Consider the following 55,056-nt stretch of genomic DNA (forward strand, 5'->3'; position numbering starts at 1 on the left):
TTCGTTCAGGGGCACAGGAGCTCCTTCATTCACATGCCATCAATCGAATGTCCCATTAGTATCATCCCATGACCACGCTCGCCTTCGCTTTGGCTGCCACCGTCAAGCACGACGGACACGGCGGCATCGCGGACCTGCTCTCCACCCCGGAGGAGGCAGCCGCCTGGCTGACCGATCACGAGCAGTTGGTCGCGCAGGTGTTGGGGGCCGAGTCCGGCTTGGGGAGGTTTGTGCACCCGAATCGGACAGAAACCCTCCCCAATCTGCGGGAGGAGCTGGTGCGGATTCGGGGTGCGGTGCGGGCGTTGTTTGCTCGGGCGGTTGCGCCGGGGGAACCCAGTAAGGCGGATGTTTCGCGGTTGATGAGCGTTGAGGATGCGCTGCGGATGGTGAATCGGGCGGCGGATCGGCTCGGTACGACGCACCTCGAGTGGGCGGAGGAGCCGAGCGTGCGCTGGATGTACCGGAGCGAGGATCCGGTCGCGGTGCTGGTCGGTGCGGTCGGGCGGTCGGCGATCGACTTCCTGGTGAGCCCGGACCGCGCGCGGCTGCGCGCCTGCCCGGCGGCGCGGTGTGTGAAGTACTTCCTGCAGGACGACCCGCGGCAGACGTGGTGCTCGCCGGCCTGCGGGAATCGCGAGCGGGTGAACCGCCACTACCGGAAACGGACCTCCGGATAATCTGTGCGGTATGAGCGTCGCGCGGTTCAAGGACCTGTGTGTGGACGTGGCGAGCCCGAGCGAGATGGCTGCCTTCTGGGGGCGGACGATCGGGCTGACCGCGCCGGCCGACACCCCGAACGTGCTGGTCGGCGACGTCCCGGAGAAGACCATCTGGATGTGCAAGGTCCCGGAGCCGAAGACGGTGAAGAACCGCGTGCACCTCGACGTGATCACCGGTGACATCGCGGACCTCGAGCGCTCCGGCGCGACCGTCCTGTCGCCGGAGACCGAGGCGCAGCAGTGGACAGTCATGGCGGACCTCGAGGGCGGTGAGTTCTGCGGGTTCGTGCGCGAGACGATTCCGGCATACCGATTGATGGAACTGGTCGTCGACTCGGCCGACCCGGAGGCGCAGGCCCGGTGGTGGGCGGGCGTGGTCGGCGGCGAGTTCTCGAGCCGTCCCGGCCGGCCGTACTACTGGCTCGAGAACGTGCCGGGTCTGCCGTTCAGGTACTGGGTCTTCAACCCGGTCCCGGAGCCGAAGACGGTCAAGAACCGCGTGCACTGGGACGTGATCGCACCGGCCCTGCAGCCGATCCTCGACGCGGGTGCGACACTTCTGCGGCCCAAGGACGACGAGATCGGCTGGCACGTCTGCGCCGACCCCGAAGGCAACGAATTCTGCGTCTTTCTGCCACCGGAGGCCCCATGACCAAGCTCGACCTGACCGTATCCGGGCCGGATCTGACCGAGGCGTTGGTGAACATCTCCTCGGTCAGTGGGACGGAGGAGAAGCTCGCGGACATGGTCGAGGCGGCGCTCTCGGCGTACCCGCATCTCAAGGTCTTCCGGCACGGCAACACCGTCGTCGCCCGCACTGATCTGGGCCGCGCCGAGCGGGTCGTCCTCGCCGGTCACCTCGACACCGTGCCGCTCAACGACAACCTCCCGGCCCGCCGCGCCGACGGTCTGATCCACGGGCTCGGCGCGTGCGACATGAAGGGCGGCGTCGCGGTCGGACTGCGGCTCGCCGCGACTCTCGCCGAACCGAACCGGGACGTCACGTACGTGTTCTACGACTGCGAGGAGATCGAGGCCGAGCGGAACGGTCTGTTCAAGCTGACCCGCTCCAACCCGGAGCTGCTCGAGGGCGTGTTCGCGGTCGTGATGGAGCCGTCGAACGCGGTCGTCGAGGCCGGCTGCCAGGGCACGATGCGGATCGAGGTCACCACCCGCGGAGAGCGGGCGCATTCGGCCCGATCCTGGATGGGCAGCAACGCGATCCACGCTGCGGGCGGGGTGCTCGCGCGACTGGCGGCGTACGAGCCACGCCGGGTGCCGATCGACGGGCTCGAGTACCGCGAGGGGCTGAACGCGGTCGCGATCACGGGCGGTGTCGCGGGCAACGTCGTACCGGATCTGTGCACTGTGACCATCAACTACCGCTTCGCGCCGAACCGGTCCGAGGAGGAGGCTGAGGCGCACCTGCGTGAGGTCTTCGAGGGGTACGACGTGACTGTGACGGACTCTGCTCCGGGCGGGCTCCCGGGGCTCGAGCGACCGGCCGCGGCGGCGTTCCTGCAGGTGGTGGGCGGGGAGCCGCAGCCGAAGTTCGGGTGGACGGACGTCGCGCGGTTCACGCTGCTCGGCGTACCGGCGGTGAACTACGGGCCGGGGGACCCGCTGTACGCGCACAAGCAGGACGAGTTCGTACCCGAGGCCGAGATCGAGCTGTGTGAACAGCGGCTGAGGAGTTGGTTGACAGACCGCGCGTAGCCCGGCCCGATTACCGCTCAGGCAATAACCTGGAGGTATGTCAGAACCATCGATCCACCCCGACCGTCCGGTCGGCCAGCAGCAGCGCGGGCCGGTCACGATGCGGCGCAACCAGGTGCAGCAGTCCACATCCGAGCAGCGGCTGCTGGACAGCCGCGGGCCGTCGGACTGGGTGCACACCGACCCGTGGCGGGTGCTGCGGATCCAGTCGGAGTTCATCGAGGGCTTCGGCATGCTGGCGGAGCTGGGCGCGGCGATCAGTGTGTTCGGGTCGGCGCGGACCAAGGTGGACGACCCGATGTACGCCGCCGCGGAGGAGTTCGGGCGGAAGCTGGTCGAGGCCGGGTACGCCGTGATCACCGGCGGCGGGCCGGGCGTGATGGAGGCCGCGAACAAGGGGGCGTCCGAGGCCGGCGGGGTGTCGGTCGGGCTCGGTATCGAGCTGCCCTTCGAGAACGGCCTGAACGAGTGGGTCGACATCGGGATGAACTTCCGGTACTTCTTCACCCGGAAGACGATGTTCGTGAAGTACGCCCAGGGGTTCGTGGTGATGCCGGGCGGGTTCGGGACGCTGGACGAGATGTTCGAGGCGCTCACGCTGGCGCAGACCCGGAAGGTCACGTCGTTCCCGGTCGTGCTGTTCGGTACGTCGTACTGGGGCGGGCTGGTCGACTGGCTGCGTACGACGATGCTCGAGGACGGGAAGATCTCGGCCGCCGACCTGGAGATGTTCGTCGTCACGGACGACGTCGACGAGGCGATCAGCTACATCGTCAAGTCCGGCGAACTCGCCGACGAGGCCGCCGAGGAAGCCGCCGCCGAGGCCGCCCGAGAGGTCGACTCGACGAACACTCCGGCCTCCCGAACCCACCGCCTCGGCTCCGACGGAAGCTGAAATCTCCGGGGGTTTTCGCGGTTGACTCGTCCGGCATGGCACGATCGGTCCCGTGATGTGGTTCTTCGGGCTGATCGTGGTGCTGTTGATCGGGGCTGTCGCGGTAGTGGCCTCGGGTCGTTGGGGTGCCATGAGTACGGCGTACGACGACCGGCCCGACATGACCGTGCCGGCGCGGCAGGCGCTCACGTCGACCGATATCGAGTCGGCGCGGTTCGCGGTCGGGGTGCGCGGCTACCGGATGGACGAGGTCGACACGCTGCTCGAACGGGTCGCGAAGGAGGTCGCCGAGCGCGACCGCCGGATCGCCGACCTGGAGCGTGCTGTCGCGCCGATCGTCGAGGCGCCGGACGGGCACGGGTTCAGCTCCCGTCCGTACGACCCGGCCGAGTTCGAGGACACCGGCACACAGCCACCGATCCTGGTCGGCGGGCCCGACCCCGTCACCCGGCCCAAGTCGGCAGACGAGCCCACCGACCCGACCGGCGCAGAGGACACCGCCGGGCCCAGCGATCCGCCGGAGTCCGCCGGAGCCGCGGGAGTCGCAGGAGCTGCGGGAGTTGCAGGAGCCGCAGGAGCTGGGGGAGCTGCGGGAGCCGCCGGATCCGCGCACGCCGCTGAGTCCGCAGGGGTCGTCGGGTCGGCGGGACCTGCCGGGGTGGTCGGGTCTGCCGGGGGAGTTGAGTCTTTGCGGTCTGATGGTGCTGCGGAGTCGCTCGCGGCGGCCGAGGCGTCGGAGGCTGCGGACAGTGCGTCGTCTGTCGTGCCCGTGGATTCGGGTGCTTCCTCGTCGGGTGGCGAGGAGGACGACGAGCATGAGACGACTGAGCTGCCGCGGGCGGTCCAGGCAGCAGCAGAGGAGTACGAGCGCCTGCAGGCCGAGGCCCGCGCCGTACTCGAAGCTCAGTCCCAGCCCGTGACCCCGCGCCGCAAGCCCGCCCCGCATCAGCAAACCCCCGCTCAGCAGCCCCCCGCTCAGGAGCCCCAACAGGACGCAGCTCCCGCAGAAGCTTCCGTAGAGCCGCCTGCCACGCACTGGACACAGCAGCCGCCGCAGGAGGCCCAGGAGCAGACCCAGCCGCAGGGGCCGGAGCAGACTCAGCCGCAGAGGCCGGAGCAGGCTCAGCCGCAGACCCAGGAGCAGGCTCGGCCCGAGACGCCGCAGGCGGAAGGTAATGGGGCTGCCGGGGACGACGGGAACGAGGAGGGGTGGCGGTTCTGGCCGCCTGCGGATCAGCAGGGTGAAGGGGCGTACCAGCGCCCCAGCTGATGGACGCGACGAGGAGCTGTCACGCGGAGGCGTCGGTCGAGTTGCGGCTGGCGCCTGAGGTCGCCTGGGACGTGGCGATGGACTGGGAGCGCCAGTCCCGCTGGATGCTGTTCACCCGCGTCTGGGGAACCGAGAACGGCGGCGTCGGCGTCGGTGGGGGAGTCGCGGCGCGGACTTCTGTCGGTGGCGTCGGGTTCACTGACGACATGGTCATCACACACTGGGATCCACCGCGCGAGTGCACGGTGAAGCATCTCGGCAAGCTCGTCCGCGGCACCGGGACGTTCGCCATCGAGCCGACAGTGCTCAGCGACCGCGGGACATCGGTCCCGGGCAGCACGTTCACCTGGTCCGAGGACGTCGTACCGCCGCTCGGTCGACTGGGTGCGTTCGCCTGGCCGGTGGTGCGCCCGGCGTTCGAAGCGATGATGCGGATCTCACTCAAGCGGCTCGTCAAGGAGGCCGACGCATGACGGTCGTCGGACCGGACGGGCAGCCGCGCTGCGGATGGGCGACGTCCGCACCGGAGTACGTCGAATATCACGACACCGAGTGGGGCAAGGAGATCCGCAACGATGTCGCGCTGTTCGAGCGCCTGACCCTCGAGGGGTTCCAGTCGGGCCTGTCGTGGATCACGATCCTGCGCAAACGGGAGAACTTCCGCGCCGCGTTCGCGCACTTCGATCCGGAGACGATCGCGAAGTACGACGACGCCGACTTCGAGCGCCTGATGGCCGATCCGGGCATCGTCCGTAACCGGTTGAAGATCAACGCGACGATCTCCAACGCCCGCGCGCTGCTCGACCTGGCCGAAGGCGAGTTCACCGACCTGCTCTGGTCTTTCCGGCCGGCGAAGCACACGGCCCCGAAGACGCCGGCCGACGTACCGGCCACGACGCCGGAGTCCGTGGCGATGTCGAAGGCCTTGAAGAAGAAGGGTTTCGTCTTCGTCGGACCCACCACGGCGTACGCCTTGATGCAGGCCACAGGCATCGTGAACGACCACTTGAAGACCTGTATAGCCCGGTAATCCGCGTGCACGTGCAGAAGCCTTTTGCAGATGCAAAAGGAACTTTGGCGGAAACAAAAGACAAACGGCTGAACGAGTTGTGCTTCGGGCACTGAACGTGATGAGGTGTTCAGCGGGCTCCCCGACTGTCAGGTGGTTGTCCGGCCGTGACTCGCCCGGCCGGAACGCGGTCGTGGAGCCCACCAAACGTTCTACGGATGCTGGTTCACACCGTCCGTGGTGAAGGTTGTCCGGAACACGTCGGTTCCGGTCAGACCGGAAAGTTGGGTGCCGGCGGAGGTGGTGGTGAGGTACAGATTCGCTTCGGCGTAAGCATCTGCCGCGTCGTCGTCCGCCGTACCGAACTGTCGCGTCCAGCTGCGCGCGTGGTCGGGCGAGTACTTCGTCAGTACGCCGTCGAACTTGCCCAGTGGGGTCGCCAACGATCCGTCCGTGAAGCCGCCGACGTACAGCGCACCGCCCGCATCAACCGCGACCACGGCGCCCTTGTCGTTGCCGGTCGTGCCGAACTGGTCCCGCCACGTCAGTACGCCGTCCGCGTCGGCACGAGCGACCAGGATGTCCTTGTCGCCGATCAACCTGCCCGCAAAATCGCCTGCCGTGTAGCCGGTCAGACAGACACCTCCCGCCGGATCCGGTGCGACGCCCCACACCTCGTCGGACGCAGCGGTGCCGAACTGTTTCGTCCACACCGGATCGCCGTCGGCCGAGTAGCGCGCGAGGAAACCGTCGATGCCGCCGGCCGACGTACCGAGTTCGCCGGCCGTCATCCCGGCGAGATAGACCGCGCCGCCGGAGACCGCGACGGACATGCCCTTGTCCTCGCCCGCGCTGCCGGTCTGCCGCAACCACACCTGCTTCCCGTTGGCATCGAGCCGCGCAACGAACACGTCCTTGTCGCCCTGATTCGCTCCGCCCAGAGCGCCCTTCGTATAGCCGCCGACGTACACCGCGGTCCCGTCGACCGCCGGCGAGTAGCTCCGATCCGCCACCCCCGGTACGCCGAACTGCGTGAGCCAGCGGCGATTCCCGTCGGCGTCGTACTGCGCCGCGAACGCATCGTCCGTGGCGTTCCCCGCATGCGCGCCGTCCAGATCCCCGTTCGTGTAACCGGTCACCACGACCCGCCCGTCCGAGTCCACAGCAACGCCGTACGCGCGTTCCGTCCCGGCGGTCCCCAGCGATCGTGTCCACTCGCGTGACCCGTCGGCGCGGTACTTGATCAGCGCGACATCCGTGCCCCCGGCGTACGGCTGCTCGTCCAGCGCGCCCGCCGCGGCGACCGCCTGGAAAACGTTGCCTGAGGCATCTGTTGCGATCCCGCCGGCACGGTCCTCGCCCGCCGTACCGGTGATCGCGGCCTGCATCGGTGTGGCGGGCGGCTTCCCGAGGTACTGGAAGATGTACTTCGCGCCCTCGGCGAACGTCGGCCCCCAGACGTCCCAGTCGTGCCCGCCGTCGACGACCCGGAACTCCGAGGTGAGGGTCGGCACCCGCGCCGCCTGGTTGAACACCACGTGCGTCTCGAAGTCGAGGTCGTGCGTGGCATCGATCGGCTTCGGGTTCTTGTACTCGTCGTCGCCGACCGCGAGGAACAGATGCGACTGCAGCCCGGTCGCCGCGAACGAGTTCAGCGTGACCGGCCAGTTCAGCTTCAGGTACGTCGACTCGACGAACGGGTCCTTGCCCTTGCCGAAGGCACCGAAATCGCGGGTGCTCGAATCGCTCGGCGGCAACGGGAAGTACACGGCCGGGCTGAGGGCGATCGCCGCGCCGAAGATCTCCGGGTGCGCCAGCGAGTAGCGGAGCGCGCCGGCGCCGCCCATCGAGTAGCCGGCGATCGCCCGGCCGGTGCGGTCCGCGATCGTGCGGTACGTCGCGTCGATCTGCGGCACGAGATCCTTGAAGAACGCGGTCTCGACCGGTCGTCCCGGATCGGTGCCTTGGTACGCCGAGTCGACGTACCAGCTGGCGCGGCTGCTCCACGGCGCGTCCGGCATGATCGCGATCGTCGGCGGGATCTCGCCGCCGCCGATCAGCTCGTCCAGGCGGCTCTTGACCTGCGTCCACGCGCTCATCGAGTCGCCGCGCCCGTGCAGCAGGTAGATGACCGGGTAGCGCCGGTCCGATGTGTCGTACCCGGCGGGCAGGTAGACGTTGTAGTTGATGTCCTCACCGAGCGTCGCGGACCGCACGGCGGCCGGCTTGACGACACCCGGCTCGGCGGTCGGCGCGGCAGTGGATCCGGGGACGACGAGACTCCCGACGAGCGTGGCAGCGGTCAGGACAGGCAGCAGCAGTTTCCTCACACGTCAGGTTGTAATCGCTTACGTAAACGATTACAAGAGCTGGCGGAGAGGGTGCATCCAGGGGCGCGGGGCGGTTAGCGGCCGGTGAAGGTGGGTTTTTGTTTGGCTACGAAGGAGGCGACTGCGTTGTGGTGGTCCTCGGTGGAGCCGGTGAGTTGCATCTTGCCGGCCTCGAAGACCAGGGCTTCGGCGAGGGTGTGGCTTGCCGAGTAACCGAGGGACTGGCGGACGGCGCCGTACGCGACGGTGGGGCCGGCTGCGAGTTTGGCGGCCAGCTCAGCGGCCGCGGTCTGCAGGTCCGCGGCGGGGACGACCGAGGTGGCCAGGCCGAGGTCGAGGGATTCGGCAGCGGGCACGGTGCGGGGGAAGTAGAGCAGTTCGAGTGCCTTCGCGTGGCCGATCAAGCGGGGGAGGGTCCACGAGATTCCGGTGTCGCAGGACAGTGCGATGCCGGTGAAGGCGAGGTTGAAGCCCGCGGTGTCGGCCACGATCCGGAAGTCGCACGCGAACGCCATCGACGCGCCGGCCCCGGCCGCCACGCCGTTCACCGCCGCGATCACCGGCTTCGGCATCTCCGCGAGCGCGAGCGCGATCGGCGCGAAGTGGTCCGGCACCGTGCTCCACAGCGCAGCCTGATCGTTTGCCTGCAGCAACCCGATGTGCTCCTTCAGGTCCTGCCCGACGCAGAACGCCCGGCCGGTCCCGGTCAGAACGACGACCCGCACGTCCGGATCGTCGGCAGCGGCCCGGACCGTGTCACGGAGCAGCACCTTGGTCGGCGTGTCGAGCGCGTTCATCGCGTCCGGCCGATTGAGCGTGATGGTCGCGACACCCTCCGCACCTACGGCGTACGTGACTGCATGGTGGGCGGGATCACTCATCGTGGTCAACTCCTTGACTGTCAGTGAGATTTTCAGTGCTGTGTCAGGCAGTCGTCGACGAAACGCCCGGCCGCGGGGCCCAATCGTTCCGCATGGAAATCGAAGAACGCGGCCGCCTTCGTGCCCGACCAGTCGGCCGGCAGCAGCTCGTCCGGAAGCCCCGGATCCCGGAACAGGAACTTGCGCCACTCGTGCACCAGTTCCGACCGTACGGCGAACGCCTGCTCGTCGCTCGTCTCCGTGCCGGCGGCGTCCACGAGGGCCTTCGCCTCGATCAGCCAGGCGTCGTACGACGCGCCGAGCTCGTCGAGTTTCCAGACCCGCCGGGCGAACTCGACCGCACCGGCGTCGATCGGGGCCCGGAACCGGTCCGCGGCGATGCCCTCCACGCCGAGGATCTGGTCCACCTCGGCGTCGTTGCGCAGTCCGACCCAGGCGCCGTCGGACAGCGGAGCCCAACCCAGAAAGGAAAGTTGGCTCGCCAACTGCTCGCGGCGACGGGCGTTCGGGACCTCGCGGAGAATGCCCAGGTGCCAGTGCCGGTCCCAGTCGCCCGGCCCTTCGGAACCGGTCGCCACCGGGGTGCCGTCCGGCGCGGTCCGGTAGATCCGGGCGGCGGCGTCGTCGAGCCGGCGACGCGCCCGGGACGTCAGCGCATATCCGGGCTGGCCGTCGATCCGGGCAGGCTCCAGCCAGCCCTGCCGGACCATGCGGGACACGGCGGTCCGCACCGCTGGCGGGTGGACCCCGAGCGGTGCGAGCAGCCGGACGAGAGCCGCGACCGGAGCCTGCGCACCTCGCGCGCGCAGGTGGTCGCCGTACAGGTCGAAGAGGGCTGAACGGGCGTGCACAAGACTCGAGTCTGCCGTATGGTGCACGGCTCTGGCCTGTGATCGGGAATAATGGGGGCTGACACACACCGATACACACTGCGATACGCGCCGACGGCGCATCACCGCAACGGCGCCGGCGACGGTCCCCCGCGCGGTGTCGTCGCTCAACACCGACACTGGGAAGGGGTGCGCGCATGGCGGCGATGAAGCCGCGGACGGGCGATGGTCCGCTCGAGGTCACCAAGGAGGGCCGCGGGATCGTGATGCGGGTTCCGCTCGAGGGCGGCGGTCGGCTCGTCGTCGAGCTCAACGCCGACGAAGCGACCGAGCTCGGCAACGCACTGAAGGCCGTCGTCGGCTGATCACATCCTCCGGGGGTGTCAGCTCGCCCCCTGCCTACATCATTCCGACCCCGGTGGGTGCCTCTTTGCGGCACCGGCCGGGGTCGTTACGGTTGTGCAGCTTCTATCTGATCAAACAGTGAGGTTCGACCCAGTGGCTCGCCGCAGCAGTGCGTCTCCTTTTCCCAGTCTTCCGGTTGTCGCGTGGCAGCCGGGTCTGCCGGTGCACGGATCGTCGACGTGGGTTGTCGCCGTCGGCGAGGAGAACGGTTTGCCGGCCGCCGCGAAGGAGGCCGGCGGGCGGCTCGGCGTCGACCTCGACCGGCTGCTCGAGGTGCAGCGCGCGACCGGGTTCACCCCGTCCGCCGGTGCGACCGCGGCGTACCCGTTGCTGACCGGTGAGGTGACCGAGATCCTGCTGGTCGGGGCCGGTGCGGGGAGCGCCAAGGAGCTGCGACACGCCGGTGCGGCGATCGCGCGATTCGGGCGCGGCAAGGACGAGCTCACCACTGTCGTTGCCGAGGGCATCGATGACGCGGCGCTGCAGGCGTTCGCCGAGGGCGTCGTGCTCGGCTCGTTCTCGTACACACAGAAGACGGTCGACGCGGGCAAGCCTGCCGTCGGCACCGTCACGCTGACCGATGGAACGGCGGACACCCGGCAGCCGGTGATCGACCGCGGTGTCGTGATCGGGCGCACCGGCTGGCTGGCGCGACAGCTCGCGATTGTCCCGTCGAACGAGAAGGACCCGTCCTGGCTGGCCGCGCGGGCGACCGAGGTGGCCGCCGCGACCGGTCTCGAGGTGACGGTCTGGGACGAGCAGAAGCTCGCCGCGGACGGGTTCGGCGGCATCCTCGCGGTCGGCCAGGGCTCGACCCGCCCGCCGCGGCTGATCCGGCTCGACTACGTGCCGAAGGGCGCGACGAAGAAGACGCCGTACGTCGTGCTTGTCGGCAAGGGCATCACCTACGACACCGGCGGCCTGTCGCTGAAGCCGCGCGACGGCATGGTGTCGATGAAGCGCGACATGACCGGCGGCGGCTCGGTGATCGCCACGATGTCGGCGCTGCGTGACCTCGGCACCAACGTCCGCGTGACCGGCCTGGTGTGCGCCGCGGAGAACATGCCGTCCGGTACGGCGTACCGCCCGGACGACGTGATCCGGCACTTCGGCGGCCGCACCACCGAGGTGAAGAACACCGACGCCGAGGGCCGCCTGGTGCTCGCCGACGGGCTCGCGTACGCCGTGCAGGAGCTGAAGCCCGACGTACTCGTCGACATCGCCACGCTGACCGGCGCGATCAAGGTGTCGCTCGGCGCGATGCTGTACGGCGGGATGTTCGCGACCGACGACGCACTGGCGGACAACCTCGTGGACGCCGGCCGGGTGTCCGGCGAGGAACTGTGGCGGATGCCGCTGCCGGCCGAGTACGAGGACCTGATCTCGACGCCGATCGCCGACTCGGTGAACAGCTCGAAGGGCCCGGGCTCGATCACCGCAGCCCTGTTCCTGAAGGCGTTCACCGGCGACGTTCCCTGGGCGCACCTCGACCTGTCGTCCATCGCGGAGTCCCCGGCCGACCGCTTCGAGTACTCCGCCGGCGCAACCGGCGCCGGCGCCCGCCTGCTCAGCACCTGGCTCGCCTCCGACACCCCGACGTCCGGAATCTTGTAGCAACTAACGGAACTGCGTGCAGAGGAAGTTGATGATTCGGTCGCGGGCCGGCTTGGCTTGGGGTACTAGGCCGGGGAGGCTGATGAAGGCGTGGCCGGCCTTGGGGTACTCGCTCACCTGGACGGCAGTGCCTGCGGCTCGGAGTTGATCGGCGTACAACCGGCCGTGGTCTGCGACCGGGTCGAGGACCGGGATCACCACCAGCGCGGGAGGCAGCCCGGCCAAGTCGGCGTACCGCGGTGACAGTGCTCGCGCGTCGGTTCCTTCCGGTACGGCGAGTTGCCGGAAGAACTCGATTCCGGCGCGGGTGAGTGTCGGCGTGTCGGCGTACTGGGTCGCGGACTCGTAGTCGAGCGCGGTTGAGGTCACGTCGACGCACGGGTTGATGAGCACCTGGGCCCGTAGCGACAGGCCCGTGTCGCGGGCTCGTAGTGCGGACAGAGCTGCCACCATCGAGCCCGCGCTCTCGCCGGCGAGTGCCACCCGGGACGGGTCGATCCCCCATTCGTTGGCGTGCTGGAAGACATACCGTAGGACGTCCCAACCGTCGTCGACGATCGCCGCGAGCGGGGTCTCGTGGTTCATCAGCCGGTGCTCGACGGACACGACCACAGCCGATGCCCGTGCGGCGATGTGGCTGTTGATCCAGTCGCACTGCACAGCTGTCCCGGTGTAGCCGCCGCCGTGCACGTGAAGTACCAGCGGAAGGTTGCGCGCTCTTGCGTGCTTCGGCCGGTGAACCCGGACGCGGAGCGTACGGTCCGCGAGCGGGACCTGTTGCCAGTCGATCGTGACGCCTGCGTGCGGACGGCCGGTGATGAGGCGGGCGAGGCGGGAGTTGACGATGCGGCTCTGGGTCTCGCCGAACTTCACGAGGTCCGCAGGCGACATCGTCTGGTAGTCGGGCTCCTTGCGCAGGGAGTACACCAACCGGATGCCGAGCGGAGGCCGGTGCGGGGTGGCGGGGGTGGTGGTGGCGGTCTTGAGCATCGGGCATCGTCCTGACGTTGCGGGTTTCGCTACGACTAGTATCGATACCGACGGTAGCATAACTCGCTATGCTGTGCCGATGGCTTCCCCGTCGCGGCCGCCCGGCCGGCCCCGTTCCAGCGTCGACGCGGAGGTGTTCGCGGCGACGCTGCGGACGGTGCACGAGCTCGGATACACGCGGGCCACGGTCGACCGGATCGCCGCGGCGGCCGGGATCGCGAAGACGACGATCTACCGGCGCTGGCCGTCCAAGGGCGCGCTTGTCACCGCCTGCCTGGTGGATGCCTTCGGCCCCCTCCCGTTGGCAGGCCGTGATCGCGAGGAGGACCTGGCCGCCGCGGTCCGATTCGGCGCGCGGCGGATCGCGGAGCCTGGGGTCGCGGCGGCGTTCGCCGGGGTGTTCACCGACGCGATCGGCGATCCCGGCCTGCGCGAGATCCTTTCCACGCAGCTCCAGGACCCGTACCGCCAGGTGCTCACCGAGGTGCTCGGTCTGTCCGAGCAGCGGGTACTGTTCTTCATCGACGTCGTCATCGGCACCCTGCTGCACCGGATGGGTATGACGGGCGAACCGATGGTCGAGTCCGACGTCGACGCCCTCATCCAGATGCTCCAGCGCGAACTCCGCTAGCTCTCCGGAACATTTATTTGCGCCAGGCGGCAGAAAGTTCCGGAGAGCGGGGATCAGGCGCCGATCGTGTCGAGTTCGGTGATGGCGTCGGCGGGGAGGACGAGGTCTCGCGCGGCGACGTTCTCGCGGAGGTGGGCCAGGGACGACGTGCCGGGGATGACGACGCTGGTTGCGGAGCGCTGGAGGAGCCAGGCGAGGGCGACCTGCTGTGGGGTGGCGTCCAGACGGGCGGCGACCTTCGCCAGCGTCTCGGACTGCAGCGGGGTGAATCCGCCGAGCGGGAAGAACGACGCGAACGCGATGTTGTGTTCCGCGGCGTACTCGACCACGTCGTCGTCATCGCGGTTCACCAGGTTGTACAGGTTCTGGATGGTCACGATCGGCGCGATCGCCTGCGCCTCGCGGATCTGCGGGATCGTCACGCTGCTCAGGCCGAGGTGCTTGATCAGGCCCTGCTGCTGGAGCTCGGCCAGCGTGGTGAACGACTCCGCGATCGACTCCTCGCTGTGGCCTTCGTGCGCCATGCTGCGGAGGTTGACCACGTCGAGTACGTCGAGGCCGAGGTGATCGAGGTTGTCGTGGACCTGGGCTCGCAGCGCGTCCGGTGAGAGGTCCGGGATCCACGAGGAGTCGTCGCCGCGCCGGGCGCCGACCTTGGTGACCAGGACCAGGTCCTCCGGGTACGGGTGCAGCGCCTCCTTGATGATCTCGTTGACCACGGTCGGTCCGTAGAAGTCGCTGGTGTCGATGTGGGTGACGCCGAGTGCGACGGCTTCCCGCAGTACGGCGATCGCCTGGTCGCGGTCCTTGGGCGGTCCGAAGACGCCGGGGCCGGCGAGTTGCATCGCGCCGTACCCCATCCGGGTGATGGTCAGGTCCTCGGCGAGGGTGATGGTTGAGTTCGTCATGTCTCCACTGTTCGTCGGCGCGCGCGGAACAGGGAGTGCCTCGCTGTTCCTGGGAGTGACAGGACCCAGGCTGCGGCGGCGTACCCGGTCTACCGTGGGAGGCGATTGCCGGTCTGGCTACCCGAGCAGGCTGTTGTACAGCTCGACGGTGCGTTGGGCGACGGCGTCCCAGCCGAACTCGGAGACCGCGCGGCGCCGCCCGGCCTTACCCATCGCGTCAGCTCGCGAAGGATCGTCGACCAGCGCGTTGATCCCGTCCGCGAGACCACGCTCGAAGGCGTCCGGGTCGCTCTCGTCGTACGGGACCAGGGTGCCGGTCACGCCGTCGTCGACGACCTCGGGGATACCGCCGACCGCACTCGCGACGACCGCGGTCTCACAGGCCATCGCCTCCAGGTTGACGATGCCGAGCGGCTCGTAGATCGACGGGCAGCAGAACGCCAGCGCGTGCGTCAGCACCTGCCGGACATCTTCCCGCGGCAGCATCTCGGAGACCACGAACACACCGTCGCGGGCCAGTTTCAGGTCGTTGATCAGCACGTCGGTCTCGGCCTTCAGTTCGACCGTGTCGGCGGCACCGGCCAGCAGCACGAGCTGCACGGACGGGTCCAGACGCAGCCCCGCCCGGAGCAGGTGCGGCACGCCCTTCTGCCGGGTGATCCGGCCGACGAACGTCACGTACGGACGGTTCAGGTCGACGCCGAGCCGCTCGAGCACGTGCGTCGACGGATCCGGCCGGTAGAAGTCCGCGTCGATCCCGTTCGAGATCACGTGCACCTTGGCCGGGTCGATCGACGGATAGCAGTCGAGGACGTCGGTCCGCATCCCGCGGCTCACCGCGACGACCGCATCGGCCGCCTCGTACGCCGTCCGCTCGGCCCAGCTCGACAGCCGGTACCCACCGCCCAGTTGCTCGGCCTTCCACGGCCGGCGCGGCTCCAGCGAGTGCGCGGTCACCACATGCGGTACGTCGTACAGCAGCTTGGCCCAATGCCCCGCCATGTTCGCGTACCAGGTGTGCGAGTGCACCAGGTCCGCCGCCCCGACGGCCGCGGTCATGGTCAGGTCGGTGGAGAGGATGCGCAGCGCCGCGTTCGCGTTCGGGATCCGCGGGTCGTCCTCGGAATGCGCGGTCGCGCCTTTCCGGGGCTCGCCCATGCACTGTACGTCGACGTCGATCAGCCGGCGCAGTTCGCGGACCAGGAAGTCCACGTGCACCCCCGCCCCGCCGTACACGTCCGGAGGAAACTCACGCGTCAGGATGGCGACCTTCATAAGCTCCGACCCTAGGTCATCAGGACACGTGTGTCGGCACCCAGAAGCGCAGCTTTCCGTGTCGTTCGTCTTCCAGTTCGCCACCAGCTGCCTCGATCGCCTTGCGCGACGCGGTGTTGTCCACGTCGCAGGTGACGAGTGCGGGCTCGATGCCGAGTGCGCCGGCGATCGGGAGCGACTGGGTGAGCATCTGGGTCGCGTACCCGCGCCGCCGGGCCGACGGGCGGACGCAGTACCCGATGTGCCCGCCGACCTCGGTGAGCGCCGGCGTCAGGTCGTGGCGGATCGAGAGCCGGCCGAGGAACTCGACGCCGTCCACGAACCACAGCACGGTCTGGTGCACGAGACCGGCCGCCAGTTCGGTCTCCGGCTCGGCCTCCGCCCTGATCGCGTCGACCAGGCGGGCGAACTCGGCGGGATCCGCGGCCTGCGCGCGGGTCCACTCCTCCTCGGCGCCGGCGATCGACCGCGCACCCATCCACCGCTCATGATCCGGACCGAGCTCGTCCCAGGCCGCGAGAAACGATCGGTGAACGGCAGTGGTCGGTACGACGAGGATCGGCATCCTTCCAGTGTTGCGACGCGCGCAAACGCTTATGTCCGCGGGTCGTCGGAGCTAAGGTGCGGACATGGCAAAGGCGCCCAGAGTTCTCGGAATCGTGCTGGCCGGTGGCGAGGGGAAGCGGTTGATGCCGCTGACGGCGGACCGGGCCAAACCGGCCGTGCCGTTCGGCGGCAGTTATCGCCTGATCGACTTCGTGCTGTCCAACCTGGTCAACGCCGGCATCCGGAACCTGTTCGTGCTGACGCAGTACAAGTCGCACTCACTGGACCGGCACGTGACGGTGACCTGGCGAATGTCCACCCTGCTCGGCAACTTCGTCAGTTGTGTGCCCGCCCAGCAGCGGCTCGGCCCGCAGTGGTACCAGGGCAGCGCGGACGCGATCTACCAGTCGATGAACCTGATCGACGACTTCCAGCCCGACATCATCGTGGTCTTCGGCGCCGACCACGTGTACCGGATGGACGCGTCGCAGATGGTCGCCGCGCACATCGAGCGCGGCAACGGCGTGACGGTGGCCGGTATCCGGGTACCGCGGGTCGAGGCGAGCGAGTTCGGCGTGATCAAGACCGCCGCGAACGGGCACACGATCGAGGAGTTCCTGGAGAAGCCGGCCGACCCGCCGGGACTGCCGGACTCGCCGGACGAGACGTTCGCGTCGATGGGCAACTACGTGTTCAGCCGGGACGTACTGGTCGAGGCGCTGCGCAAGGACGCCGCCGACCCGGCCTCGCGGCACGACATGGGCGGCGACATCGTCCCGATGCTCGTTGCCGAGGGCAAGGCGGGCGTCTACGACTTCAAGGACAACGACGTACCGGGCGCCCTCGACCGGGACCGCTCGTACTGGCGGGACGTCGGGTCGCTGGACTCGTACCACGAGGCGCACATGGACCTGGTGTCGATCCAGCCGGTGTTCAACCTCTACAACAACGACTGGCCGATCTTCACCTCGCACCCGCAACTGCCCGGGGCGAAGTTCACCGACGACGCGACGGTCGGCGAGTCGATCGTCTGCCAGGGCTCGATCGTGTCCGGCGCGCACGTCGACCACTCGGTGCTCGGGTCGAACGTGATCGTCAGCGCCGGCGCGGACATCCGGTACTCCGTGATCATGGACAACTGCAAGATCGGCAAGGACGTCGTACTGAAGAACGTGATCCTGGACAAGAACATCGTGATCCCGGACGGTACCGAGATCGGCGTCGACCAGGACTACGACCGGGAGCGCGGGTTCACGGTGTCCAAGGGCGGCGTGACGGTGCTCGGCAAGGGGCAGGTGATCGAGGCGCCGAAGGCCGCCGCCGACGAGGTTGCCGAGGCGTGACCCCTTCCGAGACGGGGGCACTGGAACTCGATGCCGCGGACCCAGGGCACCGGGAGCTGTTCGACGTACCGCCCGCGCAGGGAGGCGACTACCCGGAGGTCGCGTACTTCGCCGGGAACTCGCTCGGCCTGCGCCCGAAGGCGACCCGCTCGGAGCTGCTCGAGGACCTGGACTCGTGGGCAGCGCTCGGGGTCGAAGGGCATCTGGACGCTGCCCGGCCCTGGTTGCCGTACCACGAGCTGCTGACCGGTCCGGCGGCGCGGCTCGTCGGAGCGTTGCCGAGCGAGACGGTCGTGATGAACACGCTCACCGTCAACCTGCACCTGCTGATGGTGTCGTTCTACCGTCCGACACGGTCCCGGCACCGGATCGTCATCGAGGACTCGGCGTTCCCCTCGGACAGTTACGCCGTACGGTCGCAGGTCGCGTTCCACGGGTACGACGCGGAGGACGCGGTGATCCGGCTACGTCCGCGACCGGGGGAGCACAGTCTGCGTACGGCGGATGTCGTCGAGCAGCTCGGTGGCGACGTGGCGCTCGTGCTGCTGGGTGGCGTGAACTACCTGACCGGTGAGCTGATGGACATTCCCACGATCACGAAGGCCGGTCATGCGGCCGGGTCGATCGTCGGGTGGGACCTCGCGCACGCGGCCGGGAACGTGCCGCTCGCGTTGCACGACTGGGACGTGGACTTCGCCGCGTGGTGCTCGTACAAGTACCTGAACTCCGGGCCGGGCGCGATCGCCGGTGCCTTCGTGCACGAGCGGCATCTCGGTGCGGACCTGCCGCGGTTCGAGGGCTGGTGGAGCACCGACGCGAAGACGCGGTTCGAGATGACACCGGAGTCCCGGCCGCCGGCGACCGCGGACGCGTGGCAGGTGTCGAACCCGCCGATCTTCTCAATGAGCCCGGTGCGGACATCGCTGGAGATCTTCGACAAGATCGGCATCGAGGTACTACGGGAGCGGAGTGTGCGGTTGACGGCGTACCTGGAGAAACTGCTCGCCGGGACGGCGGAGATCATCACACCGGCCGATCCGGCCCGACGTGGTGCCCAGTTGTCCGTGCGGGTGCGTGGAGCCGGTGAGCTGTCGCGGCAGCTTCGGTTCGAGTACGGCGTGATCGCGGACTCGCGGGAGCCCGACGTCCTGCGGTTCGCGCCGGTGCCGTTGTACTCGACGTACCACGACTGCTGGCGGGCCGGAACGGCGTTGGCCGAGGTGATGGCATGAAGGTCGCGATCGTCGGTGCAGGGCTGACCGGTTCGCTGCTTGCGTGCTTCCTCGCGCGCCGTGGCCTGACCGTGACGCTGTACGAGCGGCGCCCGGATCCTCGGGTCTCGCAGGAGGAACGCGGCCGGTCGATCAACCTTGCGATCTCCGAGCGCGGCCTGGACGCCTTGCGGCGGATCGGCCTGGTCGACGAGGTGATGGCAGACGCGTTGCCGATGAAGGGCCGGATGATCCATCCGGTGTCGGGGCCGCTGGACTTCCAGGCGTACTCGGCGTCCGGGGACCGGGCGATCAACTCGATCAGCCGGGGCGCGCTGAACAACGCATTGCTGTCGGCGGCGTCGGCTGCTCCGGGCGTGTCGGTGGAGTTCGAGCACCGTTTGGTGGAGCTGGACTCGGCTGCCGGTCAGATGGTGTTCGCGACGCCGTCCGGGAAGGTTTCGGTCGCGGCGGACGTGGTGCTGGGCGCCGACGGCGCCGGATCCGCGGTGCGCGAGCAATTGCTTGCCGAGGGCATCGTCGCGGAGGACGTGGACTTCCTCGACTACGGGTACAAGGAGTTGTCGATCCCGGCGGCGTCCGGTGAGTTCGCGCTGGATCCCGGCGCGCTGCACATCTGGCCGCGTGGTACGTCGATGATGATCGCGCTGCCGAACCCCGACCGCTCGTTCACCTGCACGCTGTTCTGGCCGGCCGGGTCGTTCGACGCGCTCACGTCGACGACCGCCATCGAGGAGCACTTCCGCGTGAACTATCCGGATCTGTTGCCGTTGGCGCCGGACCTGGTCGACGACTATCTCAACAACCCGGTCGGCGTCCTCGGGACGGTGCACACGCTGCCGTGGCAGGCCCATGGACGTACGGCGTTGCTCGGCGACGCGGCGCACGCGATCGTGCCGTTCTACGGGCAAGGCGCGAACTGTGCCTTCGAGGACGTCGTCGAGCTGGATCGCTGCCTGGACGACACGGGCGGCTCGTGGGCGCGCGCACTGCCGCTGTTCGAGACCCGACGGCGCGAGAACACCGAGGCGATCGCCGAGATGGCCCTCGCGAACTTCGTCGAGATGCGCGACAAGGTCGCCTCCCCGGTCTTCCGCCTCCAGAAACGCGTCGAGCATCTCCTGGAACGGCTCCTCCCCGGCACGTACGTCTCCCGCTATGAGCTCGTGTCGTTCTCAACCACGCCGTACGCCGAAGTTCAGCGCCGAGTGCACCGCCAGCACCAGCTGCTCGGCGCTGCGGCGGTTGCGTCGGCCGGGGTCCTGCTCGGACTTGTTCGGAGGCGACGACGGTGAGCCTGTGGTCGCCTTCGCTGTTGACCGGGCAGCCCACCTCCGTGGGGTTGCTGCGGCATTTCGTCGGCGGAACGTTTGTGGAGAGTGCTTCGCGGTTCGCGAAGATCTCGCCGGTGACGGGACAGCAGATCTTCGATGTCTGTGAGGCGGACGAGTCGACTGTGGACGCGGCGGTTGCCGCGGCTCGGCGGGCGCTGAGTGGTCCGTGGGGGCGGATGAGCGAACAGGAGCGGGCCGTCGTACTGCGGCGGGTCGCGGACGGGCTGGAGCGGCGGTTCGAGGATCTGGTGGCGGCGGAGGTCGGTGACACCGGGAAGTCGATCAGCCAGGCGCGCACGCTGGACATCCCGCGCGGTGCGGCCAACTTCCGTGCGTTCGCGGATTTCGCGACGACGGTGCCGACCGAGTCGTACACGACCGTGCTCCCGGACGGGCGCCGGGCGTTGAACTACGCCATGCGGAAACCGGTCGGTGTGGTGGCGATCGTCGTACCGTGGAATCTTCCACTGCTGCTGCTCACGTGGAAGGTCGCGCCGGCGCTTGCCTGCGGCAACGCGGTGGTGGTGAAGCCGTCCGAGGAGACGCCGTCGTCGGCGACCGTCCTCGCCGAGGTGATGGCCGAGGCCGGCGTACCTGATGGCGTCTTCAACCTGGTGCACGGGTTCGGGCCGTCGTCGGCGGGGGAGTACCTCACTCGGCATCCGGGCGTGGACGCGATCACGTTCACCGGCGAGTCCGCGACCGGTACGGCGATCGCGAAGGTGGCCGCGGACCGGGTCAAGGCGGTGTCCTTCGAGCTCGGCGGGAAGAACGCGGGGCTGATCTTCGCCGACTGCGATCTCGACGCCGCAGTGGAGGGGTCGGTCCGGTCGGTCTTCACGAACGGCGGGCAGGTCTGCTTGTGCACGGAACGTCTGTACGTCGAACGCCCGATCTTCGAGCAGTTCACCGAACGCCTGGCAGGTCGAGCCGACGAACTCACCTACGGCTGGCCGGCCGACGAGGCCACAATGAACATGCCGCTCATCTCGAAACAGCACCGCGACAAGGTCATGTCGTACTACGACCTCGCGCGGGCTGAAGGCGCCGACGTACTGGCAGGTGGCGGTGTACCGACGTTCGGTGACGCCCGCGACGGCGGTTGCTACATACAACCAACAGTTGTCACCGGCCTGCCCGCGGATGCTCGGACGAACCGCGAGGAGATCTTCGGTCCGATCTGCCACATCGCCCCCTTCGACACCGAGGAAGAGGCCTACGCCCTCGCCAACTCCTCCGACTACGGGCTGGCGGCCACCGTCTGGACCCGCGACGTCGGCCGGGCGCATCGGGCCGGTGCAGCGCTTGATGTGGGGTTGTGCTGGATCAACACCTGGTTCCTCCGCGATCTCCGCACGCCCTTCGGCGGGGTGAAGTTGTCGGGCGTCGGTCGCGAGGGTGGACGCCATTCAGTGGACTTCTATACCGAAACCACGAACGTCTGCGTGGAGCTCACATGACGGTTGTGCCCGGGAAGGCGACGCCGCGGGGGCGGTTTCCGCATGTGAAGGTTTCTGGTGGGTTCGCGTTCGTTTCGGGGACGTCGAGCCGGCGGCCGGACAACTCGATCGCGGGCGCCTCGGTGGATGCGATGGGCACTGTCGAGCTGGACATCCGGTTGCAGACGCGGGCGGTGCTGGAGAACATCCGGGACGTGCTCGGGGCGGTGGGGGCCGGGTTGGAGGACCTCGTCAGCGTGACGACGTACCTGGTGTCGATGAACGACTTCGGGGGGTACAACGAGGTGTACGGCGAATTCTTCGACGAGTCGGGTCCGGCGCGCACGACCGTCGCAGTACATCAGCTGCCGCATCCCCAGCTGCTGATCGAGATCCAGGCTGTTGCGGCGATCCCGCAACATTGAGGGAGGAGTAGGTATGACGAACTTGGAGTCGACGAACTTTCCGCAATGGATCGAGGAGAACAAGCACCTGCTGAAGCCGCCGGTCGGCAACAAGCAGATGTTCCCGACCGGGGACGACTTCATCACGATGGTGGTCGGCGGCCCGAACCAGCGCACCGACTTCCACGTCGACCCGTACGAGGAGTTCTTCTACCAGATCTCCGGTGAGCTCAAGGTCAACGTCATGACCGACGACGGCCCGGCCACGGTTGCGGTCAACGCCGGTGAGATGTGGGTGCTGCCCCGGAACATGCCGCACTCCCCGCAGCGCGGCCCGAACTCGATCGGCCTGGTGATCGAGCGGGTCCGGGAACCCGGCGTACTGGAGAAGTTCCGCTGGTACTGCGCCAACTGCAACGCGATCGTCCACGAGGTCGAGCTCCAGGTGACCGACATCGTCGCGGACCTCCCTCCGGTCTTCAAAGCCTTCTACGAGAGCGAGGACGCACGCACCTGCCCGGAGTGCGGCACGCTGCACCCGGGTAAATGACCGTAGACGTCCACACTCATCTGGTCCCGCACGGGTGGCCGGATCTCTCGGTGGCGTGCGGCGGCGACGGCTGGCCGTGGTTGCGGATCGACTCCGAACGGGCCGCCATGATCATGATCAGCTCGTCGGAGTTCCGCCCGGTCGGGCCGCAGGCCTGGGATCCCGCCGTACGGCGTGCCGATATGGATGCCGACGGCATCGACCTCCAGGTGGTGTCGCCGACCCCGGTGTTCTTCGGGTACGAACGCCCGGCCGCGCAGGCCGTCAAGCTGGCGGAGATCTTCAACGACCTCACCTTGGAGACGCTGGCCGGTGACGACCGGTTCGTGCCGTTCTGCCAGGTGCCGTTGCAGGATCCGGACCTGGCCTGTGCCGAACTGGACCGTTGCCGGGCGGCCGGACATGCCGGCGTCGAGATCGGCAACCACGTGGGCGACAAGGACCTCGACGACGCCGGGATCGTTGCTTTCCTCAACCACTGCGCGGAGACCGGTACGCCGGTGCTGGTGCATCCGTGGGACATGCCGGGCGGGCCGCGGCTGGATCGGTGGATGGCGCGCTGGCTGACCGGGATGCCGGCCGAGACGCATCTGTCGTTGCTGGCGATGATCCTGGGCGGGGCGTTCGACCGGTTGCCGCCTGCCTTGAGGATCTGTTTCGCCCACGGAGGCGGGAGTTTCGCGTTCTGGCTCGGGCGGCTGGAGAACGCGTGGCATCGGCGCGGGGACATCGTCCGTGGTTGCTCCGAGCACCCACCGTCGGCGTACCTGGACCGGATCCTGGTCGACACGGTCGTGTTCGAATCAGCGCCTTTGCGGCTACTTGTCGATACCTTGGGGGAAGACCGCGTTCTGGTCGGCAGTGACTATCCCTATCCACTGGGTGAGCGGCCGGTCGGGGAGGTGGTGCGGAAGGCCGGCTTCCTGACCGCGGAGCAGCAACACAAACTGCTCACGTCGAACGCCCTGCGCTATCTCGGGAGGTCGGAATGAGCGAGGACCGATCGGTACTGTCGCGTGCGGCGCCTGAGCCGGACGAGGAACTGCGGTACGGCGAGCATGCGGAGCAGGTGATCGACTACTGGCGCGCCAAGGAGTACCGGCCGCTGATCGTCTTCGTACACGGTGGGTTCTGGCGACCGCAGTACGACCGGGTGCACGCCCGCTCCCTCGGCGCAGCGCTGTCCGACCTCGGCTGGCCGGTCCTGTCGCTGGAGTACCGCCGGGAGCCCGGCAACCCCGATGTCACTACTACTGACATCCGTACGGCGCTGGACGCGCTACCTGACCTGGTGGACGTCCACGCGGGCTATCTGTTGATGGGGCACTCCGCCGGCGGTCAACTGGCGCTGTGGGCCGCGTCCACGCTCAACCCGGTCCGCCTGCGCGCTGTGGTCGCTCTGGCGCCTGTAGCCGACCTCTTGATGGCGGACCGCGAGGGTCTCGACAAGGGCGCCGTACAGGCCTTCATCGGCGGCGGCGTCCGCAACGACCTGGACCCGGTCCACCTCCCGGCATCCATAGCCCCGGTGACCCTCATCCACGGCGTCAACGACACCGTCGTCCCCATCACCATCACCGAGTCCTACTTCAGCGCTCACCCCACCGCCCACTTCCACCGCGTCAACCACTGCGGCCACTACGAACTGATAGACCCCCAGTCCGACCCTTGGCACGAGGTAACCACCGAACTAACCCGCCTCACGAGCTAGCGGGCTACTTCAGGCGTTTGGCGGCGGTGAGGAGGCCGTCGGAGGTGGGAAGGAGGGCTGAAACCAGGTTGTCGTCGTCCCGGACGGCGCGGATCAGGTCTCGGAGGGCCATGGTGTCGGGGTCTCGGCGGGCGGGGTCGGCTACTCGGCCGCCGGTGAGGATGCCGGCGAAGGCGACGATGCCGCCGGGGCGGAGCAGGCGCAGCGCCTCGTGCAGGTACGCCGTGTTCTCGCGGCGGTCCGCGTCGCAGAAGACCAGGTCGTAGTGACCGTCGGTGAGCCGGGTGACCACGTCCAGCCCGGCGCCGGCGATCAGGCGGAACCGGTTCGACGCGACGCCCGCGTCCAGGAACGTCTTGCGCGCGAGCCGCTGGTTCTCCGCGTCGATGTCGACCGTGGTGAGCGTGCCGTCGGCGCGCATGCCGCGCAGCAGCGCCAGCCCGGAGACGCCGGTCCCGGTGCCGATCTCGACGACCGCCTTCGCGCCCACGCCCGCGGCGAGCAGGCTCAGCGCGGCGGCCGCGCCGGGGCCGATCGGGGCGACACCGCTGTCCGCAGCGCTCGCCCGCGCACCGGTGACGACCTCGTCCTCACCGGTGTAGTCCTCGGCGTACGCCCAGGACGTCGGGTCGATGCCGGTGGCGATGGCGTCCTCCCAGTGGTCGGCGGAGTAGTCGGCGGAACGGTCTGCGGCTGCGGTACCCATGCTGAGTCAGAGCCTAGCGGCTGGAGGTCCGCTTTCCGTGATGCACGCGCGGAGGTTGCGCACTCTTGCTCATAACGACCTTGCGATGATCAGATATGATCGTCTCTTGGAGACGTGGCTCACCTGTCGAGGGAGGTGTGGAATGAGGTCAGGCGCGGATGACGTCGATGCCGGCTTCTTTGAAGACGGCAAGTTGCGACTCGTCGGCCTGGGCGTCGGTGACGAGCGTGTCGATCTCGCTCAGCTCGCAGATCCGGGCGAAGGCCCGCTGCCCCAGCTTGGAGGAGTCGGCCACCACGACCACCTTCGCGGCCCGGCTGACGATCAGCTGGTTGATGTTCGCCTCGCCCTCGTGATGAGCCGTCGCGCCTGTCTCGTCGATCCCGTCGACGCCGATGAACGCGATGTCCAGCGACAGGTCGGACAGGATCCGGTGCGACAGCGGGCCGATCATCTCGTAGGACTGCGGCCGCGCCACACCACCGGTCAGCACCATCTTCACGTGCGGCCGGACGATCAGCTCGTTGGCGATGTTCAGTGCATTGGTGACAAGCGTGAACGCCGGCTCGCCGTGCTCCGCCGACAGCTCCGGCCGGGTCGCCAGCGTCCGCGCCACCTCGGAGATCGTGGTCCCGCCGTTCATCCCGATCACCATGCCGCGACGCACCAGCGTGGCCGCCGCTTGCGCGATCCGCTGCTTCTCGGACGCGAAACGCGCAGTCTTGTAGCGCAGCGGCAGGTCGTACGACACCGCGTTGGCCACCGCGCCGCCGCGGGTCCGGGTGAGGAGCTGCTGCTTGCCGAGATGGTCCAAATCACGCCTGATCGTGGCTGCGGACACGTGCAACTGCTCGGCGAGCTCGTCGACGTCGATGGCGCCTTTTTCGGCGAGCGACTCGAGCAAGGTGTTGAGGCGTTCATAACGCTTCACCCGGGGCTCCTCCTTCACACAATCGGTCAGCCCGGTGGCGGCTGGTTGGCACCATTCGATCACGTTCGAGCAGTTTCGACCATGACAAGTGCGGAGACGACATGACGCAGCAGCCATTTGTGAGCACTGAGATCGCCACTCAGCCGGACCTTTGGCGGCAGGTCTCGGACGGTTTCGCGCAATCCGACAGTGCACAGTTCAGGGCACTTCCGCAGGCCGGTCAGCGGGTCGCCGCGGTCGGCTGCGGCACCTCCTGGTTCATGGCGATGGCGTACGCCGCGCTGCGCGAGGACCTCGGCCAGGGTGAGACCGACGCGTTCGCCGGATCCGAGTTCCCGGCCGGCCGGTCGTACGACGCGATCGTGGTGATCAGCCGCTCCGGTACGACGACCGAGGTGCTCGACCTGATCCGCGCCACCGACGTACCGACCGTGGCGATCACCGCGACGCCGGACTCGCCGATCGTCGAGCTGGCCGACCGGACCATCCTGCTCGACTTCGCCGACGAGCAGTCCGTGGTGCAGACCCGGTTCGCGACCACCACACTGGCGCTGCTGCGCGCGTCGCTCGGTGAGGACCTGTCCAAGGCCGCTGCGGACGCTCAGACCGCACTGACCATCGACGTCGACGACCTGGCCAAGCTCGAGCAGGTCACATACGTCGGAACGCGCTGGAACGTCGGCCTGGCGCACGAGGCCGCGCTCAAGCAGCGTGAGGCCGCGTCGGCGTGGACCGAGGCGTACCCGGCGATGGACTACCGGCACGGCCCGATCGCGATCGCGCAGCCCGGCCGCGGCGTCTGGGTCTTCGGTGAGCCGCCGGCAGGCCTGCTGGACGACGTCAAGGCCACCGGCGCGACCATCGTCCACCACGCCGACCTCGACCCCATGGCGTCCCTCGTCGTCGCTCAGCGGGTAGCGGTGGCCAAGTCCCTGGCTCTCGGCCTCAACCCCGACCAGCCGCGCAGCCTCTCCCGCTCGGTCATCCTCGACTGACCGCAGCAGCCTCTCTCGAGACGGTTGCGACGCGGCCGAGGGCGGCGGCCGCGAGTAGGGCGAGGGCCACGATCATCAGGGCGCTGCGGGTGCCGACAGCCGGGACGAGGAGGCCGCCGGTGGCTTGGCCGATCGCGGCGGCGCCGACCCGGAGACTGGCGGCGGTGGTGCTGACTCGGCCTTGCAGGGACTCCGGGCTGTACTGCTGGCGGGCGGCGAACATGGCAGGGAGAGTGGGGCCTTCCAGGAGGCCGCTGACAAAGGCCACCAGCACGAGGACGGCGAAGCTAGTGGCCACGGGCCAGGTGGCCAGGGTGACGCCGTAGGCCGCAACCGACACGATGACGACCTGCTCAGGGCGCCACCGCGCTTGGAGACGAGTCAGCAGGAGCGCGGTGGTGACACTGCCGAGCTCGATGGCTGTCCACAGGTAGCCGGCCGCTGACCTGGGCATTCCGAGTGAAGCCATGTGCAGTGGCAGGGCGATCAGCAGGATGCCGGTGGCCCCCATCAGCAGGGTCGTGGTCACGGTCGAGGCTCGCAGCCGTGGTGTGCGGACCAGGTGAGTCATACCGGCCAGAACGGCAGGCAAGAATGGCTGTCCAGCGGTCTGTAACGGCGGCAGGGCGGGCAGGCGGCTGATGGCGCAGACACTGAGTGTTGCGGCCACGGCGATGACTACAACAACGACCTCGACCGACAGGGTGGCTGCGATCGTGGCGGCGGTCGCAGGCCCGGTGATGGTCGCGGCACCGAAGCTCGCAGCCTCGAAGGAGTTGGCGCGGGCCAGTCGCTCTGATGGGACCAGGCTCGGCAGCATGCTGGTGAACCCGCCGCTCACCATAGGCAGCGTTGCACCGGCGACTGCTGCGAGCGCCGGCGTGATCCAATGCGCGCTGTGGCCGACTACGGCCAGCAGGCTGAGCATGACCACGCCGAGCACGGCCTGGTTGAGTGCGAGCGCGGTCCGCCGGTAAGGCGTCCTGTCCAGCCATGCACCGAGCAGAGGCCCGGTGGCGACCGCCGGGAGCGCATAGGCGGCTCCGGTGATCCCTGCCAGTCCCGGACTGTCTGTCCGCTCCAGCACCAGCAGCACCAGCGTGAACGCGACCATCTCATCGGCAAGCCTGGCCAGCGTCGCCGCCAAGTAGTAGCTCGCCACGCCCGAACCTCCTGTAACGCAAATCAGGCAGTTACGCGTTACTATCATAAAGGCGTTACGGAGGGAGTCCAGTGGATATTCAGACGCCGGACCGGCAGGTGCGGCTCGCGGTCGACCTGGTCAACACGCGCACCCGCGAGCCGGAGCAGTTGACGACGCCGGCCGACGTACGCGCGTTCCTGCTCGAGCATGGTGAGGCCGACCCGATCACGCTGGACGAGGACGACCTGGTCGCGGTCCGGGGCGTCCGGGAGCACGTCCGCGAGGTTTTCCACGCCGACCCACGCACAGCGGCCCTGAAGCTCAACGAGCTGCTGGAGGAGTACGCCGTACGCCCGTATCTGTCCGACCACGACGGGTCGCCGTGGCACCTGCATGTGGCGAAGCCCGGAGCCACGTGGGCCGAGTGGCTGGCGGCGACGACTGCGCTCGGGCTGGCGACGTTCGCGGCCGGTCACGGGTTCGAGGCGCTCGGGGTCTGTGCGGCGGTGGACTGCGAGCGGGTGTTCGCCAATGCGGCGGAGAAGCGGCCGCGGAGGTTCTGTACGCCGCGGTGCTCGAGCCGGACGCGCGTCGCGTCGTACCGGGCCCGGCAGCACGCCCAGTAGTTGGGCCCTGGTCTGTCACGCCTAGGATCGGGAGCGGGGATTCCGGGAGTGGGAGGAGTGCGAGTTGAGTCACACCGTGCTGGCCGAGCTGGTGGCCAACGTGCTGAAGGTCACCGCCAAGGCCGGGGACACGGTGGGCCCGGACGACACGCTTGTCATCCTGGAGTCGATGAAGATGGAGATCCCGGTGCTGGCCGAGGTGGCCGGCACCATCACCGAACTGAAGGTCGTCGAGGGCGAGGTCGTCCGCGACGGCGACCCGATCGCTGTCATCGAGGAGCACTGACTCAACCGAAATGGCCTCCGAGGCGTCTTGTGTAGTGAAGGCACCGGCCGGGAACTTCCGGCCGGAGCGCCGCGTTGAGCCGTCGTACCAGGAACTCAGGGTCGAACCCGGGTTCTCCCGACGTGCGCAGAGGACGGTGACCGCGGCACCATGGCCTTCACGCTCATTGCCGAGAGGACCCAGGGAGGCGTCGCGGTGAAGCCGTTCGACACGTCGACGGTCCCCGCACCCCAGCAGGTGCCGGACGCACTGCCGTCGTGGGACGAGATCGTCCGCACACACTCCGCCCGGGTCTACCGCCTGGCGTACCGGCTGACCGGTAACAAGCACGACGCCGAGGACCTCACCCAGGAAGTGTTCGTCCGGGTGTTCCGCTCGCTGTCGTCGTACACGCCGGGGACGTTCGAGGGCTGGCTGTACCGGATCACCACGAACCTGTTCCTGGACGGTGCCCGCCGCAAGCAGCGGATCCGCTTCGACGGCCTGCCCGAGGACGCGCACGACCGGCTCCCGGCCAAGGGCGAGGGCCCGGCCGAGAAGCTCGACTCCGACCTGTTCGACCACGACGTGCAGGACGCGCTCGACGCGCTGCCCGAGGACTTCCGTGCGGCCGTGGTGCTGTGCGACATCGAGGGCATGACGTACGACGAGATCGCGGACGTCCTGGACGTGAAGCTCGGCACCGTCCGCAGCCGCATCCACCGCGGCCGGTCGATGCTGCGTAAGCACCTGGAGCACCGGGCCCCGCGGTCCGGCCAGACCCGGGTCGGCGGTCCGCCGGTCGACGGCGGCCTCTTCGGCGACGGAGGTGACCTCGCATGACGCACCCGCTGGACAAGCTGAGTGCCGTGGTCGACGGCCAGCTCGACCACGACTCCCGTGACAAGGTCCTGAGCCACCTGGTCGGCTGCGACACCTGCCGGTCCGAGGTGGACGCGCAGCGGCGGCTGAAGGCGCGGATCGCCGCGCTGGAGTCGCCGGATCCGTCGACCGACCTGATGCAGCGCCTGATGGGCGTCTCGTCGTTCTCGACCGAGCCACGGGAAGAGGTCCGCCCGGTGGTCACGCCGGTCAACCTGTTCCCGCAGCGGTCCGCGTTCCCGGCCGGCCGCACAGGTGGCACCCGACCGGGACCCGCCCGCGGCACTCGCTCCCGCCGTCGCAGCGGCGTCCTGGGCGCAGCCGGCTCAGCTGCCGCAGTCGCCTCCCTGCTCGGTACGGCGTTCGTCGTCGGCGACCCGTCCCGCTCGGAGCAGCCTCCGACGCTGCAGCCGCCGGTGGCGAGCTTCTCGTCCGACCACGCGAGCACCAGCGGCGGAGCACCGTTCGCTGACCCGGTCGCGCTGCTGAACTCCTACAACGGTGCGGGGTACGCCGGGCTGAACAGCCCGACACTGCGCCCGGTGGCCCTGACAGGACGCTGACCGGTGAGCCTCTCCCGGCTCGCCGTCCTGGTCAGCACCGCCCTGATCGGCTTCGGCCTGCCCACGTCCGCCGCCGCGGTCCCGGCCCTGTTACCGGCCCTGTTACCGGCGCTCTCGAAGGCCGACTCGCCGACGGCGGTCAGATGGTTGCAGAGGGCGGCTGTCGCGCCGAACCAGATCTCGTACCACGGCACGCAGATCATCACTGCCTGGGGACCGCAGGGCTCCAGCTCGGCGATGCTGGACATCGTGCACGCGGCGTCACAGGGCTCCGAGATCAGTGTGCTCGGCTCATCCGCACCGGGGGCCAAGGCGTTCGTACAGCGCGCCACCACCACGGACGCCGCCATCGACGGTGGACCGCTGGCGTTGCTGCAGGCGACGTACCAGCTGGTCGACAAGTGCTGCACCGACCTGATCGGCCGGACCGCTGTGCTTGTGGAGGCGCTGCGGGACGACCAGACGCTGGCGGCCAAGTTCTGGATCGACAAGGCGACCGGACTGCTGCTCCAGCGTCAGCTGTTCAGTGCGGACGGCAAGACGATGGTGCGCGCCACCGTGTTCACCGAGCTGGAGATCGAGGGCTCCGAGTTCCTCGGCCATCTGCCACCGACGGTCCCCAGCGGTGTCGAAGCGCTCGGCATGGGCAAGGTCGACAACCTGCGTTCCGAGGGCTGGGTCTGCGCGCCGGAGCTGCCTGCGTCGCTCAAGCTGTACGACGTCCACCAGGACACCAGCAACGGCTCTCTGCAGTTCTCGTACTCCGACGGGCTGTTCAACGTCTCCCTGTTCGAGCAGCGCGGCACACTGGATCCGGCCGCGGTCGAGGGCTTCAGCAGCACCGACAGTCCTGGTGTGTACCTGCGGTACGGCATGCCGTCGTACGTCGTCTGGTCGTCCGGCGGAATCGTCTACACGCTGATCGGGGACCTGCCTCCCGACCAGCTCGGACAGGTGGTCAGATCCTTCCCGCACGAGCTGCCGGCCGAGCTGAGCGCGATCCAGCGACTGGGAACCGGGCTGGCCAAAATCGCGACCTGGCTCACTCCGATGGGTGCACTCTCGCCGAAGCTGGGATAATCGAAGGTGGACGTCCTCCCGGTTACCTCCGGAGGCTCCACCGATGACCACGACGACGACGTGAGGCGGGCACCGTGACCAGCGACGACGCCGAGCCGACAGTTCCGAATCCGGCGACCACGGAACCGACCGCGAGCCTGCCCACCGCGGGCGAGCCCAACGGGAACGGGTCTGCGGCAGGCCCGCCGCTGACTGCGTTGACCCCGCCGGCGCCCGGATCGGGCGCGATGCCGCTGCGGACACCCGGCTCGGACGCGGCGTACCGGCAGACGAACGGTGGCCGCTCCACCTCGCAGCGCAGCTTCGGGCGTCCTGAGCCGCAGCAGCAGACGTTCCGCCCGGTGTACCAGGGACAGGCCTGGCCGACCGAGCAGCCGCAGTACCGGCCTGCCTACGTGCCGCCGCCACCGGTGGACTGGCATCAGCAGCAGGCCCGCTCGTACACGTCGGAGCCGCAGAAGGTCAACCGGGTCGTCACCATCGCCGCTCTGGTCGCGCTGGTCATCGGTGTCCTCGCCGGCGCCGGTGCGGCCACGGCCGTCGTCGCGCTCAGCGGCAACAACACCCCGATTGCACAGCAGCCCGAGCCGCCGGTCGGCACCGGCACCGACCCGAAGATCCGCACCGGCTCGGTGTCCGCGGTCGCCGCGACCCTGCTGCCGAGCGTGGTGCAGTTGAAGGTCGAAGGCTCGGACAACTCCGACGCCACCGGTTCCGGCTTCGTGATCGACAATGCCGGGCACATCCTGACCAACAACCACGTTGTCGCGGCCGCGGCCAAGGGCGGCTCGATCCAGGTCGTCACGAACGACAACAAGACCGCGACCGCACGGCTCGTCGGCCGCTCCCCGGCGTACGACCTGGCCGTCGTGCAGGTGTCCGGCCTGACTGCGCCGTCGGTACAGTTCGGCCGGTCGGACCAGGCGGTCGTCGGGCAGGACGTGGTCGCGATCGGCTCGCCGCTCGGACTGGCCGGCACGGTCACCTCGGGCATCATCTCGGCGAAGAACCGCCCGGTGACGACGGGCGACGACACCGGGCAGGCGTCGTCGTACATCAGCGCGCTGCAGACCGACGCCGCGATCAACCCGGGCAACTCCGGCGGTCCGCTCGTTGACATGAACGCGCGGGTGATCGGCGTGAACTCGGCGATCGCCACCGTTCGCGGTTCCGAGGAGGGCCAGAGCGGGAGCATCGGGCTCGGGTTCGCGATCCCGATCGACCAGGCCCGGCGGACCGCCCAGCAGCTGATCGCCACCGGCAAGGCGTCGTACCCGGTGATCGGGGCCAGTGTGGACATGATGTTCGAGGGCGGCGCCCGGGTCAGCGCGGTGAGCCCGAGCTCGCCTGCCGCGCGGGCCGGTCTGCGGGTCGGTGACGTGATCACCTCGATCAACAGCGACCCTGTGGACAGCGCCGAGGTGCTGATCGTCGCTATCCGCACTCACCAGCCTGGGGAGGCCGTGCGGCTCGCCTACGAGCGCGGCGGGCGGTCCCGAACGGTTACGCTCACTCTCGCCCAGCAGATCGGCTGACGAGTGCTAGCCGGTGCCGGGATAGGCTGGGCGCAGTCCGGAACGAAGTACGGAGAGGTGGGGACATGTTCGGCATCGGGCCACTCGAACTGGTCGTGATCGCGATCGTCGCCGTACTCGTTTTCGGACCGGACCGGCTGCCGGAGTTCGCCCGTACGGCGGGACGTCTGCTGCGCCAGGTCCGTCAGATGGTGACGAACGCGCAGAACGACCTGCGCAACGAGCTCGGCCCGGAGTACGCCGACCTCGAGCTGCAGGACCTGAACCCGAAGAACTTCGTCCGCAAGCACCTGCTCGAGCCGATGGACGACGACGACAAGCCCGTCGCCGACTTCGCCGACAGCACCCCGCAACGCCTCCCAGCCGGCGCCAAACCGCCGTACGACCCCGAGTCGACCTGACCTACCTCCGTCGGAGGAGCAGGGCGGTCGCGGCGACACCGGCGACCGCGGGCAGGAGCGCGAGCACGCCCCAGAGCGGCGGGTACGGGTGCACGCCGTACTCCGACGCGACCAGCAGGGTCACGCCTAGCGAGGCCGTGAGCAGTACGGCGAGTACGCCAACCCCCGCTGCGACCAGGCGGTGTGAGCGGGCCAGGCCCGCGACCAGCAACCACAGCAGGGCGTCCAGGACGGCAACGCCGTACAGCAGGCCATAGAGCGCGCCCTCGGACGCGTGCTTGCCGTGCGACGCGTAGCCCGATGAGGCGTGGTCGAACAGGCTGCGGCTGCCGGCCTGGTCGACGATCGCGATCGCGGCGAGCAGGACCGAGAGTCCGACCGCGGCCAGCGCTGTGCGCTTTTCTGAAAGTGACTGTCTCATGCAAGTGACTGTACGAACGCTGTGTCGGCATGGTCAAGAGATTTAGACAGTGACTTGCTGAAGCGTGTGGCTGTCTCTTAGGGTCGAGGGATGGCTACCGGTCTGCGGGAACGCTGGCGCGAGAAGGCGCGGCGGACGATCCAGGAGTGCGCGCTCGACCTGTTCGACGAGCGCGGGTTCGGCGCGGTGACGATCGAGGAGATCGCCGCCGCGGCCGAGGTGTCGCCGTCCTCGGTGTACCGCTACTTCGGCACCAAGGAAGGCCTGATCGTCGCCGACGAGTTCGACACGATGAGCCAGGAGGCGCTGGAGGAACTCTTCGACCGCGAGGACCCGGTCGCCACGTTGATCCGGATCGTCCGTGACTACGAGGCGGCACCGGGCGGCGGCGAGCCGATCCCGTGGCGGCGGATCCGCTACTTCTTCAAGGAGCCGTCGGTGCGTACGGCGTTCTGCGCCTCGCTGGACCGCGCCAGCCTGCGCATCGCCCCGCTGATGGCCGGCGGAAAGCTCACCGAGACCCAGGCCCGAGTGGCCGCGAATGCCCTTGTTTTCGGGTACTTCGCGGCGCTGGAGCAGTGGTACCTGGACGGCGGAGTGCGTCCGGTGGCGGAGTACGTCGAGGAAGGTCTGTCCCCGCTGCGCCCGATCTGGTCAGTCGGTGATCAGTAGGTCGTAGGTGACCTTGTCGTCGACGTGGGTGCCGATCTCGAAGGCGGCGCGCTCGGTGCCGACGTGCCGGAAGCCGGCCTTCTCCGCGGTACGGCGGGCCGCCGCGTTGGAGGCCGCCGTACGGATGAAGATCCGCCGGCCGCCGAACCCGCCGGCGTTCGCCGGAGCGAAGTACCACTGGGCGACCCGTTGGATCGCTTCGCTCATCACGCCGCGGCCTTGCGCCTCGGGGTGCATCCAGTACCCGACCTCGGCGTCGCGGACCGCGCCGCGGACATGGATGCCGAACAGCGTGATGTTGCCCAGTCCCTGATCGGTCGCGGCGTCTGCCACGCACCAGTTGAACCGTTTCCCGGCCGCTGCCTGCTCGGCCAGGTCCTTCAGCCAGAACCGCGCGTCCTCCACGGTGAACGGCTGTGGGATGAACGGCAGGAAATGCGCGGTCGCCTGGTTGGTGCGAGCCGCGGAGATCCGAGGTGCCTCGTCCTCCCGCCACTTCCGCAACCGCAGCCGTGCTGTCTCCAGCACGGGATGGTCCACGTTCAGCGGCCCGCGGGGGAGAGGCCGAGCTGGCGGCCGAGGAGGCCGCGCGGCTTGCCGCCCAGGGTCGACGCGATCTTGTCGAGGACCTGCGCGGCGGGGGTGTCGGGATCGGCGGCCACGAGCGGCTGGCCGAGGTCGCCGCCGGCGCGGAGGCGCTCGTCGAGCGGGATCTCGCCGAGCAGCGGGATGTTGTAGCCGAGCCGCGCGGACAGGGTCTCCGCGACGCGCGTACCGCCGCCGGTGCCGAAGATCTCGATGCGGTGCTCGGGACCGCAGTGCGGGCAGGGCAGGAACGACATGTTCTCGACCACGCCGGCCACCCGCTGGTGCACCATCTGCGCCATCGTGCCGGCCCGCTCGGCCACCTCCGCGGCGGCCTCCTGCGGGGTCGTCACGACGATCACCTCGGCGCTGGTCAGCCGCTGGCCGACGGAGATCGCGATGTCACCGGTGCCGGGCGGCAGGTCGAGCAGCAGTACGTCGAGGTCGCCCCAGTACACGTCCGCGAGCATCTGGACCAGCGCGCGGTCGAGGATCGGGCCGCGCCACGCGACCACCTGGTCGCGCTTCGGCTTCAGCATGCCGATCGAGATCACCTTCACGCCGTGCGCGGGCACCGGCATGATCATGTCGTCCACCGCGGTCGGCCGCTCGTCCGCGACACCGAGCATCGCCGGCACCGAGTGTCCGTAGATGTCCGCGTCCAGGACGCCGACCGACAGGCCCTGGCGGGCCATCGCCACCGCCAGGTTCACGGTCACCGACGACTTGCCGACGCCACCCTTGCCGGACGCGATCGCGAACACCTTGGTCAGCGAGTCCGGCCGGGAGAACGGGATCTCCTTCTCGGCCACGCCACCGCGCAGCTGTGTCTGCAGGGCCGCCCGCTGCTCGGCCGACATCACACCCAGGTCGATCTCGACCCCGGTGACACCGTCCAGTTTGCTCACCGCGGCAGTGATGTCCCGGCGCAGCGTGTCCTTCATCGGACAGCCGGCGACGGTCAGCAGGATGCGCACGGCGACCACGCCGTCCTCGCGGACGACGACGGTCTCGACCATCCCCAGATCCGTGATCGGCTTCTTGATCTCCGGATCCATTACGCCACCGAGCGCTGTGGTCACCTGATCAGCAGTGGGAGCCATGCCCCCAGGCTACGTGCTCACACCCATCCGCCCGACCACGGTCCATGTGACGTAGGCCCGGAAAGGTAACCCTTACTTTCTACAGGCCCGGTGCGCCGTAGATGGGGAACCAGCGGGACAGGTCCGATTCGAAGTTCAGGTCGGCGCCGACGACGGACTTGATCTGGAGTTCCTGGGCGTTGTCGCGGCGGTCCGTGCCGACGGGGACGAACGGGTACCAGGAGCCCCGTTTGTAGAGGTAGACGAGGCCGACGGACTGGCTGCCGTTGGTGAAGGCAACCAGGGTGCAGAGCAGCGCGTTGCCGAAGCCGGCGTCGACGAGGGATGTGTTGACGGCGTGCAGGTCGGTGACCAGGGTTTCCAGGTCGTCGGGCGCCGTCTGCCGGACCAGCCAGGTGAAGCCGTACGAGTCCGTCGTACTCGTGAACTTGCCGTTGTCCAGCGCGAGCAGCTTGTCGACCTCGTCGCGGAGTGCGGTGAACCCACCGCCCTCGGCCGCCTTGAAACAGACCGAGCCGCTGCCCGTCGGACGGAAGCCGGCCGCGGTCTCCAAGGTGATCGCGGCCGACGGAAGCGAGAACAGCTGATCGAGGTTCGGCGGGACGGCTTTGCTCCGGCCGAGCAGGATGTCGAGAAGGCCCATGTGTCTAAGCTTGCTCGCCCAGCTCGCGGGAGAGCGTACCGAGGCGGTCGAGGCGTGTCTCCAGGGACGGGTGCGTGGAGAACAGCGACGACAGGCTCTTGCCGGTGATCGCCGGCGCGAAGAAGAACGCGTTGAACGCCTGCGCCTGGCGCAGGTCGCGCGACGGTATCTGCGCGATGTCCCCGCTGATCTTCGTCAGCGCCGACGCCAGCGTCGAGGGTCTGCCGGTCAGCATCGCCCCGGCCCGGTCCGCGGCCAGTTCGCGGTACCGCGACAGGGCCCGGGTGAGCAGGAACGAGATCGCATAGACGGCGATGGACACCGCGATGATCGTCAGCATGATCACGGCCGCGTTCTGGTCGCGGTTCCGTCCCAGGCCGCCGTACAGGCCGAAGCGGGTGATGAGACCGGCGAGTACGCCGAGGAACGACGCGATCGTCATCACGGCCACATCCCGGTGCGCGACGTGCGAGAGCTCGTGCGACAGCACACCCTCGAGCTCGTCGGCGTCCAGACGCCGCATGACGCCGGTGGTCACACAGACCACCGCGTTCTTCGGGTTGCGGCCGGTGGCGAACGCGTTCGGCAGGTCGACGTCGGCGATCGCGACCCGCGGCTTCGGCATGTCCGCCAGCGCGCACAGCCGGTCGATCGCGCCGTGCAGCTGCGGCGCCTCCTCGGGCGTGACGATCCGGCCGTGCATCGCATACAGGGCGATCCGGTCGGAGAACCAGTACTGCGCGAAGAGCATGCCGCCGGCAATCAGCACGGCCAGCACCGCGCTGCGGGTCAGCGCGATCAGCAGTGCCACGAAGCCGACGTACAGCAGCCCGAGCAGGAAACTCGTGACCACCATCCGGCTGGACAGCCCACGATCGGGCGCGAATCGAGTCTTCATCCCACGTCCTTCCTCACTCACAGCGAGGGTAGCTCGGTGTCAAACCCGGTCGTCCTCGCGAGTGTCGAGGTCGGCGAGCAAGGAGCGGAGCTCGGAGCGCAGGAAGTCGCGGGTGGCGACCTCGCCGACGGCCATCCGCAGCGATGCCACCTCGCGGGCCAGGAACTCCATGTCGGCCCGGGTCCGGGCGTCGACGTCGCGGTCGCGCTCGTACTGCACCCGGTCGCGGGCCTCCTGCCGGTTCTGGGCGAGCAGGATGAGCGGAGCGGCGTACGACGCCTGCAGGCTGAGCGCCAGCGTGAGGAAGATGAACGGGTACTGGTCGAAGCGCACGCTCTCCGGCGCGAAGATGTTCCAGCCGACCCAGAACAGGATCGTCGCGGTCATGTAGACCAGGAACTGCCCGGTGCCGAGGAAGCGCGCGATCCGTTCGGACAGGCGGCCGAAGGCGTCCGCATCGTACGCCGAGCGCAGTGCGATCGTGCGTCGCAGCTCGCGCGGGATGTCGAGGCGGTTGGTGCTCCGCATCAGGCGGCGTTCCTCGGCGGTGCCGCTGCCGCGCTGGCGGCGGTCGTCGGTGCTTCGGTCGTCACGGGGCATCGTGGTCCACCTCCTGCGGCTCGGGCAGCTGTGATTGCTCCACGCGATCCGCGTGGTCGTGCTCTCGCCAGTCACTGGGAAGCAGATGGTCGAGTACGTCGTCGACGGTCACCGCACCGATCAGCCGGCCCTCGTCGTCGAGCACCGGCGCGGCGACCAGGTTGTACGTCGCCAGGTACTTGCTGACCGTCTGCAGGCTGTCGTCCGGCCGCAGCCCGTCCAGGTCGGTGTCCAGGACAGCGGACACCAGCTCGGACGGCGGCTCGCGCAGCAGTCGCTGGATGTGACCGATCCCGATGAACCGTCCGGTCGGCGTTTCCAGCGGTGGCCGGCAGACGTAGATCATCGCGGCCAGTGCGGGGCTGAGCTCCGCGTTGCGTACGTGGGCGAGGGCATCGGCCACAGTGGCGTCCGCGGGCAGGATGACCGGTTCGGACGTCATCATGCCGCCGGCGGTGCGCTCCTCGTAGGTCAGCAGTCGCCGGACGTCTTCTGCTTCCTCGGGTTCCATCAGCGTGAGCAGGCGCTCGGCTGTCTCGGTCGGCAGCTCGGCAATCAGGTCGGCCGCGTCGTCCGGGGACATCTCCTCCAGCACGTCCGCAGCCCGTTCGGTGTCCAGACCGTCGAGGATCTCGACCTGGATGTCCTCGGGCAGTTCCTCGAGTACGTCGGCCAGCCGCTGATCGTCCAGCGCGACGGCGATCTCCTTGCGACGCTTGGGGGACAGATCGTGCAGTACGCCGGCCAGGTCGGCCGGCCGCATGGACTCGAAGGCGGCCAGGATGTGTGTCGCGCCCTGTCCTTCCTCGTCCTGGGTGAAACCGGTCACGTCGATCCAGTCGAGCACGTGGGTCTGTCCGCGGCGCCGGAACCGTTTCGAACCCTCCCGGACCGCCACCTTCGTCAGGAGCCAGTCGCGGGTCCGCCACTGCTCCATTGCCATGTCGTACACCACCGCGGCGGCTCCGGTGTCGGCAATGGTGACGGTCCGGTCGAGCATCTCGCCCAGGACGAGTACCTCGGTCGTGCGCTGCTCGAACCGCCGCATGTTGACCAGACCGGTGGTGACGACATGGCCGGCCTCGACGGAGGTGACCCGAGTCATCGGCAGGAAGATCCGGCGCCGGGTGAACACCTCGACGACCAGGCCGAGCACGCGGGGCGGCTGGTCGCCCTGACGCATCATGGCCACCACGTCCCGCACCTTGCCGACCTGGTCCCCGTTCGGGTCGTACACCGGCAGACCCGCCAATCGGGCGACATAGACCCGCGACGGTGATCCACTCATGTCCGAAGGCTAACCCGCCGACCGTGCGTCGAGGCTGAGGACCCTTCGTAGACTTTTGCCTCTCGGGCGACTTTCGAAGGTGGGGTGGGCATGCTCGGATCCACCGGGCTGGGCGCCGACGACGAGGCGGCGTACCTGGACCTGATCCGGCGGGGTGCCGCGTCGTTGGTGGACCTGGCCGCACGGCTCGGCCGTCCGGTGCAGGAGGTTCTGCGCGCGGTCGACGTACTCCTGAGCGAGGGTTTCGTGCACCGTACGCCGCCGCCGGCGGAGCTGATCGTGCCGGTGCCTCCGGAGCTCGCGGTCGAGCAGCTGATCCTGCGGCAGGAGGAGGAGTTCGAGCGGATCCGCAAGGCGGCGTACCGGCTGGCGGCAGAGGCGACCCGGCAGAGTGGTGCGCGGCGGACCGAGGAGCTGATCGAGATCGTCAGCGGGGAGACGGCAGTCGGTCTGGCGTTCGACCGCGTGCAGCGGACGGCCCGAAGTGAGATGCGTGAGCTGGTCGCTCCGCCGTACGTCGCGTCGGCCGAGGTGAACAGTACGCAGCTGGCCCGGCAGGGGGCTGGTGTGACGTACCGAGTCGTCTACGACAGCTCAGCACTGGGCGACGCAGTGCTGAGCGCCAGCGCGGTCAGCCACGTGCGGGCGGGAGAGCAGGCCCGGATCGCGGACGTACTACCGACCAAATTGGCGGTCGCGGACCGGGAACTGGCGCTGCTTCCGCTGGACTGGGCCACCCCGGCACAGGACGCGGCGCTGCTGGTGCATCCATGCAGTTTGTTGGACGCTCTGGTCGCACTGTTCGAGACCGTGTGGAATCGGGCCAGTCCGCTGTCAGTGACCGAGTCAGACGGTCTGGAGCGGGAGGAGGCCATGTCTGCCGAGGACCGGCACCTCCTGTCGTTGCTGGTGGCAGGGCTGACCGACGACGCGGCCGGTGCACGTCTCGGGATCAGCCGGCGCACTGTTGCCAGACGGGTCCAGCAGCTGATGGAACAGACCCACTCGCGTTCCCGCCTCCAACTGGGCTGGCACGCCCGCGACCGCGGCTGGCTCTAGTTCTCTGGCCGGATTGGTCGTGACCTCTTTGCGCCAGCCGAATCCGTAGCACCACGGATGGGGAGCCGCATGTAATGCGGAGATCGTTGGACCTCCCCTGAGCTTGGAGCTTCCGTGTCCTTGTCTTCCTTCTGCCGTCGTGGGCTGACCGCCCTCGGCGCCGCCGTGCTGGCGCTGGCCGCCGTCTCGGTGCCGCAGGCCGGTGCTGCCACCCCAGCAGCCAGTACGCCGCCGCGCACAGTCACCCTGATCACGGGCGACAAGGTCACCGTGACGACCGTCGAAGGCCGTCCGACCGCGACCGTGAGCAAGCCCAACGGCACCCCCGCCGGCGCGCACATCATGACCGTGGGAAACGACCTGTACGTCTACCCGGACGCCGCGCTGCCGTATCTTGCGTCCGGCGTCCTCGACGAGCGCCTTTTCAACGTCACCGAGCTGCTGTCCGACGGGTACGACGACGCGCACAGTGACGGCACGCCCCTCATCGTCTCCTACGCCCAGGGACGCAAGCAGGCCGCTCCGGCAGGCGCCCGGCAGACCCGCGCACTGACCAGCATCAAAGGCGCCGCACTGACCGCTGACCACGACGAGGCCGCCGCGTTCTGGACGTCCTTCACCGGCGGCAACACCGCGGCCCGCACAGGGATCGCGAAGATCTGGCTGGACGGCAAGGCCAAGGCGACCCTGTCGGACACCACCACCCAGATCGGCGCGCCGGAGGTGTGGCAGGGCGGCAACACCGGTCAAGGCGTGGACGTCGCCGTGCTCGACACCGGCATCGATGCCGCGCACCCCGACTTCGGCGGCCGGATCGTCGCCTCGCAGAGCTTCGTGCCGGGCCAGGACGTCACCGATCGCAACGGTCACGGGACCCACGTCGCCTCGACCATCGCCGGTACGGGTGCTGCGTCCGGCGGCAAGGAGCAGGGCGTGGCGCCTGGCGCCGGACTCCACATCGGCAAGGTCCTGAACGACGACGGCAGCGGCCAGGACTCCTGGATCCTCGCCGGCATGGAGTGGGCCGCGCGCGATCAGCGCGCCAAGGTGATCAGCATGAGCCTCGGCTCCGGTCCGACCGACGGCACGGACCCCATGAGCCAGGCCGTGAACACGCTGAGCGCCGAGACCGGCGCATTGTTCGTGATCGCCGCGGGCAACTCCGGACCGGATCCGTACAGCGTCTCGGCACCGGGTGCCGCGGACGCGGCCCTGACCGTTGGCGCAGTCGACAGTGCGGACCGCCTCGCGTCGTTCTCCAGCCGCGGTCCGCGACTCGGTGACAGTGCGGTCAAGCCCGACTTGACTGCTCCTGGCGTCGGTGTGCTCGCTGCGCGGTCGCAGTACTCGCCGGAAGGTGAAGGGCCGTATGTCGCGATGAACGGTACGTCGATGGCCACACCGCACGTCGCTGGTGCGGCTGCGCTGCTGGCCAACGCGCACCCGGACTGGACGGGGCAGCAGTTGAAGGATGCGCTGGTCAGTACGACGAAGACCACGCAGCAGTACAGCCCGTTCGCGGCAGGTACCGGCCGGCTGGACGTAGCCACTGCGGTGCGCAGCACGCTGTACGCGTCCGGCTCCGCCTTCGCCGCGGTGAAGTGGCCTTACCCGGCGAGCGGACTGGTGCAGAAGGACGTCACCTACACCAACAACGGCGCCGAACCCGTCACGCTGAACCTGTCTCTCAAGAACCAGGGCATCCCGGCCGGTCTGTTCACGCTGACGACTCCGCACCTGACCGTCCCGGCGCACGGTACGGCGACCGCCGGTGTGGTGAGTCACCTCGATCTGGCCGTCGACGACGCCGGCTACAGCTCGATGATCACGGCAACTGATGGCAATGGAGCAGTGCTCGCCCACACCTCGATCGGTGTGAGCAAGCAGAGTCAGCGCGTCAAGCTGTCGCTCCGCGCGAAGGACCCGCACGGCGCGGCGCTGTCGGGTGTCGTCGTACTCAAGGACATCAAGCGGGACGTCGTACCGGAGGTGTACGTCGTCGACGGGAGTCTCGACGTCGACGTTCGCCCGAGCACGTACGCCGGATGGATGTACGCCGACGTACCCGGTCTGGACGGTCCGCATTCGCTGGGCCGGGCTGTCATCAGTCAGCCGGAGGTAGACGTCACCCAGGACCAGACGCTCACGTTCGACGCTGCCGGACTCCGTAAGGTGGCTGCGGTCACGCCGCGGCCTTCTGACAACACGTATCTGCGCGTCGACCAGTACCGGAGTTACGGCGACCTGCATCGCTTTGTCGACGTGTATCAGCTCGAGTGGTGGATCTACGACTCCCTCTGGGCCACACCGACCCGCAAGGTGACAGAGGGCTCCTACACGTTCGCAACACGCTGGCGACAGGTTCAGCCCGCTCTCACGGTGGGTTCGTTCGACAGCGTCGTACAGAGCTGGTCGCCGAAGGTGCCTGAAGGCGTCGGCACCTATCCGGTGGTGTACGTCGGCTCCGACCCTGCGACGTACGACGTCCGGGGCAAGATCGCTGTTGCTCAGCGCAACGACGCCGTACCGCCGACAGCACAGGCTGCAGCTGCCGCGAAGGGCGGTGCGAAGCTGCTGCTCATCCTGAACGACGGATACGGGCCTCTGGACGCGTGGGCCGATCTGCCGCAGGAGGAGGCGCCGGCACTCCCTGTAGCGTCCCTGAACACGGACCAGGGCAAGCAGCTGCTGGCGATCAGTCCCAAGCTGTTGCCGCTCGTTTCGCACCCGTACCCGGACTACATCTACGACCTCGTCCAGCACCATGACGGTGCGGTTCCGAAAGACCCCGGGTACCGGCCGGGCACACGTGATCTGGCACGGATCGACGAGTCCTTCCGGGACACGAAGCCGGGGGATGCGCTGGACATCCGCTTCGACCTGTCCGCGGACCTGACGTGGGCTGTGGGGGCCGCAACAACACCGGTACCCGCGCAGAGTGACCACACGGTGTGGGTCACGGCCTCGCCGAAGGTGAAGTGGCTCAGCATGGCCGCGGTGCCGGACCTGACTCAGCAGGGCTCGTCACTGTCCTACCGTGCCGGCAGCACGACGAAGGAGACCTGGTTCGCCGGTATCCAGCGTCCGCGGCTGCTGGGCGACAGTGCGTTGTCGACACCGCCGTCACGCGTCGGGGACATCATGAGCGTCTTCGGCGTGCCCGGCTTCGCCGACTCAGGTCCGCACCAGGGCATCGTGTACGACGTCGGGGCGCCGGTCACGTCGGCGTTCTACCAGGGCGACACGTTGATCGGCGAGGGCCCCGACATCCTCTCGGTAGAGGTCGCGCCGGAGCCGCTGCCGTACCGGCTGGTCGTTGACACCAAGCGCGACCTGCCGAACCGGCCGTACTCGCCGAGCACACACACCGAGTGGGGCTTCACCTCCGGTCAGGCGGACTACGCGAACCTGGAGACGCTGCCGCTGCTCCAGCTCGACTACTCGATCGCAACTGACCTGTCCGGTCGAGCGAAACGCCACGCAGACCTCGCGGTGACCGCCTCGCACCTGCCAGGGGCTGTGGACACAGGCAAGGTCAGTACGGCGACGCTGGAGCTGTCGTACGACGACGGTGCCACGTGGCGGTCGATCGGGCTGCAACGGTCGGGGGCCGGTTGGCGCGGGAAGCTGGATGCGCCGGCATCAGCCGACTACGTGAGCATGCGGGTCACGGCACGCGACGATGCCGGCAACAGCGTCAGCCAGACGATCCAGCGGGCCTTCGGGGTGCGTTAACTCAGCTTAGGGCGGCGGCGCACTGGGCGGTGCAGTGTCATCGGTGGCTTGCCGCGGGTCGTGGCTCTGGTCGGTACCGGAGCCTCGGCCCGCGGCGTGGCGTCGTAGCGTCCTGCCGTCTCGCTGATCTCACCGGTCGGGTCCAGGACCAGGACGTCGGCCTCGTTCCGCCACCGCTCCAGCTGTGTGTCCAGCTCGGCTGCGTTCAGCCGCTCGGTTCGCAGTACCTGGGCTGCTGCTGTCCACTCGTCGGTCCCCGGCTGCAAGCGCCGTACGGTCGCCTTCCAGCTCGCCAGGCGGTTCGTGGCAGGTTTGGCCGGTACGACGACCTCGACTGTGGGTGCTGCTGCGAGTCCGGGCAGGGGCTGCTCCGCGCCGTCAGCTGAGTCCGCCAGGACGACGTACTGGCCCTCGACCGTTGCGAACCACGCCGGCACCGGTCGCCTGCCGTCCCACGCCAGCCAGACGAGTCCGGCCTTCTTCATCACGCCGGCGATCTCGGTGACAGCCTCCTCGATGCTCACAGGTCCAAGTGTCACACGGTGAATCGGGACACACTCGGAAGGGAAGTGAGCCGGGTCACCGGGACAGCGGGCGCAGACGCCGTACGCTGCCGGTGACCGGCGAGTAACCGAGTGGAGGTCCCGATGACGGAACAGGTCTTGCGTAGTCGACGGTCGTGTCTGGCCACGCCTGGGTCGAACCCGCGGTTCCTGACCAAGGCGAAGGGGCTGGACGCGGACCAGGTGTTCCTGGACCTCGAGGACTCGGTCGCGCCGATCGCGAAGCCTGATGCCCGCAAGAACATCGTCGCCGCGCTCAACGAGGGCGGCTGGGGTACCAAGCTGCGCGTCGTCCGGGTGAACGACTGGACCACCGAGTGGACGTACGCCGACGTGATCGAGGTCGTCGGCGGCGCCGGCGCGAACCTCGACTGCATCATGCTGCCGAAGGTGCAGACCGCCGAGCAGGTGGTCGCGCTCGACCTGCTGCTCACCCAGTTGGAGAAGGTGCACGGGTACGAGCCGGGCCGGATCGGGATCGAGGCGCAGATCGAGAACGCATTCGGCCTGACCAACGTGAACGCGATCGCGACCGCGTCGCCGCGGGTGGAGACGATCATCTTCGGGCCGGCGGACTTCATGGCGTCGATCAACATGAAGTCGCTGGTGGTCGGCGAGCAGCCGCCCGGGTACGACGTCGGCGACGCCTACCACTACATCCTGATGCAGATCCTGATGGCCGCGCGGGCGCACGGCAAGCAGGCGATCGACGGGCCGTACCTGCAGATCAAGGACGTCGACGGTTTCCGCCGCGTCGCCGGCCGCTCGGCCGCGCTCGGCTTCGACGGCAAGTGGGTGCTGCACCCCGACCAGATCGCCGCCGCGAACGAGGTCTACTCGCCCCGCCAGGACGACTACGACCACGCCGAGAACATCCTCGACGCCTACGACCACTACACCTCCGCGGCCGGCGGCGGCCGCGGCGCGGTGATGCTCGGCGACGAGATGATCGACGAAGCCAGCCGCAAAATGGCCCTCGTCATCTCCGCCAAGGGCCGAGCCGCCGGCCTCACCCGCACCGACATCTGGCAGCCCCCCGCCGACTAACCCACCTGGGCCATGATTGCGAGTAGGTGGCCGTCGGGGTCGGGGAAGAAGGCCATCCATTCCTCGATGCCGTTGTCGTGCTTGTGGATGAGGTGCGGGGCCTGCTCGAACTCCACGCCGCGGGCGCGGAGTTCGTCGTAGGCCGTCTGGATGTCGTCGACGCGGAAGTAGAGGATGGAAGGGTTCGCGGATCCTTCGTTGGCGCTCAGGAACAGCCGCGTTCCACCGCAGTCGAAGAACGCCAGGTCCCCGAACGTGTAGAGGTGGGGGAGTCCCAGTACGCCGCCGTAGAAGTCGACGGCCTGCTGGATGTCACTCACCGGGCGGGCGATCTGCCCGATCGCACCTAGCTGCACCATCTCCGCGCCTCCTTGTCCCTGAAGAGCACTGTCCGCGGCCGGCCGCGTGTGCCCACATCCTCAAGCTAGCGGCGCGCCGCCTGAATTGCGCTCCCTCAGCGGGTCCAGACCTTGTAGATGCGGATGGGCTTGGCCGGGGGGCCGTCCTGGTCGGGGTCGGCGATGCCGGCGGTGACCATGCGGTCGAAGGTGGACATGCCGGCGATGACGTGGCCGAGGACGGTGTAGTTCGGCGCGATGTTCGCGAACGAGTGCACGACGAAGAACTCGGAGCCGTTGGTGCCTGGGCCCTGGTTGCCGTAGGCAACGGTGCCGCGCGGGTAGGTCTCCTGGCCGGTGACCTCGTCGGGGAACTTGTACCCGGGCCCACCTTCCTCCTGGCGGTAGATGTCACCGCACTGCAGGACGCCCAGCCGGGACGAGTTCGTCAGCCGGAAGCACTGCGTGGCGTCGTAGAACCGGCTCTTCACCAGATGCACGAAGTTGTGTACGCCGCAGGGCGCGTTGGCGCGGTCCATCCGGACCACGAACGGTCCGTAGTTCGTCACGAAGTACACGTCGACCGTGCCCTTCGCACGGGCCACCGGGGACGGGATCCGGACCGGCTTGGCGGCCGGGTTCTCAGGCGTCGGCGTGAACTCGCACTTCGCCACCGGCTTGGCAGCCGGTGCGGCGGAGGCTGTGGTCGTGGAGAGTGTCGTCGCAACCAGAACGGCCGCGATCAGGGCGGTGAGTGATCGCTTCATCACCACACCGTAGTACCTCGCTTGCTCTCTGCAGAGGTTGTTCAAGGAATTCGTCGCGGACTCGAACATCCGGCGCTTCCCGCCTAAGGTGATCCGGTCCGCTGCGGAAGGTGTGTTTGTGTGAACGGCGAGGTACTGGCAGGTCGGTACCGGTTGCTGACCCTGCTGGGCAGGGGCGGTGCGGGTGAGGTGTGGCAGGCCGAGGACACGCTCCTCGCCCGCCAGGTCGCGGTGAAGTTGCTGCGCAGCCTCGAAGGCGACCCGATGGACGCGGTCCAGCGGTTTCGCGCCGAGGCTCAATCAGCCGCTCGATTGACCCATCCGAACGTTGTCGCGACCTACGACGTCGGCACCGAGGGTGACCACGTGTTCCTGGTGATGGAACTCGTGCAAGGACCCGATCTGGCCAAACTGATGCGTACGTCGGGACTCCCGGCCGCTTCCCTGATCGAGGACATCGCCGTGCAGGGCGCTCGTGCCCTGGACGCGGCACACGCGGCCGGGATCGTGCACCGCGACGTGAAGCCGGGCAACCTGCTGCTGGCTCCCGACGGCACCCTCAAGATGACCGACTTCGGTATTGCCAAGAGTGCGGGCAACGAGACGACCGGACTGGGCGTCCTGCTCGGTACGGCGTCGTACGTGTCGCCGGAGCAGGTCCGTGGCGAGCCCGCGACCGCGGCCAGCGACTGGTACTCGTTCGGCTGTGTCCTGCACGAGCTCCTGACCGGTACGCCGCCGTTCACAGGCCCGACCGTCGACGTGGTCATGCGGCAGCATCTCGACGTACCGCCTCCGCCTGTTACACGTGCCGACGTACCGGCTGAGCTGTCGAACCTCGTGGCGCACCTACTGGCCAAGGATCCGGCGGACCGTCCGTCGTCGGAGCACGAGGTGGCCGCGCTGCTCGCACCGGCCAACCAGACGCAGGTGCTGGCGTTCACGCCACCTGCGGCTGCCGAGGTGGTCGGTGTGGGTAAGTGGGAGGAGGACTCCGACGAACCGGCGCATCGGGCGACCCGCAGTGGCTTCCCCTTGGCCAAGGCAGGTGTGGCTGCTGCCGTGGTGGTAGCGGGTCTGGTGGGGGCGCTCCTGCTGCGGGCAGGCGTGTCGAACGATCCGCCCGCACAGGCCGGCGGAACGCCTACTGCCCCGGTGCAGAAGGTCACGACGGCTCCCAAGACCACACCGAAGCCCAAGCCGACCCCCACTCCCACCAAGACGAAGACAACGCCGACGAAGAAGCCGACGCAGACGCAGAACCCGCAAGGGATGCTGGTGCAGCGGCTGCGCTCGCTGGCCGCACAGGTACGCGCGACGCAGCAGGGCAGCCGTAGCAAGGCGCCGCGGGAGGCTGCGAACGACCTGGACCAGGCTGCCCAGGCAATCGACCACGGCGACACCGAGTCCGCCGCGAAGCACTTCTACGAGGCGCGGCAGCGGCTGGCTGAGGCACAGCAACGACACCGCTGGCAGGCGACCCAGCAGATCGCCGCGCTGTTCTTCACCATCGGCCAGTCACTCCCTCGTCCTGACCACGACGACGAGTGAGGCACGCGACCTTCGCCAGGTGGCCGGTGTCACAGCGGGTGTCACCCTCGTGCCGGGATGCTGATAGCGAGGATACTCGCGGGTAAGCCGGCCGAAGGAGACGCACGATGAGCAGGTTGCAGCAGACTGAGGGGCTGACCGACATCCAGGAAGAGATCCTGAAGACGGTCCGGGCCTTCGTCGAGGCCGAGATCCTCCCGGTCGCGACCGAGCTCGAACACCGCGACGAGTACCCGACCGAGATCGTCGAGGGACTCAAGGAACTCGGGCTGTTCGGGCTGATGATCCCCGAGGGGTACGGCGGCCTCGGCGAATCGCTGCTCACGTACGCGCTGTGCGTCGAGGAGATCGCCCGCGGCTGGATGAGCGTGTCCGGGATCATCAACACGCACTTCATCGTCGCGTACATGCTGCTGCAGCACGGGACCGACGAGCAGAAGCAGAAGTACCTGCCGCGGATGGCGACCGGTGAGGTCCGCGGCGCGTTCTCGATGTCCGAGCCGGGCTGCGGGTCCGACGTCGCCGCCATCAAGACGAAAGCCACTCGCGAGGGTGACGGCTATGTCGTCAACGGTCAGAAGATGTGGCTGACCAACGGCGGCTCGTCGAACCTGGTCGCCGTACTCGTGAAGACCGACGAGGGGCAGGACTCGGTCTACAAGAACATGACCACGTTCCTGGTCGAGAAGGAGCCCGGGTTCGGTGAGGTCGACAAGGGCCTCACGATCCCCGGCAAGATCGAGAAGATGGGCTACAAGGGCGTCGACACCACGGAGCTGGTGTTCGACGGGTACCGGATCGACGCGGGCCAGATCCTCGGCGGCGTACCGGGTAAGGGTTTCTACCAGATGATGGACGGCGTCGAGGTCGGTCGCGTGAACGTTGCCGCGCGCGGGTGCGGCGTCGCCCGGCGGGCGTTCGAGCTCGGGATCTCGTACGCGCAGCAGCGCGAGACGTTCGGCAAGAAGATCGCCGAGCACCAGGCGGTGCTGTTCCGGCTCGCCGACATGGCCGTCAAGGTGGAGGCCGCGCACGAGCTGATGGTGAAGGCAGCCCGGAAGAAGGACAGTGGCTCCCGCAACGACTTCGAGGCCGGCGTGGCGAAGTACCTGGCCAGCGAGTACTGCTCGCAGGTCGTGGAGGACTCGTTCCGCATCCACGGCGGCTACGGGTTCTCGAAGGAGTACGAGATCGAACGCCTCTACCGCGAGGCCCCGATGCTCCTGATCGGCGAGGGGACGGCCGACATCCAGCGCATGATCATCGGCCGCCGCCTGCTCGAGGACTACAAGCTCTGACCGTACGCTGGGTCGACAGGCGGGGCGGTGCCGGTCGGCCCAGCGCACGGCGGGGCAGGGTCTAGGCCGTACTGCGGGTCGGGACTTGCCGGGTGTTGCCGGAGCCGTGGCCGGAGAGCAGCCAGATGCCCAGCTGGGTGATCTCGTGGCGCACCGACGCGCCATCGCGGCGGGTGGTGATCAGGCCGGCCTCGCGGAGCACCGTCGCCTGATGGCTCGCGGCAGCCGGAGAGATCCCGCAGCGTTTCGCCAGCTCCGTCGTCGTACAGCCGCTGACGGTCGCCTCCAGCGCGGCGGCCCGGGTCGACCCGAGCAGGGCTCCCAGCGGGTCACTCGACGGCGGGTGCTCCATCGGCGTCTGCCGCAGGATCCCGGGCGCATGCTGGATCGGGTACACCAGGATCGGTTTGAGGTCCGGGTCCCGCAGCTTGGTCGGTACCTGCCAGCAGAACGCCGAAGGCTGCAACTCGATTCCCCTGCCATCGAGATACAGATCTCGGTCGTTCATGTCCAGCACCTGCAGGACCGGTGCGACCCACCGGACCCGCGGATGCAGCGACGACAGCAGCCGGTCCACACCGTGCCGGGCCAACGCCTCCCCTCGATGGGCGTGGTCGGCGGACACGTGCGTCCCGATCGATTTCCAGTACGGCGCGATCGCGGCCTCGTGATACGTCCGGATGGCCCGTCCGAGCTTCTGCATCGACGTACGGCCACCTTGGGCCAGCTCCCGTGTCCAGGGGGAGGCCGGCCGGTACTGCGCGAGCAGGTCGAGCTGGCTGCGGATCTGCTGCCGCGGTGTCGCCAGTGCCTGCTCCAGGGCGGTGTCGAAATCCGGAGCGGGCTCTGCCGGGGTGAGGAAGTCGGGGGAGTAGCCCTTCGGCGGAGTCAGCTCGAGCAGCAGCCGCATCTGGTCCGGTGCGACCGTGGCCCGCACCTGGCGCCGCCAGTCCTCGAAGATCAGCCGGCCTTCCGAGTGCTGCAGCATGTGCAGGCTCAGCAGTACCTCCCAGAGCGGCGCCGGCGTGGTGGCGACCGTGACCCGGGTCAGGTCGCGCGGCGTGAAATGGATACGAAGCACCGCGATCCCCTCCTGTCCCTGGTCGGCATTTGATCGCGGAAAGTAATCGATCCCTGACCGAATGCGATTCCGGAATTCAATCAAGGGAGGAGATCGCGGGACAACCGTTTGAACATTCCAATCCCGGAGTAGTCCTGGCCATGGCAAAAGGTTGCCAACTCACCCGACCGGGCGGAGCGAATTCCGGGCCCAAGAGGGTGTCTAGAGCCAGTGGTTCCGTTTGAACAACCGGTAAAGGACGGTGCACGCCGCCAGCATCACTCCGAGTACGACGAAGTACGCGTACTTCAGCCGCAGTTCCGGCATGTAATCGAAATTCATGCCGTAGATCCCGGCGATCATGGTCGGCACCGCGAGGATGGCCACCCACGCCGAGATCCGCCGCATGTCCTCGTTCTCGGCCACCTGGACCTGGGCCAGCCCGGCCTGCAGGATCGAGCTGAGCAGCTCGTCGAACGAGATCACCTGCTCCTTCACCCGCTGCAGGTGGTCGTCGACGTCGCGGAAGTAGTTCTTCGTCTCGTCGGCGATCAGCGGGTGCCGCAGCGTGGCCAGGGCACGCATCGGGCCGGTCAGCGGCGCCACGGCCCGCTTGAGCTCCAGCACCTCACGCTTCAGCTGGTAGACCCGGTCGATGTTCCGCCAGCCACGCGGTGTGAACATGGACGTCTCGATCAGGTCGATATCGGCCTGTACGGCGTCCGCGACCTCCAGGTACCGGTCCACGACGTGGTCCGCGATGGCATGCAGTACGGCGCCCGGACCGGTGGCGAGCCGGTGCGGCTCCCGCTCCAACACCTGCCGCAGTCCGGTCAGCTCACTGTGCTCACCGTGCCGGACCGTGACGACGAAGCCGGGTCCACAGAACACCATGACCTCACCCGTCGCGACCACCTCGCTGGTGGCGGTCAGGTCGTCGTGCGGGACATACGTGACCGTTTTGAACACTGCGAACAGCGTCTCGCCGTACCGCTCCAGCTTGGGGCGCTGGTGCGCCTCGTAAGCGTCCTCCAGCGCCAGCGGGTGCAGCCCGAACTCCGCACCGATGATGGCGAGCTGGTGGTCGGTCGGCTGGAACAGGCCGATCCACACGAACCCCTGCCCGCGCTGCGCCCGGTCGAGCGCCTCGGTGTAGGAGCTGACCCGGGTGTCGCGGACACCGTCGCGGTACAGCCCCCAGTCGACCAGGGCGCCCTCGAGCTTGCCGGTGACCACGTCGTCCGGCGGACGGCCGGGACCGTCGCCGCGCCGGGCGAAGACCCGTCCCACACGGCGTGTCGCGCCCATGTCCCATCGTCGCCCGGTCATCACCGGCGAGGCTATCAAGACGCGGTAACCAGCCGTCGGCAATGATGGGGTGCAAGCACGTGGAGAGGAACGACGATGACCACGCAGGGCATGCCCTCGATGGACCCCAGGCCGACCGGCCTGACGATCGGGACGTACGACACCTACCGGGAGGCACAGCGAGCTGTCGACTATCTCTCGGACGAGAAGTTCCCGGTCGAGCACACGACCATCGTCGGCAACAACCTCCGTCAGGTCGAGAAGATCACCGGCCGGCTCACCTGGGGCCGGGCGCTGGCGGCGGGTCTGGCCAGCGGCGCCTGGTTCGGGCTGTTCGTGGGCCTGCTGCTGGGGCTCTTCACCACCAACAACTGGCTCGCGGCGGTGCTGACCGGCGTCGTACTCGGCGCCTTCTTCGGCCTGGTGTTCGGCGGCCTCGGGTACGCGCAGTCGGCCGGCCGGCGGGACTTCACGTCGCGGACCGCCGTGGTGGCCACAACGTACGACGTACTCTGCGACTTCAAGTTCGCAGAAGAGGCGCGCAACCACCTCGCCAAGCTCGCCCTGAAGGGTGAGGTGCACCCGGTGTTGCCGAATCACGAGGCGCAGCAGACCACGCAGCGGCCCGTCGACTGAGGTGACCTATCTCTCCCGCCGGTGAGAGCCACACCACGGCCCGGAGGCGCCCGGACCCGGCAGCATGGGGAATCCCATCGGGAGGCCAGAGCCGAGGAGGAACCGAGATGCAGTTCGGGCGCAGCTACGAGGAGTTCGAGGTCGGTGCGGTCTACAAGCACTGGCCGGGTAAGACGGTGACGGAGTACGACGACCACCTGTTCTGCCTGCTCACCATGAACCACCATCCGCTGCACCTGGACACGCACTACGCGGAGGGGTCGACCCAGTTCGGGAAGAACGTTGTGGTCGGCAATTACATCTACTCGATCCTGCTCGGGATGTCGGTCCCGGACGTGAGCGGCAAGGCGATCGCCAACCTGGAGATCGAGTCCCTGCGGCACGTCGCCCCCACCTTCCACGGCGACACCGTGTACGGCGAGACGCTCGTCCTGGACAAGTGGGAGTCGAAGTCCAAGGACGACCGCGGCGTCGTGTACGTCGAGACCAAGGGCTACAAGCAGGACGGCACCGTCGTCTGCCTGTTCCGCCGCAAGGTCATGGTCCCGAAAAACAACTACCTCGAGTCCCGCGGCGGCGAACAACCCGGCCGCCCGGTTCCCGCCGAGTAGCCGCCTTTCCGCCCGTCCGCATTTGCCTGGCCGACCCACCAATTTGCCTGGCCGACCCACCAGATGAGGGGTTCCCCACCCGGAACCAGGGTGAGGAACCCCGAACCAGGTGGGTCAACCCATCAAATGAGATCAGCTGAGGAACAGCTCGATGACCGGGACGAGGACGTTCGGCTTCTGGATCGGCAACTTCAGCGTGAGTACGTCGGCTGAGACGCCACCCATCGTGGTGTTCTGCGCCTGCTGATGGGGGTCGTTCTCGATGCGCTTGATCTCGGAGGCGTCGTTCAGGAGCTGGGCGTACTTCACCTTCCCGCCGAGACCGGCCAGATGCACGTGGCCCATCGGCCAGGAGAACAGGTGCAGATACAGCCGGTTGCCCTTCTGGGTGTAGCGCGCGTCCACGGGCGGGGTGTACTCCGACGGGCGGGCGCCACGGATCGACCGCTCGTGCAGGCGCATCCACCCACCGATGTCGGCCAGCGTCGCCAGCGCCCTCGGGTCGAACTCACCACGACCGGTCGGTCCCACGTTCAGCAGCAGGTTGCCGTCCTTGGAGACCGAGTCGATCAGCATCTTCACCAGCAGCTCGGGTGACTTCCAGTCCAGGTTGTCCCGGTCGTAACCCCAGCTGCCGTTCAGCGTCTGGCACGCCTCCCACAGCACCGGTACGCCGTCGCGCTGCATCGGCCCGTCCGGCTGGTACTGCTCCGGTGTCACGAAGTCGCCCGGGATGTCCAGCCGGTCGTTGATCAGGATGTCCGGCTGCAGCTCCCGGACCATCGCCATCAGCTCTTCCGAGCGCCAGTCGTCCTTGCCCTTGCCGTGGCCGTCCCGCCCGTCCGGGTACTTCCGGCCGGGGTAGGAGAAGTCGAACCACATGATGTCGATCGGCCCGTAGTTGGTCAGCAGCTCACGCGTCTGCGCGTGCAGGTAGTCGGCGTACACCTGGATGTTCCGCCCGGCCGCCTTCGCGATCGCCTCCTCGTCGTCGCGCTGCGGGTGCACGAGGTCGATCGGGAACTCCGGGTGGTGCCAGTCGATCAGCGAGTGGTAGAACCCGACGCCCAGGCCCTCGGCCCGGCACGCCTCGACGAACGGTCCGACAAGGTCCTTGCCCCACGCGGTCTTCGCCACCGTGTAGTCGGACACCTCGGAGTCCCAGAGGCAGAAACCCTCGTGGTGCTTGGTCGTGAGTACGGCGTACTTCATGCCGGCCTCGCGCGCGGCGCGGGCCCACTTGGCCGGGTCGTAGAGGTCCGGCTCGAAGTGGTCGAAGTACGGCTGGTAGTCCTCGTCGGTGAGCTTCTCGCGGTTCTTCACCCACTCGTGCCGGGCCGGCAGTGCGTACAGGCCCCAGTGGACGAACAGGCCGAACCGCCAGTCGCGGAACTTCTCGACGGAGTGCGCAGGAGGCGCGTCGGTCATCTCACATCTCCTTAAGGATTAGCGGCCGCCCAGACCGGTGACGAGCAGACCGCGGACGAGGTGTTTCTGCAGCAGGACGACAAGCAGCACAGTGGGAATCATCGCCATCACCGACGCCGCCATCATCAGGTTCCACTGGGTGCCCTGCTGCCCGACGAACTGCGCCAGGCCGAGCGGCACGGTGCCCTTGTCCTCGACGCTGTTGATGATGATCAACGGCCACAGGAAGCTGCCCCAGAAACTGATGAAGGTGAAGACGGTGAGTACGGCGATGGCCGGCCG

59 protein-coding genes (2 of these 59 cut by a window edge) are annotated in these 55,056 nt (G+C 68.4%); 34 read left to right on the top strand and 25 right to left on the bottom strand.

Annotation, left to right across the window (positions count from 1 at the left end; genetic code table 11):
- On the bottom strand, positions 1–15 hold the beginning of the coding sequence (locus EV647_RS24905) for a maleylpyruvate isomerase family mycothiol-dependent enzyme (RefSeq protein WP_134006818.1). Its footprint begins 651 nt before the window's first position; 15 of the gene's 666 nt are visible here — the first part of the coding sequence; the start codon lies at positions 13–15; the stop codon falls past the left edge of the window.
- A 53-nt stretch (positions 16–68) separates the two neighbouring features.
- Between EV647_RS24905 and EV647_RS24910 the strand changes: the two genes are divergently transcribed.
- The 7 genes from EV647_RS24910 to EV647_RS24940 are packed head-to-tail and all read left to right on the top strand — an operon-like array spanning position 69 to position 5,633.
- Positions 69–680 (top strand): ABATE domain-containing protein, encoded by a 612-nt coding sequence (locus tag EV647_RS24910; protein WP_134006820.1) that lies wholly within the window; start codon positions 69–71, stop codon positions 678–680.
- Between the two features lie 10 nt (positions 681–690).
- Positions 691–1,374, top strand: coding sequence for a VOC family protein (locus tag EV647_RS24915; protein ID WP_134006822.1), 684 nt, complete (start codon positions 691–693; stop codon positions 1,372–1,374).
- On the top strand, positions 1,371–2,438 hold the full coding sequence (gene dapE / locus EV647_RS24920; protein WP_134006824.1) for a succinyl-diaminopimelate desuccinylase: 1,068 nt from the start codon (positions 1,371–1,373) through the stop codon (positions 2,436–2,438). Before EV647_RS24915 ends, dapE begins: the two co-directional genes overlap by 4 nt.
- Positions 2,439–2,475: 37 nt before the next feature.
- Positions 2,476–3,333 carry a TIGR00730 family Rossman fold protein gene (locus EV647_RS24925; RefSeq protein ID WP_134006826.1) on the top strand — a complete coding sequence of 286 codons (858 nt, stop codon included), beginning with the start codon at positions 2,476–2,478 and terminating at the stop codon, positions 3,331–3,333.
- A gap of 55 nt (positions 3,334–3,388) precedes the next feature.
- Positions 3,389–4,603, top strand: coding sequence for a DivIVA domain-containing protein (locus EV647_RS24930; RefSeq protein WP_238177408.1), 1,215 nt, complete (start codon positions 3,389–3,391; stop codon positions 4,601–4,603).
- Complete coding sequence (locus EV647_RS24935) at positions 4,603–5,076, top strand: SRPBCC family protein (RefSeq protein WP_134006830.1); 474 nt, start codon at positions 4,603–4,605, stop codon at positions 5,074–5,076. Before EV647_RS24930 ends, EV647_RS24935 begins: the two co-directional genes overlap by 1 nt.
- Entirely contained in the window at positions 5,073–5,633 is a 561-nt protein-coding gene (locus tag EV647_RS24940) for a DNA-3-methyladenine glycosylase I (RefSeq protein ID WP_134006832.1), read from the top strand. Before EV647_RS24935 ends, EV647_RS24940 begins: the two co-directional genes overlap by 4 nt.
- 191 nt (positions 5,634–5,824) lie before the next feature.
- Here EV647_RS24940 and EV647_RS24945 read toward each other — a convergent pair whose 3' ends face one another.
- The 3 genes from EV647_RS24945 to EV647_RS24955 all read right to left on the bottom strand — a co-directional run bounded on the left by EV647_RS24945 (position 5,825) and on the right by EV647_RS24955 (position 9,674).
- A complete protein-coding gene (locus EV647_RS24945) occupies positions 5,825–7,942 on the bottom strand; it encodes an alpha/beta hydrolase-fold protein (RefSeq protein ID WP_134006834.1) in 2,118 nt (705 codons plus the stop codon).
- A gap of 74 nt (positions 7,943–8,016) precedes the next feature.
- The gene (locus EV647_RS24950) at positions 8,017–8,823 is read right to left on the bottom strand and encodes an enoyl-CoA hydratase/isomerase family protein (RefSeq protein WP_134006836.1); all 807 of its coding nucleotides are present in this window, start codon (positions 8,821–8,823) and stop codon (positions 8,017–8,019) included.
- Positions 8,824–8,855: 32 nt separating this feature from the next.
- Positions 8,856–9,674, bottom strand: a complete 819-nt coding sequence (locus EV647_RS24955) for a PaaX family transcriptional regulator C-terminal domain-containing protein (RefSeq protein ID WP_134006838.1) — start codon at positions 9,672–9,674, stop codon at positions 8,856–8,858.
- Between the two features lie 176 nt (positions 9,675–9,850).
- Between EV647_RS24955 and EV647_RS24960 the strand changes: the two genes are divergently transcribed.
- A complete protein-coding gene (locus EV647_RS24960; protein ID WP_012923066.1) occupies positions 9,851–10,018 on the top strand; it encodes a DUF3117 domain-containing protein in 168 nt (55 codons plus the stop codon).
- A gap of 202 nt (positions 10,019–10,220) precedes the next feature.
- Positions 10,221–11,672, top strand: a complete 1,452-nt coding sequence (locus EV647_RS24965; protein ID WP_238177376.1) for a M17 family metallopeptidase — start codon at positions 10,221–10,223, stop codon at positions 11,670–11,672.
- A gap of 3 nt (positions 11,673–11,675) precedes the next feature.
- Here the strand turns inward: EV647_RS24965 and EV647_RS24970 are convergent, their stop codons facing one another.
- Complete coding sequence (locus EV647_RS24970; RefSeq protein ID WP_134006840.1) at positions 11,676–12,662, bottom strand: alpha/beta hydrolase; 987 nt, start codon at positions 12,660–12,662, stop codon at positions 11,676–11,678.
- Between the two features lie 79 nt (positions 12,663–12,741).
- Between EV647_RS24970 and EV647_RS24975 the strand changes: the two genes are divergently transcribed.
- Positions 12,742–13,293: a TetR/AcrR family transcriptional regulator gene (locus EV647_RS24975; RefSeq protein ID WP_134006842.1), complete on the top strand. Its 552-nt coding sequence runs from the start codon at positions 12,742–12,744 to the stop codon at positions 13,291–13,293.
- 53 nt (positions 13,294–13,346) lie between these two features.
- On the opposite strand, the gene EV647_RS24980 is transcribed toward EV647_RS24975, so the two are convergent.
- The 3 genes from EV647_RS24980 to EV647_RS24990 form a co-directional block, all read right to left on the bottom strand.
- Positions 13,347–14,201: an oxidoreductase gene (locus EV647_RS24980; protein ID WP_134006844.1), complete on the bottom strand. Its 855-nt coding sequence runs from the start codon at positions 14,199–14,201 to the stop codon at positions 13,347–13,349.
- Between the two features lie 117 nt (positions 14,202–14,318).
- Positions 14,319–15,476, bottom strand: coding sequence for a glycogen synthase (glgA, locus tag EV647_RS24985; RefSeq protein ID WP_134006846.1), 1,158 nt, complete (start codon positions 15,474–15,476; stop codon positions 14,319–14,321).
- Positions 15,477–15,495: 19 nt separating this feature from the next.
- On the bottom strand, positions 15,496–16,041 hold the full coding sequence (locus tag EV647_RS24990; protein WP_134006848.1) for a GNAT family N-acetyltransferase: 546 nt from the start codon (positions 16,039–16,041) through the stop codon (positions 15,496–15,498).
- Positions 16,042–16,105: 64 nt separating this feature from the next.
- Here EV647_RS24990 and glgC point away from each other — a divergent pair, with 64 nt between their 5' ends.
- From glgC to EV647_RS25030, 8 genes are read left to right on the top strand one after another with little or no spacing between them, the layout of a single operon-like run.
- On the top strand, positions 16,106–17,365 hold the full coding sequence (glgC, locus tag EV647_RS24995; protein WP_134006850.1) for a glucose-1-phosphate adenylyltransferase: 1,260 nt from the start codon (positions 16,106–16,108) through the stop codon (positions 17,363–17,365).
- Complete coding sequence (gene kynU / locus EV647_RS25000) at positions 17,362–18,597, top strand: kynureninase (protein ID WP_134006852.1); 1,236 nt, start codon at positions 17,362–17,364, stop codon at positions 18,595–18,597. Before glgC ends, kynU begins: the two co-directional genes overlap by 4 nt.
- Entirely contained in the window at positions 18,594–19,892 is a 1,299-nt protein-coding gene (locus EV647_RS25005; RefSeq protein ID WP_134006855.1) for an NAD(P)/FAD-dependent oxidoreductase, read from the top strand. The genes kynU and EV647_RS25005 overlap by 4 nt, the downstream gene beginning before the upstream one ends.
- Positions 19,889–21,391: a 2-hydroxymuconic semialdehyde dehydrogenase gene (locus tag EV647_RS25010; RefSeq protein WP_134006857.1), complete on the top strand. Its 1,503-nt coding sequence runs from the start codon at positions 19,889–19,891 to the stop codon at positions 21,389–21,391. Before EV647_RS25005 ends, EV647_RS25010 begins: the two co-directional genes overlap by 4 nt.
- Positions 21,388–21,795 (top strand): RidA family protein, encoded by a 408-nt coding sequence (locus EV647_RS25015; RefSeq protein WP_134006859.1) that lies wholly within the window; start codon positions 21,388–21,390, stop codon positions 21,793–21,795. The genes EV647_RS25010 and EV647_RS25015 overlap by 4 nt, the downstream gene beginning before the upstream one ends.
- Before the next feature lie 13 nt (positions 21,796–21,808).
- Complete coding sequence (locus tag EV647_RS25020) at positions 21,809–22,324, top strand: 3-hydroxyanthranilate 3,4-dioxygenase (RefSeq protein ID WP_134006861.1); 516 nt, start codon at positions 21,809–21,811, stop codon at positions 22,322–22,324.
- Positions 22,321–23,316, top strand: coding sequence for an amidohydrolase family protein (locus EV647_RS25025; RefSeq protein WP_134006863.1), 996 nt, complete (start codon positions 22,321–22,323; stop codon positions 23,314–23,316). The genes EV647_RS25020 and EV647_RS25025 overlap by 4 nt, the downstream gene beginning before the upstream one ends.
- Positions 23,313–24,035 (top strand): S9 family peptidase, encoded by a 723-nt coding sequence (locus tag EV647_RS25030; RefSeq protein WP_134006865.1) that lies wholly within the window; start codon positions 23,313–23,315, stop codon positions 24,033–24,035. Before EV647_RS25025 ends, EV647_RS25030 begins: the two co-directional genes overlap by 4 nt.
- Positions 24,036–24,039: 4 nt before the next feature.
- On the opposite strand, the gene EV647_RS25035 is transcribed toward EV647_RS25030, so the two are convergent.
- A complete protein-coding gene (locus tag EV647_RS25035; RefSeq protein WP_134006867.1) occupies positions 24,040–24,741 on the bottom strand; it encodes an O-methyltransferase in 702 nt (233 codons plus the stop codon).
- A 148-nt stretch (positions 24,742–24,889) separates the two neighbouring features.
- Positions 24,890–25,672 (bottom strand): DeoR/GlpR family DNA-binding transcription regulator, encoded by a 783-nt coding sequence (locus EV647_RS25040; RefSeq protein WP_130384025.1) that lies wholly within the window; start codon positions 25,670–25,672, stop codon positions 24,890–24,892.
- Positions 25,673–25,791: 119 nt separating this feature from the next.
- Here EV647_RS25040 and EV647_RS25045 point away from each other — a divergent pair, with 119 nt between their 5' ends.
- Complete coding sequence (locus EV647_RS25045) at positions 25,792–26,667, top strand: SIS domain-containing protein (protein WP_238175558.1); 876 nt, start codon at positions 25,792–25,794, stop codon at positions 26,665–26,667.
- On the opposite strand, the gene EV647_RS25050 is transcribed toward EV647_RS25045, so the two are convergent.
- The gene (locus EV647_RS25050; RefSeq protein WP_238177377.1) at positions 26,654–27,829 is read right to left on the bottom strand and encodes an MFS transporter; all 1,176 of its coding nucleotides are present in this window, start codon (positions 27,827–27,829) and stop codon (positions 26,654–26,656) included. The genes EV647_RS25045 and EV647_RS25050 overlap by 14 nt on opposite strands.
- A 71-nt stretch (positions 27,830–27,900) precedes the next feature.
- On the opposite strand from EV647_RS25050, the gene EV647_RS25055 reads away from it, so the two are divergent.
- From EV647_RS25055 to EV647_RS25085, 7 genes are all read left to right on the top strand, one after another.
- Positions 27,901–28,437, top strand: coding sequence for a CGNR zinc finger domain-containing protein (locus EV647_RS25055; RefSeq protein ID WP_134006873.1), 537 nt, complete (start codon positions 27,901–27,903; stop codon positions 28,435–28,437).
- Between the two features lie 64 nt (positions 28,438–28,501).
- Entirely contained in the window at positions 28,502–28,723 is a 222-nt protein-coding gene (locus EV647_RS25060) for a biotin/lipoyl-binding carrier protein (RefSeq protein ID WP_134006875.1), read from the top strand.
- Positions 28,724–28,873: 150 nt separating this feature from the next.
- Positions 28,874–29,545 carry an RNA polymerase sigma factor SigE gene (gene sigE / locus EV647_RS25065; RefSeq protein WP_130384020.1) on the top strand — a complete coding sequence of 224 codons (672 nt, stop codon included), beginning with the start codon at positions 28,874–28,876 and terminating at the stop codon, positions 29,543–29,545.
- Entirely contained in the window at positions 29,542–30,147 is a 606-nt protein-coding gene (locus EV647_RS25070; RefSeq protein ID WP_134006877.1) for an anti-sigma factor, read from the top strand. Before sigE ends, EV647_RS25070 begins: the two co-directional genes overlap by 4 nt.
- Before the next feature lie 3 nt (positions 30,148–30,150).
- Positions 30,151–31,227: a sigma-E factor regulatory protein RseB domain-containing protein gene (locus EV647_RS25075; protein ID WP_134006879.1), complete on the top strand. Its 1,077-nt coding sequence runs from the start codon at positions 30,151–30,153 to the stop codon at positions 31,225–31,227.
- Between the two features lie 74 nt (positions 31,228–31,301).
- Positions 31,302–32,762 carry a S1C family serine protease gene (locus tag EV647_RS25080; protein WP_134006881.1) on the top strand — a complete coding sequence of 487 codons (1,461 nt, stop codon included), beginning with the start codon at positions 31,302–31,304 and terminating at the stop codon, positions 32,760–32,762.
- Between the two features lie 65 nt (positions 32,763–32,827).
- The gene (locus EV647_RS25085; protein WP_130384017.1) at positions 32,828–33,163 is read left to right on the top strand and encodes a sec-independent translocase; all 336 of its coding nucleotides are present in this window, start codon (positions 32,828–32,830) and stop codon (positions 33,161–33,163) included.
- A 1-nt stretch (position 33,164) separates the two neighbouring features.
- On the opposite strand, the gene EV647_RS25090 is transcribed toward EV647_RS25085, so the two are convergent.
- Positions 33,165–33,584, bottom strand: a complete 420-nt coding sequence (locus tag EV647_RS25090; protein ID WP_134006883.1) for a hypothetical protein — start codon at positions 33,582–33,584, stop codon at positions 33,165–33,167.
- Between the two features lie 90 nt (positions 33,585–33,674).
- Here EV647_RS25090 and EV647_RS25095 point away from each other — a divergent pair, with 90 nt between their 5' ends.
- Positions 33,675–34,256 (top strand): TetR/AcrR family transcriptional regulator, encoded by a 582-nt coding sequence (locus EV647_RS25095; RefSeq protein WP_134006885.1) that lies wholly within the window; start codon positions 33,675–33,677, stop codon positions 34,254–34,256.
- On the opposite strand, the gene EV647_RS25100 is transcribed toward EV647_RS25095, so the two are convergent.
- The 6 genes from EV647_RS25100 to EV647_RS25125 form a co-directional block, all read right to left on the bottom strand.
- On the bottom strand, positions 34,239–34,784 hold the full coding sequence (locus tag EV647_RS25100) for a GNAT family N-acetyltransferase (protein WP_238177378.1): 546 nt from the start codon (positions 34,782–34,784) through the stop codon (positions 34,239–34,241). The genes EV647_RS25095 and EV647_RS25100 overlap by 18 nt on opposite strands.
- 14 nt (positions 34,785–34,798) lie before the next feature.
- Positions 34,799–35,944 (bottom strand): Mrp/NBP35 family ATP-binding protein, encoded by a 1,146-nt coding sequence (locus tag EV647_RS25105; RefSeq protein ID WP_134006888.1) that lies wholly within the window; start codon positions 35,942–35,944, stop codon positions 34,799–34,801.
- Positions 35,945–36,023: 79 nt separating this feature from the next.
- Positions 36,024–36,587, bottom strand: coding sequence for a hypothetical protein (locus EV647_RS25110; RefSeq protein ID WP_134006890.1), 564 nt, complete (start codon positions 36,585–36,587; stop codon positions 36,024–36,026).
- Between the two features lie 4 nt (positions 36,588–36,591).
- Positions 36,592–37,485, bottom strand: a complete 894-nt coding sequence (gene htpX / locus EV647_RS25115; RefSeq protein ID WP_134006892.1) for a zinc metalloprotease HtpX — start codon at positions 37,483–37,485, stop codon at positions 36,592–36,594.
- Positions 37,486–37,524: 39 nt separating this feature from the next.
- Positions 37,525–38,085 (bottom strand): DUF1003 domain-containing protein, encoded by a 561-nt coding sequence (locus tag EV647_RS25120; RefSeq protein ID WP_133785652.1) that lies wholly within the window; start codon positions 38,083–38,085, stop codon positions 37,525–37,527.
- Entirely contained in the window at positions 38,075–39,373 is a 1,299-nt protein-coding gene (locus EV647_RS25125; protein ID WP_134006894.1) for a magnesium transporter MgtE N-terminal domain-containing protein, read from the bottom strand. Before EV647_RS25125 ends, EV647_RS25120 begins: the two co-directional genes overlap by 11 nt.
- 90 nt (positions 39,374–39,463) lie before the next feature.
- Between EV647_RS25125 and EV647_RS25130 the strand changes: the two genes are divergently transcribed.
- Positions 39,464–40,432 carry a helix-turn-helix domain-containing protein gene (locus tag EV647_RS25130; protein WP_134006896.1) on the top strand — a complete coding sequence of 323 codons (969 nt, stop codon included), beginning with the start codon at positions 39,464–39,466 and terminating at the stop codon, positions 40,430–40,432.
- 114 nt (positions 40,433–40,546) lie between these two features.
- Entirely contained in the window at positions 40,547–44,167 is a 3,621-nt protein-coding gene (locus tag EV647_RS25135) for a S8 family serine peptidase (protein ID WP_134006898.1), read from the top strand.
- Here the strand turns inward: EV647_RS25135 and EV647_RS25140 are convergent.
- Positions 44,164–44,691: a hypothetical protein gene (locus EV647_RS25140; RefSeq protein ID WP_134006900.1), complete on the bottom strand. Its 528-nt coding sequence runs from the start codon at positions 44,689–44,691 to the stop codon at positions 44,164–44,166. The two genes, EV647_RS25135 and EV647_RS25140, sit on opposite strands and share 4 nt — an antisense overlap.
- Positions 44,692–44,814: 123 nt before the next feature.
- On the opposite strand from EV647_RS25140, the gene EV647_RS25145 reads away from it, so the two are divergent.
- On the top strand, positions 44,815–45,777 hold the full coding sequence (locus tag EV647_RS25145; protein ID WP_134006902.1) for a CoA ester lyase: 963 nt from the start codon (positions 44,815–44,817) through the stop codon (positions 45,775–45,777).
- On the opposite strand, the gene EV647_RS25150 is transcribed toward EV647_RS25145, so the two are convergent.
- Together EV647_RS25150 and EV647_RS25155 are read right to left on the bottom strand one after the other, a co-directional pair.
- Positions 45,774–46,136, bottom strand: a complete 363-nt coding sequence (locus EV647_RS25150) for a VOC family protein (protein ID WP_134006904.1) — start codon at positions 46,134–46,136, stop codon at positions 45,774–45,776. The genes EV647_RS25145 and EV647_RS25150 overlap by 4 nt on opposite strands.
- A 95-nt stretch (positions 46,137–46,231) precedes the next feature.
- The gene (locus tag EV647_RS25155; protein ID WP_134006906.1) at positions 46,232–46,882 is read right to left on the bottom strand and encodes a peptidylprolyl isomerase; all 651 of its coding nucleotides are present in this window, start codon (positions 46,880–46,882) and stop codon (positions 46,232–46,234) included.
- 120 nt (positions 46,883–47,002) lie between these two features.
- Here EV647_RS25155 and EV647_RS25160 point away from each other — a divergent pair, with 120 nt between their 5' ends.
- The gene (locus EV647_RS25160) at positions 47,003–48,433 is read left to right on the top strand and encodes a serine/threonine-protein kinase (protein ID WP_134006908.1); all 1,431 of its coding nucleotides are present in this window, start codon (positions 47,003–47,005) and stop codon (positions 48,431–48,433) included.
- Positions 48,434–48,540: 107 nt separating this feature from the next.
- The gene (locus EV647_RS25165) at positions 48,541–49,731 is read left to right on the top strand and encodes an acyl-CoA dehydrogenase family protein (protein WP_134006910.1); all 1,191 of its coding nucleotides are present in this window, start codon (positions 48,541–48,543) and stop codon (positions 49,729–49,731) included.
- Positions 49,732–49,792: 61 nt separating this feature from the next.
- Here EV647_RS25165 and EV647_RS25170 read toward each other — a convergent pair whose 3' ends face one another.
- Together EV647_RS25170 and EV647_RS25175 are read right to left on the bottom strand one after the other, a co-directional pair.
- The gene (locus tag EV647_RS25170; protein ID WP_134006912.1) at positions 49,793–50,812 is read right to left on the bottom strand and encodes a helix-turn-helix transcriptional regulator; all 1,020 of its coding nucleotides are present in this window, start codon (positions 50,810–50,812) and stop codon (positions 49,793–49,795) included.
- A gap of 201 nt (positions 50,813–51,013) precedes the next feature.
- Positions 51,014–52,120 carry a magnesium and cobalt transport protein CorA gene (locus EV647_RS25175; RefSeq protein ID WP_134006914.1) on the bottom strand — a complete coding sequence of 369 codons (1,107 nt, stop codon included), beginning with the start codon at positions 52,118–52,120 and terminating at the stop codon, positions 51,014–51,016.
- A gap of 75 nt (positions 52,121–52,195) precedes the next feature.
- Here EV647_RS25175 and EV647_RS25180 point away from each other — a divergent pair, with 75 nt between their 5' ends.
- Together EV647_RS25180 and EV647_RS25185 are read left to right on the top strand one after the other, a co-directional pair.
- Positions 52,196–52,735, top strand: a complete 540-nt coding sequence (locus EV647_RS25180) for a general stress protein (RefSeq protein WP_134006916.1) — start codon at positions 52,196–52,198, stop codon at positions 52,733–52,735.
- 107 nt (positions 52,736–52,842) lie between these two features.
- Positions 52,843–53,346, top strand: coding sequence for a MaoC family dehydratase (locus tag EV647_RS25185; RefSeq protein WP_134006918.1), 504 nt, complete (start codon positions 52,843–52,845; stop codon positions 53,344–53,346).
- A 132-nt stretch (positions 53,347–53,478) separates the two neighbouring features.
- On the opposite strand, the gene EV647_RS25190 is transcribed toward EV647_RS25185, so the two are convergent.
- A complete protein-coding gene (locus tag EV647_RS25190; protein ID WP_134006920.1) occupies positions 53,479–54,774 on the bottom strand; it encodes an alpha-L-fucosidase in 1,296 nt (431 codons plus the stop codon).
- A gap of 18 nt (positions 54,775–54,792) precedes the next feature.
- Positions 54,793–55,056, bottom strand: the end of a protein-coding gene (locus EV647_RS25195; protein WP_134006922.1) for a carbohydrate ABC transporter permease. It continues 585 nt past the right edge of the window; 264 of the gene's 849 nt are visible here — the last part of the coding sequence; its start codon lies beyond the right edge, outside the window; the stop codon is at positions 54,793–54,795.

It is taken from the genome of Kribbella sp. VKM Ac-2566 (genome assembly GCF_004366005.1).
GTDB classification, from domain to species: domain Bacteria; phylum Actinomycetota; class Actinomycetes; order Propionibacteriales; family Kribbellaceae; genus Kribbella; species Kribbella pratensis.

Excerpts from the sequence above, each read along its gene's own strand:
- EV647_RS24910 (WP_134006820.1), top strand. The coding sequence starts at position 69 with ATGACCACGCTCGCCTTCGCTTTGGCTGCCACCGTCAAGCACGACGGA.
- EV647_RS24915 (WP_134006822.1), top strand. The coding sequence starts at position 691 with ATGAGCGTCGCGCGGTTCAAGGACCTGTGTGTGGACGTGGCGAGCCCG.
- dapE (WP_134006824.1), top strand. The coding sequence starts at position 1,371 with ATGACCAAGCTCGACCTGACCGTATCCGGGCCGGATCTGACCGAGGCG.
- EV647_RS24925 (WP_134006826.1), top strand. The coding sequence starts at position 2,476 with ATGTCAGAACCATCGATCCACCCCGACCGTCCGGTCGGCCAGCAGCAG.
- EV647_RS24930 (WP_238177408.1), top strand. The coding sequence starts at position 3,389 with ATGTGGTTCTTCGGGCTGATCGTGGTGCTGTTGATCGGGGCTGTCGCG.
- EV647_RS24935 (WP_134006830.1), top strand. The coding sequence starts at position 4,603 with ATGGACGCGACGAGGAGCTGTCACGCGGAGGCGTCGGTCGAGTTGCGG.
- EV647_RS24940 (WP_134006832.1), top strand. The coding sequence starts at position 5,073 with ATGACGGTCGTCGGACCGGACGGGCAGCCGCGCTGCGGATGGGCGACG.
- EV647_RS24950 (WP_134006836.1), bottom strand. The coding sequence starts at position 8,823 with ATGAGTGATCCCGCCCACCATGCAGTCACGTACGCCGTAGGTGCGGAG.
- EV647_RS24960 (WP_012923066.1), top strand. The coding sequence starts at position 9,851 with ATGGCGGCGATGAAGCCGCGGACGGGCGATGGTCCGCTCGAGGTCACC.
- EV647_RS24970 (WP_134006840.1), bottom strand. The coding sequence starts at position 12,662 with ATGCTCAAGACCGCCACCACCACCCCCGCCACCCCGCACCGGCCTCCG.
- EV647_RS24975 (WP_134006842.1), top strand. The coding sequence starts at position 12,742 with ATGGCTTCCCCGTCGCGGCCGCCCGGCCGGCCCCGTTCCAGCGTCGAC.
- EV647_RS24980 (WP_134006844.1), bottom strand. The coding sequence starts at position 14,201 with ATGACGAACTCAACCATCACCCTCGCCGAGGACCTGACCATCACCCGG.
- glgA (WP_134006846.1), bottom strand. The coding sequence starts at position 15,476 with ATGAAGGTCGCCATCCTGACGCGTGAGTTTCCTCCGGACGTGTACGGC.
- EV647_RS24990 (WP_134006848.1), bottom strand. The coding sequence starts at position 16,041 with ATGCCGATCCTCGTCGTACCGACCACTGCCGTTCACCGATCGTTTCTC.
- glgC (WP_134006850.1), top strand. The coding sequence starts at position 16,106 with ATGGCAAAGGCGCCCAGAGTTCTCGGAATCGTGCTGGCCGGTGGCGAG.
- EV647_RS25005 (WP_134006855.1), top strand. The coding sequence starts at position 18,594 with ATGAAGGTCGCGATCGTCGGTGCAGGGCTGACCGGTTCGCTGCTTGCG.
- EV647_RS25015 (WP_134006859.1), top strand. The coding sequence starts at position 21,388 with ATGACGGTTGTGCCCGGGAAGGCGACGCCGCGGGGGCGGTTTCCGCAT.
- EV647_RS25020 (WP_134006861.1), top strand. The coding sequence starts at position 21,809 with ATGACGAACTTGGAGTCGACGAACTTTCCGCAATGGATCGAGGAGAAC.
- EV647_RS25025 (WP_134006863.1), top strand. The coding sequence starts at position 22,321 with ATGACCGTAGACGTCCACACTCATCTGGTCCCGCACGGGTGGCCGGAT.
- EV647_RS25030 (WP_134006865.1), top strand. The coding sequence starts at position 23,313 with ATGAGCGAGGACCGATCGGTACTGTCGCGTGCGGCGCCTGAGCCGGAC.
- EV647_RS25035 (WP_134006867.1), bottom strand. The coding sequence starts at position 24,741 with ATGGGTACCGCAGCCGCAGACCGTTCCGCCGACTACTCCGCCGACCAC.
- sigE (WP_130384020.1), top strand. The coding sequence starts at position 28,874 with ATGGCCTTCACGCTCATTGCCGAGAGGACCCAGGGAGGCGTCGCGGTG.
- EV647_RS25070 (WP_134006877.1), top strand. The coding sequence starts at position 29,542 with ATGACGCACCCGCTGGACAAGCTGAGTGCCGTGGTCGACGGCCAGCTC.
- EV647_RS25085 (WP_130384017.1), top strand. The coding sequence starts at position 32,828 with ATGTTCGGCATCGGGCCACTCGAACTGGTCGTGATCGCGATCGTCGCC.
- EV647_RS25090 (WP_134006883.1), bottom strand. The coding sequence starts at position 33,584 with ATGAGACAGTCACTTTCAGAAAAGCGCACAGCGCTGGCCGCGGTCGGA.
- EV647_RS25095 (WP_134006885.1), top strand. The coding sequence starts at position 33,675 with ATGGCTACCGGTCTGCGGGAACGCTGGCGCGAGAAGGCGCGGCGGACG.
- EV647_RS25105 (WP_134006888.1), bottom strand. The coding sequence starts at position 35,944 with ATGGCTCCCACTGCTGATCAGGTGACCACAGCGCTCGGTGGCGTAATG.
- EV647_RS25110 (WP_134006890.1), bottom strand. The coding sequence starts at position 36,587 with ATGGGCCTTCTCGACATCCTGCTCGGCCGGAGCAAAGCCGTCCCGCCG.
- htpX (WP_134006892.1), bottom strand. The coding sequence starts at position 37,485 with ATGAAGACTCGATTCGCGCCCGATCGTGGGCTGTCCAGCCGGATGGTG.
- EV647_RS25120 (WP_133785652.1), bottom strand. The coding sequence starts at position 38,085 with ATGCCCCGTGACGACCGAAGCACCGACGACCGCCGCCAGCGCGGCAGC.
- EV647_RS25125 (WP_134006894.1), bottom strand. The coding sequence starts at position 39,373 with ATGAGTGGATCACCGTCGCGGGTCTATGTCGCCCGATTGGCGGGTCTG.
- EV647_RS25130 (WP_134006896.1), top strand. The coding sequence starts at position 39,464 with ATGCTCGGATCCACCGGGCTGGGCGCCGACGACGAGGCGGCGTACCTG.
- EV647_RS25145 (WP_134006902.1), top strand. The coding sequence starts at position 44,815 with ATGACGGAACAGGTCTTGCGTAGTCGACGGTCGTGTCTGGCCACGCCT.
- EV647_RS25150 (WP_134006904.1), bottom strand. The coding sequence starts at position 46,136 with ATGGTGCAGCTAGGTGCGATCGGGCAGATCGCCCGCCCGGTGAGTGAC.
- EV647_RS25155 (WP_134006906.1), bottom strand. The coding sequence starts at position 46,882 with ATGAAGCGATCACTCACCGCCCTGATCGCGGCCGTTCTGGTTGCGACG.
- EV647_RS25165 (WP_134006910.1), top strand. The coding sequence starts at position 48,541 with ATGAGCAGGTTGCAGCAGACTGAGGGGCTGACCGACATCCAGGAAGAG.
- EV647_RS25175 (WP_134006914.1), bottom strand. The coding sequence starts at position 52,120 with ATGACCGGGCGACGATGGGACATGGGCGCGACACGCCGTGTGGGACGG.
- EV647_RS25180 (WP_134006916.1), top strand. The coding sequence starts at position 52,196 with ATGACCACGCAGGGCATGCCCTCGATGGACCCCAGGCCGACCGGCCTG.
- EV647_RS25185 (WP_134006918.1), top strand. The coding sequence starts at position 52,843 with ATGCAGTTCGGGCGCAGCTACGAGGAGTTCGAGGTCGGTGCGGTCTAC.
- EV647_RS25190 (WP_134006920.1), bottom strand. The coding sequence starts at position 54,774 with ATGACCGACGCGCCTCCTGCGCACTCCGTCGAGAAGTTCCGCGACTGG.